This window comes from Bacillus sp. FSL P2-0069, assembly GCF_038593315.1.
In the GTDB taxonomy this organism is placed as follows: domain Bacteria; phylum Bacillota; class Bacilli; order Bacillales; family Bacillaceae; genus Bacillus; species Bacillus safensis.
The window spans coordinates 1,493,866-1,551,536 of sequence record NZ_CP151984.1 but is presented as its reverse complement, the minus strand read 5'-3'; the positions used below and the strand labels follow the sequence as shown (position 1 = coordinate 1,551,536).

Sequence of the window (57,671 nt, the reverse complement as noted above, 5' to 3'; positions counted from 1 at the left end):
GATCTCAAGCTCTGCCGTAAGCGGATCGAATTCAATTGTACGGCCACTGTTTCCGCCTGTATCCTCACTAATAATCGGGATATGATGAAGAGACAGATGTTCTTTTACAGCTGAAACGTTTCTAGGTCCAATTCTCATTAGATCATTGGTTGACTTAAACTTAAACATTTCCGCCCCGCCAGCAAGTTTTGCCTTTAGCGCATGTTTGCGCGCGCCTGCTTTTAAGAGCAGATCAATTGTATGCTTGACACCTGTATCTGCATATTTAGCCAAGTTCTCCACCGCCCCTTTTGAAAGAGAGGAATCTGGAAGCATAACATGGACAAGGCCTGCCAGCCTTTTGTCTTGATCAAACAAGACAAGCCCTACGCAGGAACCAAGACCGGATGTCCGAATGCGGTCCGGTGATTTAACAAGCTGAACATCCGCAATACCAACCTTTACAACTGCCGGAATTTGCACGTTCATTATAGGTTACCTAATGCTTTGAATAGTTTTTCAAACGATTCAAAGTCTGGTAATAGAAACATATTTCCTTTCAGCTCTTGCTTATTTTGATCATCAAAAATAGATGTATCAATCACAATCGCCTGATCGCCAAGAGGACTGAATTGCATCAACCCTTCACTAATGACAGCCCCGAACATATCGAGCGTGACATCTGGAACACTTGGGTAAAGCTGCAATTTGGTTAAATCGGCAAGGGCTGATAAATAAGAGCCCGCTAAAATATTTCCAAGTTCATGAAGTGCTGACGTCCCCATCTCATGTTCATGAATCGTATCAATATCAAATGCCGGATCCTGGACAAGCTCTCTTACAAATTGCTCTGCTTGCTCAAACGGCATAATGAAAAAGATTGAGCCGGTTAAATCCCCTTCCATTCGCAGGAAAATACTTGCAACAGGAAGGTCTGCACCGCCAAAGAAATCCATTAAATCTTCAAACGAGAGAACCTTGACAAAAGGAACAGCCATATCTATTTTGCGATCCAATAGGTTGGCAAGAGCAGACGCTGCGTGGCCTGCCCCGATATTCCCAACCTCTCCTAAAATATCTAGCTGTTCATCTTTAATTTCGTTGAAAATGCTCATTTCACATCCCCCTTAATGAACAGGTGCACCTTGAACGCTCTTGTCGAGGACAGCACCGGCATGAATGATATTGAAAAGACGCTGATCATGCTTAATGATACCTGTCACCCATGACTGTCCTTCTTTTTCAGCTGATTCAGGAGAAGATTCTACTTCTTCCTGATGGACGGTTATGACATCATTTGCTTCATCAACAATCCAGCCGACTTCAATGTCACCAACTTGTACAATGATCATTCTTGTTTCATCTGTAATCTCGTTGTCAGTAGAACCAAGTCTGACTCTCAGGTCAATGACAGGCGTCACGACACCGCGTAAATTAATAACACCGCATATATAAGGGGCAACGCCAGGAACTCTTGTCGGCTGCTGCCATTTTTCAATGGACTTTACTTCTGATACTGAAATGGCGTATTCTTTTTTGTTTACGATAAACACAATCATCTTTTCGCCAGTTTTGATATCTGTACTCATTTCAGACCGCTCCTCTATTGTTTTTTACTTGATCAGTGCATTACAGTCAACGATGAGTGCAACTTGACCGTCACCTAGGATCGTTGCGCCGGATATCGCAAATACGTTTGGCAGATAATCTCCTAGTGATTTCAATACAACCTCTTGCTGACCAATAAATGAATCGACCACAAATGCTGTCAGCTTGTCTCCTTTACGAACAACAATGATGTGCAGTTCTTCCTCTAATTCATTCGCATTTGGTACGTGGAATTGTTTCTTCAAGTACACGACCGGTACGATAAATCCGCGGAAATCAATCACTTCACGATCATGCGTTTGCAGGATGTCACTTTTCTTAATGACCGCCGTTTCAATAATAGAAGAAATCGGAATCGCAAATGTTTCCTCTTCTAGTTTTACAAGAAGAACGGAAATAATCGATAATGTAAGCGGAAGCTGGATCGAAAATAGTGAACCCTGTCCTTCTGTTGAGTTAATGCTCACAGATCCGCCAAGTGATTCCAGCTTGTTTTTCACAACGTCAAGACCTACACCGCGGCCTGAGATGTCAGAAATCGTATCAGCTGTAGAGAATCCTGCTGCAAAGATCAATGAATCAATTTGATGATCTTCAAGCGTTTCTGCTTCTCTTTCTGTAATAACCCCGCGCTCTAACGCTTTTTCAAGCACCTTTTTACGGTTAATCCCGCCTCCATCATCTTCTACTTCAATGAAGACATGGTTTCCGCTATGATACGCTTTTAATAGAACCGTACCTTTTTCCGGCTTGCCTTTTTTCACACGTTCTTCTGGTGATTCAATCCCGTGATCTAGACTGTTTCTAAGTAAGTGCAACAGCGGATCTCCAATCTCGTCGATCACTGTTCGATCAAGCTCCGTCTCAGCACCCTCAATAATCAGTTCAATTTTCTTATTAAGCTCTTTCGTCAATTGACGAATCATACGCGGGAATCTGTTAAAGACAGTTTCCACAGGTACCATTCTCATGTTCAGGATGATTGATTGCAGGTCTCCAGAAATACGAGTCATTCTTTCGACTGTGTCTGTGAGTTCGTTATTTTCTAGTTCTTTAGCAATCTGTTCCAATCGGCCTCTATCAATCACAAGTTCTTCAAATAGATTCATAAGAGAATCAAGACGGTCGATGTTGACACGAATTGTTTTCGTTCCGCCGGCAGCTGCACCGTTATTGCCATTTGCTTTTGGCGCATCATTTGCTGGCGCTTTTACAGCAGGAACGGATGTTTCTTCTTTTTTCTGTTCAGGCTGCACCTCTTGCTTTTCAGCCGGAGCTGCTTCTTCAAATGCGGAGACTTCAGAGATCTCAACCTTCTCAACCTCTGAGATCGCCGTGACGATTTTCTGCACTTCGTCCATCGGCTGTTTAGAAAGATAAGAAATGCTGAATTCAGATTCAAAATCTTCTGATTCTAACAGTTCTGCATTTGGAACGGTTTTGACAACCTCGCCTGCTTCATTTAGTCTTTCAAAAATCATATAGACACGAACAGCTTTTAGTAAGCACGCTTCGCTTAATGTCACGTTAAGTTCATAGCATTTGAAGCCTTGCTCTCTCGCTTCATCAAGAACCGTACGTTCAAATTCGTTATAATCTAAGTCATTAGCAGCAGCTGATGCATCTGCTGTTTCAACGCTAGAAGCTGCCTCAGCATGGCTTCCTGTCACATCTAGCTTTTTACTAATCTCTGTGACATCACGTTTCCCGTCTCCTCCTTCTGCAATCGATTGAACCATTGCTTCAAGATGATCGAGTGCTTCGAACATCGTATCCATTGACTCAGGAGTGACAATCATTTGTTCATTACGGATAGCATCAAACATGTTTTCTAAATGATGCGTTAAATGAGCCATATCATCAAAGCCCATCGTTGCACTCATTCCTTTCAATGTATGAGCCGCTCTGAATATATCATTCACTAGCTGCAAGTCGGTTGGGTTCTTTTCTAAATCAAGAAGTTTTTCATTACAAGTTTGTAAGTGTTCTCTGCTTTCATCTAAAAAGATATCTAAGTATTGGTTTACATCCAACGTGTTCACGCCCTCTCTTTTTTCATGGAGCTAATAATTGCATGTGCGATGTCATCCACATGCCTTGTTTCATGTGCAAGGCCTGCTTTAATGACTGATTTAGGCATTCCGAAAACAACACATGATTCTTCTTTTTCTGCAATGACTTTCGTATGACCGCTTGCGACCATTTTTTTGACACCTTCAGTACCATCACTGCCCATACCTGTCATAATGACAGCGATTTTCTCGTAACCCTTTATGCTGCTGATGGATTCAAATAAATAGTTAACAGATGGTTTGTGCCGGCTTTCCGTGTCTTCAGGGGACAGCCTGATAACAAGTGAGCCCCCTTGGTCATGAAGTGACATATTCATTCCACCAGGAGCTATGTAAGCCACTCCATTTTTCGCGATGTCTCCATCTTGCGCTTCTTTAATCGTAATTTGTGATAAATGATCTAACCTAGTAGCAAGTGATGCCGTGAATCCTGCTGGCATATGCTGCACAATCAATATAGGTGCCTCGATGTCCTTAGGCAGCTTCGTTACGACTCGTTGAAGTGCCCTTGGTCCTCCTGTAGATGTTCCGATAGTAATAATCTTTCGGAGTGAGCTGCCTTTTACTGGTTGCAGACGGGGTGCAGCCACTGGACTTGGCGGCTTTATCACCGGCTTAGGAGACACCTTCTCTTCAGTGCGTTTCCTTGACAGTCCTGCCGCAAGTACCCGCTCTACAATTTGCCCCCTCACTTTGTGCAAATCGAGCGAAATACTTCCCGAAGGCTTTGTCACAAAGTCAAAAGCACCGAGTTCTAAGCAATGGATGGTTAAATCTTTTCCTTGCTTTGTCTGGCTTGACACCATAATCACGGCAAGGTCGTGTTCAGCCAGAATTTGTTTTAATGCTTCTGTTCCGTTTAAAACAGGCATTTCCACATCTAATGTGACAACATCTGGATTCAGTTCCTTGATCCGTTTTAAGGCATCTTCCCCATTTCGCGCCGTTCCGACGACTTCTATTTCTTGCTCGGCACTTAGAAAATCACTAATGAGCTTTCTCATAAAGGCCGAGTCATCTACTACTAGCACTCTAATCATGAGTCCACCTTCCTCCTTTTAAAAAAAGAGGACAACTTATCTATAAACGTATGCTGTTCTCTCCGTGCCTCTCTTATCTGCTGATGATATAGTGTTTCTGCCAGCATCTTAATGGTTTTACTCAGCCTTGAATGAGGCTGCTTCATATAAAATGGAATTTGTTCTGATACTGCTTTAGGAACCGCAGGATCATCAGGCACAGCGCCAGCAAATACAAGTTTTCTGTGAAGAAAAGATGTGACCACTCCTGCTAATTTCCGGTAGGTTTCAGACCCTTCTGACGGCGTTTTGCACCGGTTAACAATGATTTGCACAGACCGTTCAAACTGATGAATGGCTAAGTGTTTAATCGCGCTGTAGGCATCCATGATGGATGTTGGCTCTGGCGTAGTCACAACGACGACTTCTCCTGCCGATAAGACAAAAGGCAGCTGATCTTTTGACAAGCCGGCTCCCATATCGAAGAAAATACAATCGAAGTCCTGCATCATTCTTTCCATCTCTTCCAAAAAGAACGACCATTGATCTTTATCTAAAGAAAACAGCTGTTCAAGCCCGCTTCCGCCAGAAATGTAATATAGGTTATCCGTTCCTTTTGTCATGGCTGCTTGGAAGGATTTTTTTCTAACGAGAACATCTAATATAGAACTAGTCGATGTTTTCCCTAGTAAAATATCAATATTCCCCATCCCAAAATCAAGATCAATCACTAACACTCTTCTCTCTGTACTTGCGATAGACAGTGCCATATTCAGGGTCAAATTCGATTTACCTACTCCGCCTTTACCGCTCATGACGGCAATGGTTTTTGCCTGTCCGCTGGCGTTAAGAGGAGCAGGTGTGATCATTTGACTCTGCTGAACTAGTTTTCTTAACCCTTCTGCTTGGTCAGGCTTCATGATTGTAAAACCATCCTTGTAAGTTCAAGAGGAGAACCTTCAAGAATATCCTCAGGCACATTTTGACCATTTGTTAAAAAACCAAGTTTGATTTGAGAGTCAGCAATGATTTGAAAAATGGTTCCCATCGTGTCCGTTTCATCTACTTTTGTAAAAATGAATTGATTGATTGGAACGTGCTCAAAGCGTTTGACCATGGCTTTCATGTCTTGATACTTCGATGTGGCACTCATCACGAGAAAACTTTGAATGCTCTCATCAAATGGAATAATGTCGGTCAGCTCTTTGATATACGCTTCTTCTTTAAAGTTACGGCCTGCTGTATCGATGAAAATATGATCATATTCTTTAAAGGTCTCTTGGGCTTTTACAAAATCCTCTCTCGAATAACAAACCTCAAGCGGTGCATTCAGCAGTTCAGCATATGTTTTCAGCTGTTCGATCGCTGCAATCCGGTACGTATCGGTTGTAATAAAAGCGATTTTCTTTTGCTGCTGAATAGCCGTTTTAGCAGCCAGCTTTGCAATCGTTGTCGTTTTACCAGCTCCGGTTGAACCGAACAGTACAATGTATTTTGACGAAATCATCGGCTCATCAGAGGTTTGCGCTGGCAGCATATTTGTCAGCAGTTGTTCAAGCTCTTTATTTATGTGATCATCTTTAACTGCGCCCTTTGTTAAAAGACCCTTCAGGCATTCGTCTCGAATGGCATCATCAAGCCCTTGATCCTTCAGCTTTTGATCGATTGCCATAAGAGGATCAGGCAGAATACCCGCATGCCGTTCATTCCTCACATATTCTAAAGGCTGGGTATGAGAAGGCGCTGGTTTCGACGCCTTGGGAACAAATGAAGGCTCTTCGGGGAGCTTTTCCTTTTTTGGCAACACTGGAAGAGGCGGTGCAGGGTTTAACCCTTTACCAGCTCTTTCCTCGAAATCTTGATCCAGGACTGCAATCACTTCGACCATTTGCTGTTTCTTCAAACCGAACAGTTTGCGTTTGACAACGGTTTTAGAATTTAAAATAACGGCATCTTTCCCAAGCTGCTGCCTGATTTGAATCGTTGCCTCCTGCATAGAATTTGCTGTGATTTTTTTCATTTTCATTAGATATCCACCACTCCGATGCTCTGTACTTCCACATTCGCTTCTAGTTCGTTATAAGATAGTACCGGTAAATCTGGGAAATATCTTTCTAACAACTGCTTAACGTACATTCTTATAGGAGGTGAGCATAATAGAACCGGCGTTTCCTGACGAAGCGAAAGCTGTTCAATTTCTCTCGCCACTGATTGAATCACACTTTCAGAGGATTCTGGATCTAACGATAAGTAGTTGCCATGCTCTGTCTGCTGAACGCTGTCTGCAATCACCTTTTCTACTCGGCCTGAGCATGTCACGACTTTGAGTGATTCATTTTCTCTTGCATACTGTGCGGTAATCTGTCTTGCCAGCGCCTGTCTCACATACTCTGTTAATAAATCTGTATCAGTCGTTAATTTTCCGTAGTCTGCAAGCGTCTCAAAAATGGTGACAAGGTTTCGGATAGAGACCTTTTCTTTCAGCAGCTTCGCCAGTACTTTTTGAATATCACCGACTGCCAGCGGATTTGGCGTTACCTCATCCACTAAGACAGGATAACTTTCTTTCAGATGATCGATTAATTGCTTCGTTTCTTGGCGTCCGAGCAGCTCGTGTGTGTTTTGTCTAATCTTCTCTGTGATGTGAGTAGACACAACAGACGCTGGATCCACAACCGTATAGCCTAGCATCTCAGCCTGATCTTTTTCTGCTTCTGATATCCATTTAGCCGGCAGGCCAAAGGATGGTTCGATTGTTTCAATTCCTTCAATCGGATCATCATCAGGCGTTGGGGACATCGCTAAGTAATGATCAAGCAGCAGCTCTCCTTTTGCTACTTCGTTCCCTTTAATTTTCAACCGGTATTCATTTGGGTTCAGTGCAATATTGTCCCGGATTCGGACGATTGGAATGACGAGACCAAGTTCAAGGGCAAGCTGCCTTCGGATCATCACAATCCGGTCTAACAGGTCACCGCCCTGGTTTGCATCAGCGAGCGGGATGAGGCCGTAGCCAAATTCAAATTCAATGGCATCCATTTGCAGGAGATGAATGACACTTTCTGGACTTTTCATCTCTTCTACCTCTGCCTGTTCCTCCAGTACCTCTTCAATTTCTTCTTGGTCTTGTTTGTTTTTCGACATCAAGTATGCGCCGAGGGCAAGTAAACCTGCGATCGGTCCTGTCAAAAGTACGCCGATTGGCGTAAACAGCCCAAGAAGGAAGATCGTGCCTGCTGTGACGTAAAGCATAGCAGGGAATGCAAACAGTTGTTCAGTGATATCTGAACCAAGGTTCCCATTAGAAGCAGCCCTTGTGACGACAATCCCTGTTGCTGTTGAAATGAGAAGTGCAGGAATTTGTGAAACAATCCCGTCTCCTACCGTTAATAGCGTAAAGTGGGAAGCTGATTCTTGAATCGACATTCCTTGCTGAAGCATCCCAATAATGATTCCAAAAATAATATTAATAATGACGATGATAATACCTGCGATGGCGTCCCCTTTAACGAACTTACTTGCACCATCCATCGCTCCATAAAAGTCTGCTTCTCTCGCTACTTTTTCACGGCGGTTTCTTGCTTCACTTTCTGTCAGCATACCTGCATTTAAATCTGCGTCAATACTCATTTGTTTACCTGGCATCGCATCGAGAGTAAATCTTGCCGCAACCTCTGATACACGCTCTGCCCCTTTTGTGATAACGATAAACTGAATGATAATCAGGATAAGGAAAACAACGAGACCAACGAGGATATTTCCTCCAACAACAAATGAACCGAACGTTTCTACAACCTTTCCAGCATCTCCTGTTGAAAGAATAGAACGTGTTGTAGAGATGTTAAGCCCTAAACGAAACAGCGTTAAGAGCAAAAGCAATGATGGAAAAATTGAAAATTGCAGTGGTTCTTGCATGTTCATTGTGGTGAGAAGCACGATAAGCGCAAGAGAAATATTAATAATGATTAAAATACTTAATAGCATTGGCGGAAACGGTATGACCAGCATCGCCACAATTAAAATAACACTGAATAAAACAGATAAATCTCTTGCTGACATGCCTGTTCTCTCCTTTTAAAACCAAAAATTCATAAAATCTTTTGTTTCGTTTTATAGACGTAAGCTAAAATTTCTGCGATGGCCTTAAAGTATTCTTCCGGTACCGCTTGGTCGATGTCGACCTGATCATAGAGCGCGCGGGCGAGCGGCCGGTTTTCTACGGTCATGATATCGTGCTCTTTCGCAATCGTTCTAATTTTTAAAGCCAAAATATCCGTTCCTTTTGCCACAACAAAGGGCGCGTCCATTTTTTCTTCATCATACTTTAAAGCAATGGCATAGTGGGTTGGGTTTGTAATGATGACGTCCGCTTTAGGGACTTCCTGCATCATCCGTCTCATGGCCATTTCCCGCTGACGCTGTTTAATCTTTGATTTGATGAGCGGGTCACCCTCTGATTTTTTATACTCATCTTTGATGTCTTGTTTGGACATCCGCAAGTTTTTTTCATAATCAAATTTCTGATACATATAATCAAGCCCTGCTAAAATCAGAAGAGCACCAGCAGCATACAGCCCCATAATTAAGGTCATATTTGCAACGAAATGAAGGGTTTCCTCTGCTGTTAATAAAGGAAGCCGCAGAATTTCGTCAAAGTGCATCCAAAGAGCAATAAATGTCGCAAAGCCTACAAAGCCAATTTTCAAAATGGATTTTAATAGCTCTACGAGGGCTCGAATACTGTATATCCGTTTAAACCCTTTGATTGGGTCAAGCTTTTCTAATTTCGGTTTGATCACTTCTGGTGAAAAGAGAAAGCCGACTTGTAAATAGTTACTGATAATGCCCGCCAGCATACCAACACCAAGGATTGGCATGAGGAGGAGCCCTGTTTCCTGAAGCAATTCCAAGAATAATTGATGAATATTAGATGTGCTAACCTTCATTAGCATGGTTGTTGAATAAAAACGTTCTATGAGCGCGATAATCCGCTCTTTCATAAAAGGCCCAATAAAAAAGAATGATAAAAAGATTAATAGAAATGAGATGGCTGTATTGACGTCGGTGCTTTTGGCAACCTGTCCTTTTTTACGTGAATCCCGCCTTTTTTTCGGCGTTGCTTTTTCTGTTTTTTCACCTGCGAAAAATTGCAAGTCTAGTCTAAGCCTTGTCATCATGACGAACCACCGACCAATGCTAAGAAATTCCTCATGGTGAGTACAATCGTTTCAAATGTATTTTGGACAACACCGAAGATGACGCCCATACAGATGATGATCATAATAAAACTCACACCCATTTTAATAGGAAGTCCAACCACAAATACGTTCATTTGCGGAACTGTACGTGCCACAATCCCCAGCGCCAAATCGACTAAAAACAGACTTGCCACGACAGGTGCCGAGATTTGAAAGGCGATGATAAACATTTGGTTGAAGCTCTTTGCGATAAAGTAAGCAAAGGATTCACTGCCGAAATTCAATGCGTATTGATCAACTGCAATGTATTGAAAGCTGTAATAGATTCCATCAAGCAGCAGGTGATGTGCGTTTGTTGCCAGCATCAACAGCAATGTGACCGTATAAAAAAACTGTCCCATCAGCGGCGTCTGCGCCCCTGTTTGCGGATCAATAATATTGGCAATCGCAAAACCCATTTGAAAATCAATGAATGAGCCGGCAATTTGAACAGCGGACACCATGATGTATGCAATCAGCCCAAGCAGAAGTCCGACCATTGCTTCTTTCACCGCAAGCATCATATAAAGACCGTCTATGTCGAGTGCTGGCGGTTCTTTTATGGTGCTAAAACTAATGACAGCTAAAAACAGTGAGAATCCAACTCTGTGTACAGCCGGGATCGTTCTATGCGCTAAAAGCGGTACTGTCACAAAAAAAGCGGTGATCCGAATAAAAACTAAAAGAAAAGCAGGGAATAATTCTATAATTGACATCGCTTATTAACCTGCAAATCGATCTAAATTCGAGAACAGCTCTGTCGTAAAGGACACGATTGTTGAAAGCATCCATGGACCAAACACAACAAGTCCAATGAGTACTGCAACAATCTTAGGAATAAACGCAAGCGTCTGTTCTTGAATTTGGGTTGTCGCCTGAAACACACTGACAATCAGTCCCACAATGAGTGCAAGCGCTAGAAGCGGCCCACTCACAAGCAATACCACATACACTGATCTTTCAGCCATCGTAATGACAAATTCTGAACTCATGTTTTAAGCACCTACTCTAAAAGCTTTGCAGCAAAGATTTAACGATCAAATACCATCCATCGACTAAAACAAATAACAATATTTTGAAAGGGAGCGATATCATAACCGGCGGAAGCATCATCATCCCCATTGACATCAGAACACTTGCGACCACCATGTCAATAATTAAAAATGGAATAAAGATCATAAAACCAATTTGAAATGCCGTCTTTAATTCTGAAATGGCAAAAGCGGGAACCATCGCCGTTAAAGGAATATCTTTAATCGATTCAGGTGTATCCATTTTTGCGTAGCTAAGAAATAAAGCCAAATCTTTTTGTCTTGTATGTTTACTCATAAACTCTTTAATAGGCACTTCGGCTTTTTCATACGCCTGATTTAACGTGATGTCATCATTTAAAAGCGGCGTCAGCGCCTCTTTATTAATCTGTGAGAACGTGGGTGCCATGATAAAAAATGTGAGAAACAACGCAAGTCCAACAAGCACTTGGTTTGGCGGCATTGAGTTGGTTGCAAGTGATGTTCTGACGAATGAAAGAACAATCACAATCCGTGTAAAACACGTCATTAAAATGAGAATGCCCGGTGCAACCGAAAATACTGTTAAAAGTAAAAGAAGACGGACAGATGTGCTGATGTTTCCTGCACCGCTGGAATTAAATAAATCAATAAACTCATTCATTTTGTTTCGGGCCTTTCTTTCTGACTTCTGATTGGGTCTTTTTCAATTCGGCTAGCTGCGCCTTTAAATTGGCTGAAAAAGAAGAAGTGGTCGGCTGATCATGTTTCTTTATCTGCGATGTGAATTTTTGAACCATTTTTGGTAAATCGGTTTTGCTTTCCATCGCTTCTTCATATTGTTTCACGATCGCTTCACATTCTTGTTCATCATCAATTTCTTTTAGCAGCTGGATTGAGTCTGCTACGCCGACAACTAATACTCGTTTTCCCACTTTGATCAGCTGGACTGAACGGTTTTGTCCGACTGTCGTTCCGCCGATATTTTCAACATAGCGAAATGGTTTGAGTAAGCGGTTTTGCTTACCAACAAATCTCACTAAACCATAAATAAGCAGGATGACAAAAAGTAAGGCACCAATCATTTTGACAAAATCCATAATGGAGACAGAAGAAGAGGGAACTTCTTCTGCCGGATTCGTTTGATTGTCAGTGGTTTTCTTCTCTGTATCCTTTTTGCTTTCTTTCTCACCTTTGAGCCAGTCATTCACTGTGCCATTCTCAGGATCTTTCGTTTCGGCAAACAGTGAGGCAGGCTGCATCGTCAAGAAAAGCATAAAACTGATCATTGCTATACATATCAAACGTTTTTTCAACAAATCTTACACCCTTTTTTAGCCTAACGTTTTATTAATTGCTTCAAGTACGCGGTCTGCCTGGAATGGCTTCACGATAAAGTCTTTTGCACCTGCTTGGATCGCGTCAATAACCATTGACTGCTGCCCCATTGCAGAACACATGATGATTTTTGCAGAAGCATCGATTTGTTTAATTTCTTTTAGTGCAGTGATTCCGTCCATTTCTGGCATTGTGATATCCATTGTGACAAGATCAGGAGATGTTTCCTTATATTTTTCAACTGCTTGTGCGCCGTTTTCTGCTTCTCCTACTACATCAAATCCGTTTTTTACAAGAATATCCTTGATCATCATTCTCATGAATGCTGCATCATCTACGATTAATACCTTAGTAGCCATTTACTTATTCTCTCCCTGTATGTTTGTTTATTTTAAATTAGAAAGTCTTTCTGACTGGCTTAAAATGTCAGTCACACGAACACCAAAGTTCTCATCAATGACAACGACTTCCCCTTTGGCGACGATTCGTTTGTTAACTAGGATGTCTACTGGCTCACCAGCAAGTTTGTCCAGTTCAATGATACTTCCTGCTGAAAGCTCAAGAACTTCTTTTACACTGCGCTGAGTTCTTCCAAGTTCCACCGTAATGGAAAGCGGAATGTCCATCAGCATGTCAAGGTTTCCAAGCTGGTTTGTTGTATGCTGAGGCTCACTGAACGATTCAAATTCAACTGGCGCCACATTTACAGGTGCTGCCGGCTTTGGCTTCGCCTGTCTTTTCGGCGGTGCTGCTTGCTGCGCTGGGGCAGACTGCGTTTGCGGAGCTGCCGGCTGAGGTTCAGGTGCACTCACTTCTTCTTGAACCGGCTCTTCTCCTTGCGCAGGATCTGTTAATTCTGCGATTAAATCCTTCGCAAATGTAATAGGATAAAGCTGCATAATATTTGAATCGATGAGTTCACCTATTTTTAATCTGAAGGATACTTTGACAAGCATTTCTTCAGCTGGAATGCGGTCTGTCCCTTCTCCTTCTTTCACATCAAGTAATTCGACGCGCGGCGGAGAAATATCAATTTTTTTATTAAAGACAGTCGACATGGATGTCGCAGCAGAACCCATCATTTGGTTCATTGCTTCTTGTACTGCACTTAAGTGAATTTCGCTTAAAGAAGGGTCAGCATTTGTCCCGTCTCCGCCCATCATTAAGTCCGCAATAACTGCTGCATCTGTTTGCTGGACGACAAGCAGGTTACTTGCGCTGAAGCCTTCCGTATAATTCACTTCAATAGCAACATACGGATGAGGAAATTCCTCATTCAGCATACTTTTTTGAATCACTGTAACAGTTGGAGTTGTAATCTCCACTTTTTGATTTAATAGGGTTGAAAGTGCTGTTGCAGAGCTGCCGAATGAAATATTTCCGATTTCTCCAATAGCATCTTGCTCCATTGCAGAAAGGACTGTATCAGGCTCTATATCGTCATTGCTGCCTCCTTTAAGGAGCGCATCGATTTCGTCTTGTGATAATTTACTTCCGTTATTCTCCATCTTCTTCACCTCTTATGTCGTGATCTAGAATTTGAATCGCCTGTTTCCGATTCACGCGGCCGGCCTGTCCCAAGAATTTCGGTTTATTTCCGACCATAACAGTAAGAGGCGCATTTACTGGTTTGTCCAAGGCAATACAATCACCAATTTCCAAATTCAAAAACTCTTCCACCGTCATTTCCGATTGTCCCAGCTCTGCGACTACCGGTATTTTTGCCTTCATAATCCGTTTTTCAATGGCCTTTGTTTCTTGCTGTTTTGGTTCATTTCGTTCAGACTGCATCCAGTAGTGTACAGACAGCTTCGGAATAATAGGCTCTAATACAACGTGAGGAATACATAGGTTAATAACCCCGCTTACCTCGCCAATCTGTGTATTAAGAGAAATGACGACAACTGTTTCGTTTGGTGACACCATTTGAACAAACTGGGGATTTACCTCGAAATCTGCCATTTCAGGCTCGATGTCGGTTATGGACTGCCACGCTTCTCTGTAATTTTCCAAAGCTCCCTCAAACATGTTTGAGATAATCTTTGTTTCAATTTCTGTAAGTGATTCTGTCTTATTATGACTAATGCCAATCCCGCCCATCAGCCTGTCCATCATCGCATAGCCGATTGTTGGGTTTACTTCAAGCATGATTCTTCCTTCAAGCGGGCTGACATAAAATAAGTTTAATAATGTCATATTAGGAATCGAACGAATAAATTCTTCGTATGGTACTTGGTCAACCGAGCTGACAGTAATTTGAATATATGATCTTAGCTGCGCTGAAAAATGCGTGGTGAGCAGTCTAGCGAAGTTATCATGAATCCTTGTTAAACTTCGAATCTGGTCTTTTGAAAAGCGCAGTGCACGTTTAAAGTCATACACCTTCACTTTTTTCGTCGTTTCCTCTTTTTTCAGCTCTTCTGCATCCATTTCGCCTGTTGAGATGGCGGATAATAATGCGTCGATCTCATTCTGGGAAAGCACTTCTCCTGACATTTCTTCACCTCCATCGCGTTAATTAATCGCCTCTATTGCAGATTAAAGGAGGTTATATATACTTCTTTCACCTTGCCATCTTGCAAATAGTTATTCACTTTGTTTTTGACTTGTGTTTTAAAATGTTCTCTGCCTTTTTTGCCATCAAGTTCATCTGCATTCGTGTCTGATAAAATGTCGATTACAGCATCTTTTACCTGGAAACTTCTTTTCTCAAGCTCTGATTTTGCTTTTTCAGAGTCCGTTTCAATATTCAGGACAAGTTTGACAGCATTTCCTTCAGACTTTAAATTGGTGATAATCTCAGGAATTTCAACAGAAGCTTTTACGACTTCATCTGCTGTTGGCTCTTTTTCAGCTTTTGCTTCGTCTGACCCATTCAGCAGAAAAAAGATGCCTGCTCCAATTCCGACGATGGCAATAATCATGATTAGCATTACTACGACTAATTTCTTCTTCATTCAAACTCCTCTATTCCTTGATTCAATGAAATGACTTGGATTTTTCTGTAGAAAGAAATGATTTTCTCTTGAAGCTGCTCTTCATCTTCTTTCACAACGAATTTCTTTCCATTGGCCAAAGTAATGGTCGTGTCTGGAAAACTTTCGATTTGCTCGATATGGAGAGCGTTCAGCATAAATCCTTTGCCATTTAATCTTGTCACTTCAATCATATTAAGCAGAGAAGCGAGCATCCGCTCCCCCTACCTCCTATCGTTTCAGATTCACAAGCTCTTGCAGAATTTCATCAGATGTTGTAATCGTCTTTGCATTCGATTGGAATCCACGCTGCGCGATAATCATTTCGGTAAACTCGTCTGTTAAATCAACGTTTGACATTTCAAGTTTCCCTGTTTGGATCACGCCAGTTCCTTCTTCACCAGGTACGATAGGATTACTTGGTGCACCTGAGCTTAACGTTTGGCGGTAAAGGTTGTCACCAACTTTGTCTAATCCTCCAGCGTTACGGAAAGATACGAGTGAAATCTGTCCAACATTTCTAGATACGTTGTTTTCAACAACCGAAACCGTTCCATCTGGACCAACACTTACACTTGAAACGCCATCTGGAATCGTTATCTTTTGTCCATTCATTCCAAGTAGATAATTTCCATCAGGGGTGACTAAGCTTCCCTCTGAATCAGTGTCGAAATTCCCTGTTCTTGTATAAAGAATTTCTCCTTGACTTTCAATACGGAAAAACCCATCGCCATTGATATAGAAGTCGTAAGGTTCATTTGTATTTTGAGAAGATCCCGCTGACATGATTTTATCAATAGAAGATAAAGATGACCCTAAACCAATTTGTTTTGAGTTGATTGAACCAGAGTTGTTCGTTGGTCCACCTGAACTTCCAATGGTTTGGCTGACCATATCTTTAAACGTGATACGGCTCTTTTTGTATCCGTGTGTATTGACGTTGGCTACGTTGTTGGCTACCACATCTAATTTTGATTGGAAGTTTTTCATTCCGCTAATTCCTGAGTAAAGTGAGCGTAACATTTATTTTCCTCCTCGAATTACTTCGTTTTTTCTCCAACTGCTGTAACATCCCAAGGGCTGATTTTCGTTCCATCTTCTAAAACAAGTAAGTATTCATTGTCTATGTTTTTAACAGACTTCACAGTGCCCGATATCTCTTTATCATCCAATTTGCCCGATACTTCTTTACCAATCCAGCCTACATACGTCGTAAACGGATCTTGGTGTGCAACAAATGTAGACATGAGCTGATTTAGTTTAGTGATCGAATCGTTCATATTGGTTTGCTGTTCTAAAGATGAAAATGTCGCCAGCTGCGTGACAAACTCACGGTCATCAAGCGGGTTTGTCGGATCTTGGTTTTGAAGCTGCGTGAGCAAAATTTTCAAGAATTGATCTTTGCCAAGCGTTTCTGTTTTCTTTTCTGCTTTTGAAGAAGTGTCTGCTTGTGCGGCTGTTCTATTCGTAGCATCAACTGTTGCCATTAGATCTCCTCCTCTTCTTCATCTGACCCAACAAGAGCATCCAGTACATCTTGGAATTCTGTTTCCTGTTCATCAGTCTGCTGGAAATTCTGTCCTTTTGGCTGCTGCTGCTTGTTTTCTTCACTAAACTGTCCAAATAACGGCTGCTCATTTGATTGAAGCGGTATATGGAAACGGTCCACTTGAACCGACATATTCGGAAGCGCCTGCTTGAGCTGCGGCAGATGATGCTCTAACAGCTCTTTCGCTGCTTGCGTTGAAGCTGTAATTTTACTCGCATACATCCCGTTTTGCTTTGTTAGCTGAATGGTAATGAATCCAAGATTTTCCGGATTTAACCGAACGGTAAAGCGTCCGCTTGAATTGCCAAACGGCGTGAATTTCATTTGCTTCCACGTGTTTAGAATTTGCTGATCAACCGTTCCTGGCTTTTCATCAGTCGTTTGTGTCTGCTGAACAGGAGCCGCTGACTGCAGTTGGAAAAACTGCTTATGACCTGGCAGAAGCGAGTGGGTCATTATTTTTTCAGAAGCTGGTGCAGCAGCGCTTTGTCCTTTAACGACTTCTTTTTTGATGAGCCACTCAAGAGATGCATTCCCTTTTGCCGGAGAAGCGAGTGTAGATTCTTGTTTTGGAGAGATTAGTTCCTTCAACTCTCCTAGTGAAATTTTCCACTCTTTGTCAGACCCTTTCGCATTCGCCATCATATGGTCGATTAGCTGATTAAAGTGCTTTAGCTCACTTTGAGTCATCGAATTCAGCTTTGGCGCTGAACCCTGCGAGAAGAACTGCTCTTTTACTTGCTGAATGAGTTTTTCATCTACCCCGTTTTTAGAAAGAAAGTGGATAAAGTCTTGACCTTTCCCTTCAATATCCTGCACAAGTTTCGCATCAAAGCTGAGCGGCTGTTGATTGAGCAACTGATAGATGAAAAAGTGGACTTGTATGAGCTGTTCACTATGCTCAGAACCTGGCTTTTCAGCTTGATCACCGTAAATGGAAGATTCCATTTTTTGAAATAGTTCTTCAAGTGACTTGAGATCAGATAATTCAAGCGTTTGACCTTGTAGTGTTTGAAGCGCACTGAGTAAGTCTGCGCTCATTCCTTCTTCAGGTGATTGCATCCATTTTTCAACAATTTGCATCGCATCATTGATAGAAAGAGAGGCAAGAGCGGCTGTTTCAGCATGAACAGGGCCGCTTTGAGCGCCTGCTCCGCTAAGCAATTGTTTAAACAAACCGCGTGCAGATGCAGCGCCGTCTCCTTTTAGCCCTGAGAGACCTTGAGAAGATTGCTGTAAGGCTCCAATATCCAATAGCTTCACTTATTGTCCACCCCCATTTTCACTTTCTTCTTTTTTGGCAAGCTCTTTTGTAAACGTTGCTGCCTTCTGAGGTGTCAATTTTGCTAATATGTCTGTCAGTTTATTTTTGCTCAGCTCTTCAAGGATTTTTAACGCCTCTTTATCACTTAATTCTGATAAAATTTTGGCGGATTTCCCTGGGTCCATGCTTTCATAAATGCTGGCGACCTTTCCTTTTGTCTGCTGATTAGAGGAAGCCGCTGCATCAGAGGACGCCCCTGCTGAGTTATTACCTGACGTGTTATTTGATGAGCCGTTATTCGATGAACTGTCATTGGCTGACGTATTCTTTGCATCATTTTCAGATGTTTTTTCAAGTGAGTTGATTTTTTGATTCAATCTTTTAATCTCTTCATCACTTGTTTTCAAATCTTTTTGTGCAATTTCGAGCTCATTTTTTTGCTCTTTAATGGTCTTTTTCAGTTCTTTCAACTCTGCATCGCTTTGATCATTAGGTGAAGATGACGTTTTTGAGGTGTCATCTGAACCAACCAAACTGCTGATCCCAGGAATGTTTTGAAGCGGTTTTTTTAGATCAAAACCTGCCATATAAAGGATCGTGCCAGTGACAATCACAAGCACAATCAATGGGATGATGACAATAAACAAGATCCATTGAAATTTTCCGCCGCCTGATTCCTTCGTTTTTTCCTTCTTAGGCATTCATCTCGACTCCTAATGTCCTTGAAACATGAATTGGCTGATAGAGATATCATCCATTTCTTTCATTTCAATTGCCTTATGTTCAAGGGAGAACTTTTCAAATTGCTTTTCTTTCATTTTTTCAAACTTTTTAAACTCAATGTTTTTTTCAGTTAAATCAGATTGTTTTTCATTCATTTGGTGACGTTTCATGATCACAAGCTGCTGATAATGCTGAATGGTGTTATCTAAGTTGGTCACAAATTGCTGGTAATGACGCATTTCTTGAACACTCATTCCACTTCTCAGCTTTTCTTCTTTGCTTTTTTCCATTAGCTCTTTTTTACTCATATTTTCATAGAGTTTTTCAGCGACTTGCTCAAATGCCGAAACGGATTGTTGGTACGCTGCGAGTGACTTGTCTTTTTCACTTTCTTTCAGTTCTAAGAGCTTTTGAAATTTGTATTGATATCTCACTGTTTTTGTCAATCCTCTCTATTCATCAAACTGAGCAATAAACTCACACTGTCTTCAATAGATACAGCCTCTTCTACATCCTGCTTCAAAAATGAAATCAGATGAGGATAAGCCTGCATGGCCTCATCAATATCTTTGGAGGAGCCTTTTTTATATGCTCCAATATTAATGAGGTCTTCAGCGTTTTGATAAGTGGACAAAAGCTGGCGGAACCGGTTAGCCGCTTCCTTGTGATCATGACTTGCGATATTACTCATGACACGGCTGATACTTTTCAAAATGTTAACAGCGGGAAATTGTCCTTTGTTGGCTAAAGCACGATCAAGTACAATGTGCCCGTCAAGGATCCCCCTCACTGTATCAGCGATCGGCTCGTTCATATCGTCTCCATCAACAAGCACTGTGTAAAACGCTGTGATGGAACCAAGCTGATTTGTCCCAGTTCGTTCGAGCAATTTTGGCAGTATAGCGAACACTGAAGGTGTATATCCTTTTGTTGTTGGCGGCTCGCCAGTTGCGAGTCCTATTTCCCTTTGCGCCATGGCGACCCTCGTAACAGAATCCATCATGAACATGACATTTTTGCCTCTGTCCCTGAAATACTCCGCAATAGCTGTTGCTGTATACGCAGCTTTCAGTCTCGTCAGTGCAGGCTGGTCAGAAGTAGCAACGACAACAATTGATCGCTTCAGTCCTTCAGAACCTAAATCCTTTTCAATAAACTCACGAACTTCACGGCCACGCTCTCCAACAAGGGCAATGACATTCAGGTCTGCTTCTGTCTGCTTTGCAATCATCCCCATTAAGGTACTTTTTCCAACACCACTTCCGGCAAAAATCCCGATCCTTTGACCAGTGCCAACTGTGAGCAAACTATCAATGACTCTAACACCGACACCCATCTTTTCTCGAATAGGCGGCCTGTCCATTGGATTTGGGGGTGACTGATCTGTCGAAACAGGTGCAAGTCCTTTTGGAAGCATACTGCCATCAAGCGGATCACCGAAGGCATCAACGACTTCACCAATTAATCCAGTCCCTACTTTGACCTTCAGCGACTCACCCGTCGCTTCAACAAGACTTCCTGGTGAAATATTGGATGCTTCTACATAAGGCATGAGCAAAATGTTTTCATCTCTAAACCCTACGACCTCTGCTTTTATCGGATGGTGCTTGCTCCCTTTTTTATGAATGAGACAAACATCACCGATCGAACTCTCCGGCCCCTTAGATTCAATCATGAGCCCAACCACTCGATTGACTTTACCAAATCGTTTATAAGGATCGGCAGTTTCAATCGTTTCTTTTAGTACATCCATTTTCATTTGTGATCACCTGAATCAATGACTTCTAATAATTTTTCTTTCAACTGATTCATTTGGGTATCAACACTCGCTTCCACTTTTCCAAAACTTGTTTCTACGTAACAAGTTCCTTTTGGCGCTTTTTCATCCGAGTAAATGGCAAGGTGTGTATCCTTTTGAAGGATTCTAATCAATTCGTCTTTATATTCCATCACATGCTCGTAATGTTCAGGGTCAACATAGATGGAAATATCATCATATTCTTTCACTTCTGAAATGACCTGCTTCACAAGAGCCAAAAATGGATCTTTCGTGTCCTCAGCTGCATTCCAAACGCGTTTGGCGAGTTCAAAAGCGAGTTCTACAATTTGCTCAGCAGAGCTTTCAATTTTTTCTTCGTAATCCTGCCTTGCAAGACTGACGATGTCATTTGCTTGATCAAGAATAGCTTGGTACTGCATATTCGCATCTGCTTCGCCCTTTTGGAAGCCTTCTTGATAACCTGCTTGTTTCGCTTCTTCAATGAGCTGCATTCTTTCCTCTTCAAAATCAGTCCGGCGCTGATTGATTTCAGCCATTGTTTTTTCCAGCTCACTGTTTGCTTGTTCTAATATGCGGCTCGCTTGATCTTCTGCATCACTGAGTACTAGCTGCGATGCTTCAGTTTCATTGACAAGCTCTTCTTCGTGATGTTCTCTTTTAAAGTTTACTTGCTGTAAAGGAATCGTTTGCCGCCCTTGTTCAGGAATAACAGATGTTTCATGTTTGATAATCCTAGACAATGATATCGTCTCCTCCGCCTCGAGCTATGACGATTTCTCCAGCTTCCTCAAGTCGTCTTACGATGCTGACAATACGGGTTTGTGCTTCCTCGACATCTCTAAGCCGGACAGGCCCCATAAACTCCATTTCTTCTTTGAATGTTTCGACCATCCGCTGTGACATGTTGCGGAAGACAATTTCTTTGACTTCTTCGCTTGCCACTTTGAGTGCGAGCAATAAGTCATCATTTTCAACATCTCTGATGACACGCTGAATCGCTCTGCTGTCAAGAGTGACAATATCTTCAAAGACAAACATACGTTTCTTAATTTCATCAGCAAGCTCTGGATCTTGAATTTCAAGTGTGTCTAAAATGGTTTTCTCAGTAGCACGGTCTACACCATTTAGCACTTCTACAACCGCTTCGACTCCGCCCGTTTGCGTATAGTCCTGCGTAAAGGTTGAAGAAAGCTTTTGTTCAAGAATACGCTCCACCTCATTGATGATCTCTGGAGATGTACGGTCCATTAAGGCAATACGTCTCGCAACCTCAGTTTGTACTTCCTCGCCTAACTCAGATAAAATTTGCCCAGCCTGCACTGGATCCAGGTAGGAAAGGATAAGTGCTATCGTTTGTGGATGCTCATGCTGGATAAAGTTTAAAATTTGTTCTGGGTCAGCCTTTCGAGCAAAATCAAATGGTTTCACTTGAAGAGAGGATGTTAGCCTGTTTAAGATGCTGTCCGCTTTATCCTCACCAAGCGCTTTTTCAAGCACTTGTCTTGCGTACATAAGACCGCCCTGCGATATGTAGTCCTGCGCGATGGCAATGCTGTGAAACTCTTCGATGACTTCATCTTTTTTAGCAGTATCTACACTTCGTACATTGGAAATTTCTAATGTTAATTTTTCTATTTCGTCTTCAGACAGATGTTTGTATACAGATGCTGACACGTCTAGCCCTAAGGAAATCATTAGGATTGCTGCTTTTTGTCTGCCTGTTAGTCGATTTGGATCTTTTCTCGACATGTGTATTCCTCCTAATCCTCGGACAGCCAGCTGCGTAGCAATTTAGCAAAGTCTTCTGGTTTTTCTTTTGCCATTTTTTCAAGCTGATTTTTTCTCACCATTTCTTCTGTTTCTGGTTCAGTGTCGATATCAGGAACATCGATTGGTGTACGTTCATCAAACTCAAACTCTTCTTCCTCATCTCTTCTACGCTTGCGTACAAGAAGAATGATAAGAGCGATAATTGCAAGTAGAAGCACACCGCCTACAATATAAACCCAAATTGGAATATTGTTTGAAGGGTTATCTGCCGCAGTTTGCTGTTTACCGTCTAATTTTGATACAGATAAAACGATTTTGTTATCTAAGTCGGCTTGAGTGAGCGCTTGACCATTTGTGTATTCTTTATCAATCGATGTGCTAATGATCGTTGAAAGAATCTTTTTGATATCATCTTGTCTTTCAGCCGTTAAAGAGTTTACATCGTTTGCAGTTGGTGGTTCGACCAATGCTTGAATGCCAACATCTCTAATTTTATAAGGGCTTTCTTTGATATCTTTATGAATGCGGTTGACTTCATAATTGATGCGATCTTCGCTCTTTTCGTAATCTCCGCTTCCATTCGCTCCATCGGCACCTTGATAATTTGTGACATCATCGTCACCTGTTCCAGCGGTGCCTCCAGCTGCTGCGCCGTTACCTGAATAAGTTTCAGCAATCTTTTCAGCGCTGACAGCAATCCCCTGCATGTTTTCTTTATCAACAGGTTCTACTAGGTCTTCTTTTCTTTTTTCTTCAGTAAAATCAATGTCTGTTGTGACCGATACAGCCACTTTATCTTGACCCATCATTGTTCCGAGCAGCTGCTGAATTTTTCTTTGAAGATTCTTTTCGATTTCCTCTTTTTTCTGCTGCTGTGCATCCATTCCACTTGCATAGGAATCGGAGCTGGTGTTTAAGTCGTAGTAGTTGGAATCTTGGTCCATAATGACAATGTTTTCTGTTTTTAAATTCGGCACACTTTTTGAAATAAGATGATAAAGGCCTTTTACTTGCTGCGGTGTGAGCGTGTAGCCCGGCTCAACTTGCAGCACTATGGATGCTGATGCATTACTTTGCTCTTCTCCAACAAAAACGGAATCTTTTGGCAGGTTAATCATCACTTTTGAATCTTTAATCCCATCAATTGTGTTGATCAGATTGGATAGTTCTGTCTGAGTTGCGTCTACTTTCAGAACATCAAATTCATTATCTGTTAAACCGAAGCCTGAATTGTTTGCAAAGAAGGAATAATCAATGTTGCCTGTCTTAGGGAGCCCTTCGGATGCGAGTGTTACTTTTAAAGAATCTGCTTGCTTTTCTGGAACGAGAATCGTTGTTCCATTGTTTGCAAGTTCCGATTTAACGTTTTTGCCATCTAGTTCCTGTTTGATTTGTCCAGCTTCTGCCTCAGACAAGTCTCTAAAGAGCGGAACCATTTTTTCAGAAGAAGCAAAGATGCTAACAACCGTAATAATGATTGCTAGGGCAGCAACGCCGCCAATCATGAGTATTTTTTGTAATTTTGATCGATTTCGCCAAAACTCAACTGTTTTTGTTCTTAATTGCATTAAAGTACGATTCATCTTAACCCCCGGTCATTCCATTCAGTCTTTTTTTGTCCACCAGCACCTCCTACATCTGCATTCTCATAATCTCTTGGTACGCTTCGACTGCTTTATTTCGAAACTCTGTTGCAGCTGTGAGTGTGACACTCGCTTTTTGTGAAGCAATCATGACTTCATCGAGATTGACATCTTTTCCTTGTGCAAGCGCATTTGTATACTGGTCTGATTTCAGCTGTGATTGATTTAATGCCTCAATGGAATTCTTCAGCACATCAGAGAAATTCGTTTGACTTTTAGGTGCAGCCGCCTGAATGGGCGTTGCATTCGTCAATTCACTTGCTTGCTGAGCAGTTTGAAGCTGGAAAGGAGATATTGCATTAACCAATTGTTTTCACCTTACTTTCCTATTTCTAAAGCTTTCATCAGCATGCTTTTATTCGCATTTAGAGCAGTCACGTTTGCTTCATATGATCTTGAGCTGCTGATGAGGTCGACCATTTCTTTTAATGGATCGACATTTGGTGTTTGAACATATCCATTTTCATTGGCATCGGGATTTGTAGGATCATATTGAAGGTTGAATGGAGTTTCGTCTTCAGTAATCTTTGTTACTTTGACGCCGTTTCCTAATTTGCCGCTCGAATTCATACTTGAGTTCAATATAGATGAAAACGATTCACCTGACGGCTGTAATGTGACAAGCTTACGTCTATAAGGCTCCCAGTTGCCATCAACCTGTTTAGCTCTTGTCGTATCCATATTTGCAAGGTTTGAGGATACAACGTCCATTCTGAGCCTCTGTGCCGTTAATGCTGAGGCCGAAGCGTTCACTCCTGAAAAGATCGACATCACTTACCTCCTGTCAAAACTGTTTTAAGAGAATTGAATTTCCCGCTCATTCTTTCCACCAGCGCATTATACTGAATTTGGTTTTTAGCGAGTTCACTCATCTCTTGATCAATATCGACATTATTTCCGTTTTCTTGATAAGAAGTACGGTTGCTCGAAACAACTGAATAATTAGACCCTGTTTTTGAAAAATCAATGTGACCTTGGTATGTTTTTTTAGCATCTAATTTGATTGACGCATCATTTAGCATGTCATGGAATGCGACGTTTTTCGACTTGTAGTTCGGTGTATCTATATTCGCGATATTATTGCTTATGACTTTTTGCTTAACATTCGCTCTGCCCAAGGCATTCTCAAGGTTGCTTATCGTTCCAGAAAATATATCCAAAACCATATACCTCCAATCATATGTATTTCATTCCATTTAATCATGTCGAGATTTGTAAAACCATATGTTCATTGTAAGAAATAATAGGATTAAAGTCTATGATGTATATGTAAAAAAAACTCGTAATATATATCTATTTTACGAATAGGTATAAAGGCCTAGATTCAAAGCACTACAGATTTGTAAGGGGTTTCTTGGAAAAAAGAGTGACATTTTTCGGACAAATCCTCATTTTTTCACATAAAAAAACCCTTTTCAGCATTTATTTCGGCCAAAAAGGGTTTTTGATTAATGAGATTTTAAATTTTCGAGTTCAATTAAAAATTTGTTGTTTAACACTTTGATGTACGTTCCCTTCATTCCAAGAGAACGAGATTCGATTACGCCTGCACTTTCTAACTTACGTAAGGCGTTTACGATCACTGAACGCGTAATCCCTACACGATCTGCAATTTTACTTGCGACAAGAAGACCTTCGTTTCCATCCAGCTCTTCAAAAATGTGCTCAATCGCTTCAAGCTCACTATATGAAAGAGAGCTAATCGCCATTTGGACAACCGCTTTGCTTCTTGCTTCTTCTTCGATTTCCTCTGCTTTCTCGCGAAGAATCTCCATTCCAACAACTGTTGCCCCGTATTCAGCAAGAATTAAATCATCATCTGTGAATGTATCTTGTAAGCGGGACAGGATTAACGTACCTAAACGATCTCCTCCGCCGATAATTGGGACAATTGTTGTTAAGCCTGATTGGAATAAGTCACGGTTCTCAATAGGGAAAGCTGTATATTCACTGTTAATATCAAGGTTTGAAGACGTTTCAGGGACATTGAATAGACTCTTTGTATATTCCTCAGGGAACTGACGATCTTCAAGCATTTTTTTCATACGTGCATTTTCGATCTGCTGATTAATGGAGTAGCCAAGAAGCTTTCCTCTTCTGCTTAATACGAAAATGTTTGAATCAATGACATCTCTCAGTGTTTCTGCCATTTCTTTAAAATTAACTGGTTTCCCCGCTGCATCTTGCAGCATTGAGTTAATAATCCTTGTTTTTTGTAGTAACGCCATAATAATGATCCTCCTAGATTACTTTATTCATTTGTTAAAGTATAAATTGACTTAAATCTTTGTTATTTGCAATCTTTCCCAGCTTCTCTTCGACATACTGAGGGGTAATGGTCACTGTCTCCATCGTAATATCAGGCGCCTCAAATGAAAGCTCTTCAAGCAGCTTCTCAAGTATGGTATGAAGCCTTCTTGCACCGATGTTATCTGTCTCCTGATTGACATGATAAGCCACTTCGGCAATCTTATGAATAGCATCGTCAGAAAATTCAAGAGATATACCTTCTGTTTCAAGTAAAGCTTTATATTGCTTTAATAATGCATTATCTGGTTCCGTTAAGATTTTCACAAAGTCTTCTATACTTAATTTATCTAATTCTACACGGATTGGGAAACGTCCCTGAAGCTCCGGAATCAAATCTGATGGCTTTGCCATATGAAATGCACCTGCTGCAACAAACAGCACATGATCAGTTTTAACGGCACCATATTTCGTCATCACAGTTGAACCTTCTACAATCGGTAAAATATCACGCTGAACCCCTTCACGAGAAACATCTGCAGATGATGCACCACCGCTTTTGGCAATTTTGTCGATTTCATCGATAAAAATAATTCCTTGCTGCTCTGCTTTGTAGACCGCTTCCTGACTGACTTCATCCATATCAATCAGTTTTGAAGCTTCCTCAGCCGTTAACGCCTTTCTTGCTTCTCTGACAGTCAGCTTTCTGCGTTTTTTCTTTTTAGGCATGAGATTGCCGAGCGCATCCTGCATGTTCATACCCATTTGCTCCATACCCGAGCCTTGAAGCATATCAAACATGGAAGGCTGCTGTTCTTCTACTTCAATCGTGACGTAATGATCTTCAAGTTCTCCCATAGCCAGCTGATGAGCGATTCGCTTTCTTGTCGATTCGAGTTCCACTTCTTCATTTGAATGATCTCGATCACGGTCATCTTCATCAGAACCGCCAAACAGCATCTCAAAAGGATTTTTCACAGACTGGCTCTTTTTCTTACCAGGAACAAGTAAATGAACAAGACGTTTATTTGCTTGTTTTTCTGCTTCTTCTTGAACATCTTTCATCTTTTCTTCTTTGACAAGTCTAATCGCTGTTTCAACTAAATCTCTCACCATGGACTCTACGTCACGGCCGACATAACCCACTTCAGTAAACTTCGTCGCTTCCACTTTAATAAAAGGCGCACCAGAAATTCGAGCAATTCTGCGGGCAATTTCTGTTTTCCCCACACCTGTTGGGCCGATCATTAAAATGTTTTTAGGAACGACTTCATCCTTTAGCTTATCATGTAAAAGACTTCTTCTGTAACGGTTTCTTAAAGCCACCGCCACTGCTTTTTTCGCATCAAGCTGACCAATGATGTATTGATCAAGCTTTTCAACTATCTCTCTTGGGGTAAACGGCTTTTTCTCCATACGTCTCATGTCCTTTCTATTCAAGCTCTTCTAAAGTGATTTGATCGTTCGTGTAGACACAGATTTCTCCGGCCGTTTCAAGAGCGGCCTTTGCAATTTCTCTCGCTGTGAGATGATCACCTGCATGGGTTTTGAGAGCTCTCCCGGCGCTAAGCGCATAGTTGCCGCCTGAGCCAATGGCCAAAATCCCATCATCTGGTTCAATGACCTCTCCAGTTCCAGAGACGAGCAAAATACTTTCTTTATTCATGACGATGAGCATAGCCTCAAGCTGCCTTAGCATCTTGTCACTTCGCCATTCCTTCGCTAGTTCTACGGCTGCCCGCTTTAAGTTACCACCATATTCTTCAAGCTTTGTTTCAAACTTTTCAAAGAGTGTAAAAGCATCTGCTACTGAACCTGCAAAACCTGCAAGCACCTTGCCTCCGAAAAGACGGCGCACTTTTTTTGCTGTGTGTTTCATCACGACAGCCTGCCCGAAAGTAACTTGACCGTCGCCAGCCATTGCACTTTTTCCTTTATGTTGAACGGCAAAGATGGTTGTTGCATGAAATGATGACATGAAAAAACCTCCTTTTAGGATCGTTTAAAAGCCCTTGGGTGATGAGACATGTACGTGTTTCTTAAAGAATCTTTTGATACATGCGTGTACACCTGTGTAGATGATAAATTTGAATGACCGAGAAGTTCTTGAACACTTCTCAAATCTGCTCCCTCGTTTAAGAGATGCGTGGCAAAGGTGTGCCTCAACATGTGAGGATGGATATGTAATGTACCTGACGCCTTTTTCATTAATTCAGTGAGAATGAATCGAACACCTCTGTCTGTAAGAGGCGTCCCGCGCTGATTCAAAAACACATGAGTATCAGCGCGGTCTTTCCCCTTAGCTTTCAGCTTCTGCCTTCCATCCTCTAAATAAGTAATGAGCGCTTCATGAGCATATGACCCGAAAGGAACATACCGCTGCTTGCTGCCTTTCCCATGAACAAGCACTGTATCCATCGATAAATCAAGATCAGATTCTTTTAATGAACATAACTCACTGACCCTCATACCTGTTGCATAAAGAAGTTCTAAAATGGCTTGATTTCTTTGCCCAAGTGGTGTGCTGACATCAGAAACTGTAAAAAGCTCTTTTAGTTCCTCTTCATACAAAAATGAAGGAATCCGCTTATCCTGCTTTGGTAAGCTAACGAGTAAAAAAGGATTTTCTTTCACAAGCTGTTCTCTTAATAAAAATTTATAAAAGCTGCGAAGCGCAGAGACTTTCTTACTAATCGTTCTTCTTGTCAGGCCTTTTTCATAAGCTTCTGTTAAATAAATTCTCGTATCTTGATAGGATACCTCTTCAAAACCGTCTATTCCTTGAATGTTCATAAATCTGACAAACTCTTCAATGGCTTCTGTATATCCTGAGATCGTTAAAGCTGAATAGTTTTTTTCAATTTGCAGATATTCAATGAATAAGTGGACAAGACGCTGTTTATTCGTCATTTTTACACCTCTTTAAGGCTTTTAAATGGTATCACATATCTTGCTTTCCGTGCAATGTTTTACTACAGAGATTTCGAAATAGTTTGAATAGTTTCGATTGCACGCTTAGCGTACTCTGCATAACGTTCTTGTTTGTTTTTAATTCGAACTCCTAGATCTTTCAGCAAACCAAAATTCGCATTCATCGGCTGGAAGCTTTTCTTGTTTGTCGATGTGATGTAGTGAGCCATACTGCCAATCGCCGTTTCCTCCGGAAGTGTCACAAGCTCTTCTCCTTTGACAAAACGAGCGGCGTTAATACCTGCCACTAGTCCCGACGCTGCGGACTCGACATACCCTTCAACGCCTGTCATTTGTCCGGCAAAGAATAGATCATCTCTATTTTTAAACTGATAAGTCGGTCTTAAAAGGCTTGGCGAGTTAATAAATGTATTACGGTGCATCACGCCGTAACGGACAATCTCTGCTTCTTCAAGACCTGGAATCAAACGGAATACTTCCTTTTGATCGCCCCACTTCAGATGCGTCTGGAAGCCAACGATGTTATATAAAGTACCTGCTGCATCATCCTGTCTTAATTGAACAACAGCGTAAGGTCTTTTGCCTGTTTTCGGATCTTCAAGTCCTACTGGCTTCATCGGACCAAACAGCATCGTTTTCTTTCCTCTTTTCGCCATGACTTCAATTGGCATACAGCCTTCAAAGAAGATTTCTTTTTCAAATTCCTTTAATGGTACAGTTTCAGCAGAAATGAGCGCCTCATAAAAACGATCGAATTCTTCTTCTGTCATTGGACAGTTTAAATAAGCAGCTTCTCCTTTGTCATAGCGAGATTTCAAGTACACCTTATCCATATCAATGCTGTCTTTCTCTAGAATAGGTGCTGCTGCATCGTAGAAATAGAGATATTCTTCTCCTGTTAACGATTTTAATTCTTTGGAAAGTGCTTCAGATGTCAGCGGGCCAGTCGCGATAATTGTCGGACCTTCTGGAATGCTCTGCACCTCTTCTTGAAAGACAGTAACATTCGGATGATTTTTCACGCGGTCTGTCACGTTTGCTGCAAATTCATGACGGTCTACTGCAAGCGCGCCGCCAGCAGGAACTGAGCTTTCATCTGCTGCTGCGATGATGGCTGAATCTAAATGACGCATTTCTTCCTTTAATACACCTACTGCATTTGTCAAAGCATTCGCACGCAGTGAGTTGCTGCATACAAGCTCCGCAAATTTATCTGTGTGGTGAGCCGGCGTTTGTTTCACAGGTCTCATTTCATATAAATTGACTTTAATGCCTCGTTTAGCGATTTGCCATGCTGCTTCACTTCCAGCTAAACCGGCTCCGATCACATTTACAAATTGACTCATTGTACAACTCTCCTATTTCGTAAGGTCTGTTTGATGACATAAAAAAGCAGGTGAACAAGGCTGCTCACCGCTATTTTTGTTGTTCCTCTTTATAATCACAGTTCACACATTGAACTTGAACGCCTTTTTTCAGCTTTTTCTCTACAAGCATATTTTCGCATTTTGGACACTTTCTTTCAATTGGTTTGTCCCAAGAGACGAATTCACACTCTGGAAAACGATCACAGCCGTAAAAAATGCGGCGTTTCTTCGATTTTCGTTCAACAATGTTTCCTTCATGACAAGACGGGCATTTGACACCGATATCTTTGACAATTGGTTTTGTGTTACGGCAGTCAGGAAAGTTAGAGCAAGCCATGAACTTACCGTATCGACCCATTTTGTACACCATCGGATGTCCGCACTCTTCACAATCAACTCCGGCGTATTCCGGCTCAATCTCAACTTCTTGCATCTCTGCTTCAGCTTTTTCTACCCGTTTTGCAAAGTCTTGATAGAAGCTGTCGATAATACGAACCCATTCGATCGTACCTTCTTCAACGCTATCAAGTTCCTTTTCCATTTTCGCTGTAAATTCAACGTTAATGATTTCAGGGAAGAATTCAATGATTAAGTTGAGTACAATCTCTCCAAGCTCTGTCGGAGTAAATCGTTTATTATCAAGTGCGACATAGCCGCGCTTTTGAATCGTATCTAATGTTGGTGCATACGTAGATGGACGGCCTATACCGAGCTCTTCAAGTGTTTTGACCAATCTTGCCTCAGTGTAACGCGGAGGCGGCTGTGTGAAGTGCTGTTCAGGTTCGATATCTTTTGAAAGAACTGTATCTCCTTCTTTGAGATCAGGAAGCATTTTGTCCTTTTCCTCTAGCTGGTCGTCCTTTCCTTCCACATAAACCTTCATAAACCCAGGAAATTTCACTTTACTGCCATTCGCACGGAAAGTAAGACCGTTATGATCAAGATCCACACTCATTGTATCAAGAACAGCCGGCGCCATTTGGCTTGCCACGAATCGTTCCCAAATCAATTTATACAGACGAAGCTGATCGCGGCTTAGCACATGCTTGACATCTGCCGGTTTTCTTAACGTAGAAGTCGGGCGGATGGCTTCGTGAGCATCTTGTGCATTTTCATTCTTTTTGGCCGGTCGTTTTGTTGTGTTTAAGAAATTCTTGCCGTACGTCTGATCAATGAAAGCAGATACTTCTTCAATCGCCGTATTGGAAATACGTGTTGAGTCCGTTCTCATATATGTAATGAGACCGACTGTACCTTCTTTACCAAGATCAATTCCTTCATATAATTGCTGTGCAATCATCATTGTTTTTTTCGCACGGAAGTTTAATTTTCTTGCAGCTTCCTGCTGTAAAGTAGAAGTCGTAAACGGAACGGCTGGATTACGTTTCCGCTCTTTTTTCGTTACTTTCTCTACAGAGAATTTGCTTCCTTTTAATTTCGAAAGGATTTCTTTTACATCTTCTTTTGTTTTCAATGGATGTTTTTTACCATTGAGGCCAAAGAAACTCGCTTCGAAGCTTTCTTTTCCTTTAAGGAATGTACCGTCAATAGTCCAGTATTCTTCTGGTTTAAATTCATTAATTTCATTCTCGCGATCAATAATCAGGCGGAGTGCAACTGATTGAACACGTCCGGCACTTAAGCCCTTTTTCACTTTCTTCCATAAAATCGGACTGATTTTATACCCAACGAGACGATCTAAAATCCGTCTTGCCTGCTGCGCATCAACTAAGTCCATATTGATCATACGTGGATGCTTAAAGGAATCCTTAATCGCATCTTTTGTAATCTCGTTAAAAACAACGCGGCATTCAGAAGAGAGGTCAAGGTCAAGGCTGTGTGCTAAATGCCAAGCAATCGCTTCTCCCTCTCTATCGGGGTCAGCTGCGAGATAGACTTTTTTTGCTTTTTTCGCCGCTGTTTTTAATTCTTTTAAAACCGGGCCTTTCCCGCGAATCGTAATATATCTCGGTTCGAAGTCATGCTCAGTATCAACACCGAGCTGACTTTTCGGTAAATCCCTTACGTGCCCCATTGAAGCTTTTACTTTATACTTTTTTCCTAAATAACGCTCAATCGTTTTCGCCTTTGCTGGCGACTCAACGATGACTAAATAATCAGCCATACTCAAAATCCCCCTTAAGAGGTGTTCTCTCTTTATACATTTCACAATTCATATTTATGTTAATTGCACCTATCTAACAGGCAATCATTAAAAATTCTTTATGATGAACATCATTATAAACACGAAAAACAAAGTGTAAACTTAAATCCTCACTATTATTAAATATTCCGATGTCTTTTGTCAAACGATATTTTTATGTTGGTTCAGTATATTGAACGCTGCGGAAGGAGAATTCCTCTAAAATATCTTTTGTTGAATGAACAAGCTTTGCTCCCTGCTGAATGAGTCTTGCCGGACCTGTGGAATTAGGATCAAAGATGGATCCAGCAACTGCAAATACCTCTTTTCCTTGCTCAAGTGCTTGATAGGCTGTAATAAGAGAACCGCTCTTTTCTTTGCACTGTATCACGATGGTTCCTTTCGTCAGTGCACTAATTAAACGATTTCTCATTGGAAAATGCCACTTTTCTGGTTTGACATAAGGAGGATGCTCTGACAAAAGCAAATGATGCTCGCCCATGTATTGAGCCATTTGCTCATGCTCTTTTGGGTATAAATGCTGAAAACCGCCTGCTATAATGCCGATCGTTTTTCCTTTTTTTCTGATGCACTCTTTATGTGCCAGTCCATCGATTCCTTTAGCTAAACCACTGACAATCATCCAATCTTCCTTTACAAGCTCACCAACAATTTTCTTCACACATGCTTCTCCATAAGACGATGGAACTCGCGTGCCGACTACACCTAAACTTTTTTCTTCATTTAAATATGATACGTTTCCTTTTAGGAATAACACAGGGGGAGGATCATAAATATTTTTTAGTGTGCTGGGATATAAGGGTGATGTGATGGGAATCATGTGAATGTTTTGCTTTAAATAGGCTTGAACGATGTGTTGAAAAATGGGGAATTCATTTTCTTCAGCTTGTTTTAAGCGGGTAAAGTCGATCGTTTGTAACGCTCGATCCTGTTTAAAATGATGTGTTTCTTCATTTATATATAGCTCAGGATCGACTTTCCACCATTTTGTTAATAATGAGGGTGAGATGAGGCCTTTTAAGCGGTGAAAAATCATTCTTTCGGACACGTTGTACATACCATTCCTCCAGTTTAAGATAGAAAGAAGAAGACTTGCCAAAGAACAAGTCTTCTTGTGTCATTAATGCGTTTTACAAGCTTCGAAGAGATTCTTCTCTTTTAATACTTTAATCAACGTTTCTCCCATGACAGATGGTGTTTCTGCCACTTCAATTCCACATTCACGCATTGTTTTTACCTTTTCATCAGCTGTTCCTTTACCACCAGAAATAATGGCACCAGCATGTCCCATACGTTTTCCTGGAGGCGCCGTTTTACCGCCAATAAAGCCAACGACTGGCTTAGTCATATTTGCTTTTACCCATTCAGCTGCTTCTTCTTCAGCCGTACCGCCGATTTCACCGATCATAATCACAGCATGCGTTTCAGGATCTTCATTGAATGCTTTTAAAACATCAATAAAGTTTGTCCCATTTACCGGGTCTCCCCCGATTCCTACAGCTGTCGATTGTCCAACACCAGCTTCTGAAAGCTGATGTACCGCTTCATATGTAAGCGTTCCAGAACGAGAAACAACACCCACATGACCTTTTTTATGAATGTAGCCAGGCATGATACCAATTTTACATTCTTCAGGTGTGATGACACCTGGGCAGTTTGGCCCAACTAGTCTTGTCTTTTTCCCTTCCATATACCGTTTCACTTTGACCATGTCAAGCACTGGAATATGTTCAGTGATACAAATGACGAGATCGACTTCTGCGTCAACAGCCTCTAAAATGGCATCTGCCGCAAATGGTGCTGGTACATAGATAACAGAAGCGTTCGCTCCAGTAGTCTGCACTGCTTCAGATACAGTATTAAATACAGGAACTCCTTCTACTTCAGTTCCACCTTTTCCAGGTGTGACACCGCCAACGATATTTGTTCCGTACTCAATCATTTGTTTTGTATGGAACAATGCGGTTGAACCGGTAATCCCCTGAACAATTACTCTCGTATTTTTATTAATAAATACACTCATTTAGGTTCCCTGCCTTTCTGCTCTACTTGACTAAAGATACAATCTTTTCTGCCCCGTCAGCCATAGACTCAGCAGAAGTGATATTTAAGCCTGAATCACTCAGGATTTTCTTCCCTAATTCAACGTTTGTTCCTTCAAGACGTACAACAAGTGGTAATGTTAAGCCGACCTGTTTCGTCGCTTCAACAACACCTTCTGCAATCACATCACATTTCATGATGCCGCCAAAAATGTTCACGAAAATCCCTTTGACATTTTGATCAGATAAGATGATTTTAAATGCTTCCGTTACTTTTTCAGCTGTTGCACCGCCGCCAACATCTAGGAAGTTTGCAGGGTCCCCGCCGTAATGCTTGATGATATCCATTGTAGACATCGCAAGTCCTGCTCCATTGACCATACAGCCAATATTTCCATCTAAAGAAATGTAGCTTAAGTCATATTTAGATGCTTCAATTTCTTTTGGATCCTCTTCATCAAGGTCACGGTATTCTAATATATCTTTTTGTCTATATAAGGCATTGCTATCAAAGTTTAATTTTGCATCAAGTGCCATGACTTTTCCATCGCCTGTTACAACAAGTGGATTAATCTCAGCAATTGAACAATCTTTTTCAATAAACGCATTGTAAAGGCTTGTCATAAACTTAACAGCTTGGCCAACTAATTTTGTTGGAATATTAATTTTAAATGCTACTTCTCTCGCCTGATAGCCTTGCAGGCCAATCGCTGGGTCGATGACCACTTTGACGATTTTTTCTGGCGTTTTTTCTGCTACTTCTTCAATTTCAGTACCGCCTTCTTCAGATGCCATCAATACAATTCTTGATGTCGCTCTGTCCAAAACTAGTCCAACATAGTATTCCTTTTGAATATCGCAGCCTTCTTCAATAAGTAAGCGTTTTATTTCGCGCCCTTCAGGCCCTGTTTGATGTGTGACAAGTGTCTTGCCGAGCAATTCCTCTGCAAACCCTTTCACTTCATCTTTCGTTTTTGCAATTTTTACCCCGCCTGCTTTACCACGGCCGCCTGCATGAATCTGTGCTTTTACGACATATACAGAGCTCCCTAGCTCTTCTGATGCTTTCACTGCTTCATCAGGTGTAAATGCTACTTTACCATTTGGAACTGAAACCCCATATTTTCTTAGGATTTCTTTTCCTTGGTACTCATGGATATTCATTTCCCATCCTCCCAACATATGTAGAAACAAAAATTATAAAATAGACTGCGCTTTCATTTTAAAGAATAAAAAAGAGAATGTCTAGGGTTCTATGTAAAATCGTAAAATCCTTCTAAACATTCAAACTTTTATTTTATTAAAAATATAAATTTTTCAGCCAAATCACTTTTTTTACCTTATTTTTTCATTTTTTGATCTAATCTGTAGATAAACGAAAAAATTTCTGCTACAGTATCGTATAACGCTTCGGGGATCTCCTCATCTAATGTTAAATGTCGCATGAGTTCGACTAAATTACGGTCTTCCTGGATTGGGACTCCCGACTTTTTTGCTTCTTCAATAATATGATCTGCCACATAGCCGCTGCCTGTTGCAACGACTTTTGGCGCTTTTTGTTTTTCTTCATCGTAATGCAGAGCGACCGCTCTTCTAAGCGGTTTTGAATCCTTCATACTCGTAAGTCCAGCCCTTTCTCGCTGATTTTATGAAAGTGTTCATCTAGAAATTGAGACGGATCTACTGGCTCTTGTCTCTTTTTTGCTGTAATTCCCGTTAAACTGTATCCTAGAGCATTTAAATTCTCCCGAACAGCCGGAATCATCGGATTAATGGTTCCTTGCAGTTCATGGGCTGTCTCGACAGTAATAGACATGACCTTTTGCTGAATCGTACAGTCTATTAAGGTTTCTTCAAGGTTTTCCATGTTTAGATAAAACATCAGGCGGCACTGAGAAATATCAATAGAGCCATCTTTTTTCTTATGTCCCTTTAGTATAAAGGTTAAATCTTGAACACTATGTTTTGAGAAAAGAGGATAGGAAACCATCATTTGACTGACGGTTTGGTTCTCCTGCTGCACAAATAACTGCCCATTCAATCTATGAAATAATTGATCCACTTCTTTTTTAACGTGCTCTGGTAAATCCGCCTGCTTCACATCATTCAGCACAAGCTTTAATTGGTGCAGCTCCTGACTTTTGACATCCTGGCTGCCTTTTTCGAGCAGTTTCAGCATACCGATTTCATCACGTACACCAATTGCCTTTTTCATCGTCATAAGTAAATCGAGCACATCAGTTTTATTGCTTAATGTTGGTTCAGTCTGCTGCACCACCTGGGCCAAAGCTTTTGCCTCTCTTTTTGACAGGAAGGGAAACTCTTTTTGAAGCACAGCTCCTTTTGCGTCAGGCTGAGATCCTGCCTGCTGGAGCCCTTGCAGCAATGCTGTGAGCTGTTTTAAGTTGGGCTCTTTCTGCCCGTCTGCACCTTGTTTCATCAAGCTTGTCAGTATCCGCTCAATTTGCTGAAGCGGAATTTGCAGCGCTGTTGGACTTGTTGACTGCTGCTGCACGTTTGTCTGAAGAACTTGGGACGGCTGACGCTCTTGAACAATTGGGGCAAGACTATTTTCTTTTTGCTGAGACGGATTGAGCGGAGTCGTTATTGGTGAATTGCCGTCTTGCTTCGCCACGCCTTCTCTCGCTGCTAGAAGGACCGATAAGAGCTTTTCTGCATGGACGGCTGTCTCTGCATCTACAACTGACCGAACGGCTTGTATAAGGGTTTGTGTGGCATCTGTGTGCTTCGGAAGCTGTGTTAATTGATTTAATAGCGCTGTTATATCCTGGTGAAGGGCAGAGGATGATTTTACGGCTAAAATAGATTGAAGCACCCCTTGCTGGATCGGTAAATCTTTCTTTAAAGCAAAGAGAAGTGACTGGAGCCCTTTCTTCACATCAGCTCCTTGAAGCTGTTCGATCCACTTCACTGCCGTTTTTAACTCTCCTTCGTTGATGACCGGCTTTTCCTTTAAAAAAGCTGTAGCCGTCAGCATGTTTTCAATCCCATTTTTCAGTGAGAGACCTTCTAATAGTTTGGCTGCTGCATCCTTTAATGTCTTAGGATCTTGATCAAATTGCTGAACGGGTCTTAGTTTATTGAGGCTGCCTCCACCCTCTTGTTCAAATTGGAACCAATAAAACGCGTCTGCTTTAAGCTGAGCCGCCAGCTGTGCTTTTATTTTCGTTGAGCCTATTTGAACAAGGGCTGTATCATCTCCAAGCATTTTTAGTACCTTGCCGAGAATCAGCCGATGAACATTATCCTTCCCTTCGGTGTTTAATGGAACCGATTCGGCCGTATTCAGCCGGCTATTCAGTGCTGTATGTATGTCCTCAACTCTTGCCATCACAGGCAGCCTCCTTAGATTAAAATTTATGATATAACAGATTTCACCGGCGCAAACGATAAACGGTGGATTGGGGTAGCACCATGTGTTTGAATCGCAGCCAGGTGCTCTTTCGTTCCGTACCCTTTATGTTTTTCAAATTGATACTCAGGATATTTACGCCCGTACTCTTCCATCATCTGATCCCTTGTCACCTTCGCAATACATGCACCTGCTGCAATGGATGCACTTTTTGCATCTCCTTTGATGATATTCTCTTGGTGGGTAGAAAGCGGGAGTGTCATGGCATCTATGAGTAGATAATCAGGTGTATGAGTTAACTGCTCTACAGCTCTTACCATCGCCAGTCTTGATGCTTCATAAATATTGATTTCATCGATCGTAGCCGCATCAACAATGCCGATTCCGATATCAAGTGCTTCTTTTTGAATTAAATCATAATAAGCCAATCTTTTTTTCTCAGATAATTGCTTTGAGTCGTTTAAACCGAGCAGGACTGTCTCTTCCTTTAATATAACGGCTGCTGCCACAACTGGGCCGGCAAGCGGTCCTCTTCCTGCTTCATCTATTCCAGCAATACATGTGTATCCCTGCGCCTTTGCTTTGTTTTCAAATTGCAGCATGTCATGCCATGCTGCGTGAAGTGCTTGCTGCTTTTCTCTCTTTTTGTGCCAATTTTCTATTAGTTTTTGGACACTTTTTCTCGTATCATCTTTCACAAGCTCGCGAATGTATGACTCGTCGCCTGCATGCTTTTCTATTAGTTCTTTTATTTGTTTCACCGTGTACATAGGCTTTTTCGCAGCCTCCTTCTTTATATCGGCAGTTTTTCGCAAAAAATAAAGACCCGCATGAGCTGCGTGTCTTTTAGCTTTCAGGCTTCTCAAAAGTGAGGGGACCAAATTTTTCTGTTCGAATATCCCGAATAATGATTTCGGTGGTTTTGTCATAGTTAATGAATCCCCCGCTCATTAGACAGCCGCGCTTAGTGCCAATTGCATCAAACAGCTCAACCGTATCTTCAGGTATCTCCGCTAGGTCATAGCGTTTTTTTAATCGCTCTGGGTAATTCTCTTCTAGAAAACGAAGTGCATACACAGCGACATCCTGTAAGTTAATGATCGAATCTTTGATCGCTCCAGTCACCGCAAGCCTGAGTCCTACCTGCTCATCTTCAAACTTTGGCCAGAGGATTCCAGGGGTATCGAGCAGTTCTAGTTCTTTCCCTACCTTCACCCATTGCTGTGATGTCGTAATCCCAGGCCGGTCTCCTGTTTTGGCAATGTTCTTTTTTGCTAAACGATTGATTAAGGTCGATTTGCCGACGTTGGGAATCCCGATAATCAGTGCTCGAATGGCACGTGGTTTGACGCCTTTTGCTTTCATGCGGTCGAATTTTTCTTTTAAAATTTCTTTTGAAGTCGTGATGATCTGATTTAACCCTTGTCCATCGACAGAGTTAATGGCAAGTGACCGAACGCCTTGCTGCTCAAAATGCGCCTGCCACTCCTTTGTCATACGAGGATCTGCTTTATCTGCTTTGTTTAAGAGCATGATTTTGGGTTTGTTTTGAAGGATTTCTTCGATCATTGGGTTTCTAGAGGACATCGGAATTCTTGCATCGGTTAATTCAAATACGATGTCGATGAGCTTTAATTTTTCTGTGACTTCACGTCTTGCTTTTGCCATATGGCCTGGAAACCATTGAATCGTCATATGTGCACCTTCTTTCTTCTACCATTATCTTTATACATTGTACAAAAAAAGAGCCTGTTACAGGTAACAAGCTCTTTCCTTTGATATCATTATCGTCTGATTTCTTTGATACGAGCCGCTTTACCGCGAAGTTCACGTAGGTAGTAAAGTTTCGCACGACGTACCTTACCGTGACGTACAACTTCGATCTTAGCGATTTTTGGTGTGTGTACAGGGAATGTACGCTCAACGCCTACACCGTAAGAGATCTTACGAACTGTGAAAGTTTCGCTGATTCCACCACCACGACGCTTAATTACAACACCTTCAAAGATCTGGATACGCTCACGAGTACCCTCGACAACTTTAACGTGTACACGTAAAGTGTCACCAGGACGGAACGCAGGAAGATCAGTGCGTAATTGTTCTTTTGTGATTTCTTCAATCAAATGTTGCATCGTTTTCAACTCCTTCCAACAGATGCTCATGTCCTCTTTCTTCATTGCAGCGGAACATCGTTTTCAAACTTGGATCAGCAAGCCGTCCAAGTCACAAGTAGTATCATACCATACCTCTATGCCGTGTGCAATACAATCTAGTCATTATGAAGCTGCCAAAGCCATCTTTTTTCTTCATCCGTTAATGTTTTGCAAGAATCGATCAAATCTGGTCTTCTTGTATAGGTTCGCTTCAAGGATTCTTTGCGCCGCCACTCTTCAATTTTGGCATGATTTCCAGAGAGAAGCACGTCCGGCACTTTTAGTCCTTTATAATCAGCTGGCCTTGTATAGTGCGGGTGCTCAAGCAGACCTGTACTGAATGAATCTTCGATGTGAGACGCTTCTTTTCCAAGCACATGAGGCAAAAGCCTGACCACACTGTCTGCAATCATCATCGCTGGCAGCTCTCCGCCTGTGAGGACGAAATCTCCGATTGAGATCTCATCTGTGACAAGATGCTCCCTGATGCGCTCATCGTAGCCTTCATAGTGGCCGCAAATGAACATAAGATGCTCTTCTTTTGCAAGTTCTTCTGCTTTCTTTTGTGTATATCTTTCCCCTTGAGGACAGACAAGAATGATTCGGGGTTTCGTGCTTGCTTTTTTCGTTAAATCTTCTACCGCATCAAATACGGGCTGCGCTTTCAGTACCATACCAGCACCGCCGCCATACGGATAGTCATCCACTGTTTTATGCTTATGATCCGAATACTCTCTAAAATTGACGACTTGAAATGAGACAGCTTCTTTCTCCTGTGCTTTTTTTAAGATCGATGAGTGAAGCACACCTTCGAACATTTCAGGAAAAAGGGTTAAGAAATCGATTTTCATTCGTCAATAAGTCCTTCCATCACTTCAATGTGTACGGTTTTGGATGAGATATCGATCTTTTTGACGACAGATGGTATATATGGAATGAGGGCATCTTTTTTGCCTTTTCTTCCAACCACCCACACATCATTTGCCCCTGGCGTAAGGATTTCTTTGATTTGGCCGATCAGCTTGTCCTCTTCATCGTATACTTCACAGCCAATGATTTGGTGGAAATAAAATTCTCCTTCGTCTAATGACCCAAGATGTTCTTTTTCTACCTTTAAGATTGATTCTTTCAAATGCTCTGCTTCATTTAATGAGTTGATTTCTTCAAATGTGAGCAAATCAAACTGTTTGTGCTGGCGATGTGATGCGACAGTCACTTTCAGCGGCTCGCTTTGACCTTGCTTAAAAATATAGAGGACGCTTCCCTTTTTGTAGCGCTCTTCTGGGAAATCTGTCTTTGACACGACACGTACTTCTCCGCGCACTCCGTGTGTATTGACGATCTTTCCAACATTCAACCATTCTAGCTCCATGTTTTCAATCACCCCTGACGTATTTCCACAATGGTGCCGTCTTTCACGACGATGACATTATCTTGCATCTTGTCATCCCATTTATCACCTATTTTTACTTCAACCAGTGCATCCACTTCTGTTTCTTTCATTTCACTTCCAAGCGGCAAAATATGCAGCTGCTCTACTTGAAAATCAATTTGCCGGATCTTCTCTTGCCTTTTATCGATCGCTTTTTGAAATTGAGGGATGGCTTCTTGCTGATGTGGTTCTTTTTCATGTTTTTTTAATTGAAAATATAGTTGATTGCATTCACGTTCTAGTCTTTCTTTTTTCTCCAAAAAAGTCGTTAACAGTTTGTCCTTACTGCTTTCAGTTAATACTTGCATCACGGTGACATGTTGAATGATCTGCATCTTCCTTTTTGTCCCCCTATCCGAAGGCATTTGTCCTCTACAGTATAACGAAAAATAGATTTAAACGTGTAAAAAAAGGGGAGGTCCTAAGCCCTCTCCCTTTTTAGTCAGCAATCTCAAGTTGAACTTTCTTAGAAGACTCTGCACTTGCTGCAAAAATGACTGTTCGTATCGCTTTTGCTGTACGTCCCTGCTTTCCGATCACTTTTCCGGTATCTTCAGCATTGACAGACAGTGTGTAAATCACCTGCTCATCTTTTTCTAATGAAGATACGTGAATATCTTCAGGGAAATCAACAAGTGGCTCGACGATGGACACAATCAATTCTTCCAAGGACAGCTCATTCATTATTTGCTGTTTTTCGCATTATGAAATTTTTCAAGAATTCCTTGGCTTGAGAAAAGATTGCGAACTGTATCAGATGGTTTCGCACCATTTTGAAGCCATTTAAGCGCTAATTCTTCGTTGATTTTCACCTCAGCTGGTGATACCACTGGGTTGTAAGTTCCAACTGTTTCAATGAAACGACCGTCACGTGGTGAACGAGAATCTGCTACAACAATACGATAGAAAGGAGATTTTTTTGCTCCCATACGTTTTAAACGAATTTTTACTGCCATTTTACTAGCACCTCCGAAAATATTTCAACAAGATAGTATATTAACAATGATAAAAGGGTTTGTAAAGTGTTTTTTCTTAACAACGGTTTTATCATGTATAACCAATTACATAAATGGTAATTTAAAGCCCTTTTTCTTTCCTTTGGACATGTTGGTCATTTGCTTCATCATCTTTTTCATTTCATCAAATTGCTTTAAAAGGCGATTGACTTCCTGTACAGATGTTCCGCTTCCTTTTGCAATCCGTTTTCTTCGGCTTGCATTGATGACCTCTGGCTGTTCTTTTTCCTCGGTCGTCATTGATTTAATGATCGCTTCGATATGATTGAGCTGCTTTTCGTCTACTTGGACGTTTTTGAGCCCTTTCATTTTACCGGCTCCCGGCATCATTTGGATCAGTTCATCAAGTGGACCCATATTCCGAACTTGGCCAAGCTGCTCGAGGAAATCATCGAGCGTGAAGCTCATTGTCCGCATTTTTTGCTCAAGCTCTTTCGCTTTATCTTGGTCGACGTTTGCCTGTGCTTTTTCAATCAGCGTGAGCACATCTCCCATGCCAAGAATTCTTGATGCCATCCGCTCCGGATGGAATGGCTCAATCGCATCAAGCTTTTCTCCTAGCGCAGCGAATTTAATCGGCGTGTTGGTGACAGCTCGAATAGAAAGTGCTGCACCGCCTCTTGTATCACCGTCTAGTTTTGTTAGAACGACACCTGTTAAACCAAGCTGTTCATTAAAGCTTTTCGCGACATTGACCGCATCTTGACCTGTCATAGAGTCAACAACTAGGAAAATTTCTTCTGGATTTGCTACTTCTTTTACTTTCTGAAGTTCATCCATTAATTCTTCATCGATATGAAGACGTCCTGCTGTATCTAAAATGACATAATCATGGTGTTCTTCTTTCGCTTTTTCAATTGCCTGTTTGGCAATTTCGACAGGGCTGACTTGATCACCTAATGAAAACACCGGCATATCAAGCTGTTTCCCAAGCGTTTGAAGCTGCTGGATCGCTGCTGGTCGGTAAATATCAGCAGCTACCATCATCGGCTTGCGATTATGTTTTTTGCGAAGTAAATTGGCAAGCTTCCCTGTTGTGGTTGTTTTACCTGCCCCTTGAAGACCAACCATCATAATAACTGTTGGAGATTTTTTCGCTACAGCGATCTTACTCTCTTCTCCGCCCATTAATTCAGTGAGTTCTTCTTTTACAACTTTAATGACCTGCTGTCCAGGGGTAAGGCTTTTCATGACCTCTTGTCCAACTGCCCGCTCACTTACTTTTTTCACAAAGTCTTTGACTACTTTAAAATTGACGTCAGCTTCAAGAAGGGCAAGGCGTACCTCGCGCATCATTTCTTTTACATCTTGTTCTGACACTTTTCCTTTGCCGCGGATTTTTGAAATCGTCTGCTGCAGTCGGTCGGCTAATCCTTCAAATGCCATACTGTGCCGCCTCCTAATCTAATTTCTCAAGCGATTCAATTAAAGCTTCTGCTTCTTCTGTTTGCGCAGAATCAGCTACAAGCTCTCTCATTTTTTTGAGAAGTTCTTTACGCTCTTTAAATTTCTTAAACAAGAGCAGCTTTTCTTCATATTGTTCAAGCATCGCTTCAGTCCGTTTAATATTATCATAAACAGCCTGCCTTGATACTTCATATTCATCCGCAATTTCACCGAGGGAAAAATCGTCTAGGTAGTAAAGCGACATGTAGCTCTTTTGCTTTGCGGTCAACAACGATTGATAGAAGTCAAACAAGTAATTCATTCTCGTTGTTTTTTCAAGCGTCATGGGCTCTCTCCCCTTTGTTAAGTTCATTCCCTTTACATCAACTAAGTTTACACGGTTCTCTTCTGTGTGTCAAGTTTTTATCTTGTCACTTCATGAAGCTACGCATAAATAAAAATGCCAGCAGATTTGCCGGCATTTTTTTGTTAGTCTTGTTGATCAATTACGTCTGAGAATAATCCATACACATACGATTCTGCATCAAACTCTTGCAGATCGTCCACCTTTTCACCTAAACCGACAAGCTTCACGGGAATGTTCAGCTCATTTCGAATCGCAAGAACAATTCCGCCTTTTGCAGTACCGTCAAGCTTTGTTAAAGCAATCCCTGTCACATTTGTCGCTTTAGAAAATTCCTTAGCTTGTGCCATTGCGTTTTGACCCGTTGTCGCATCAAGAGCGAGCAATACTTCATGAGGTGCATCTGGAACCTCGCGTTCAATGACTCTCTTGACCTTCTCCAGCTCTTTCATCAAGTTGACTTTGTTTTGAAGTCTTCCTGCTGTATCGCAGATGAGGACATCCGCATTTTTCGCTTTTGCTGATTGAACGGCATCATAGATCACCGCTGCTGGATCAGAGCCTGCCGTTTGTTTGACGACAGGAACACCTGAACGTTCTCCCCACACTTCAAGCTGCTCGATGGCACCGGCACGGAACGTATCACCTGCTGCTAAAATGACGGATTTCCCTTCATTTTTCAGCTTATTTGCAAGCTTGCCGATAGTCGTTGTTTTCCCAACACCGTTGACGCCTACAAATAAAATGATATTCAAACGCCCGTCTTCAATGTTCAGCGCAGAGATTTGTTCCTCTCCGCTATTGTAGATATCAACCAGTTTTTCAGAAATGACCGCTTGTACTTCGCTTGGGTCTTGAATGTTTCTTAATTTCACTTCTTTTTTCAGCTCATCAATCAGTTCCATCACAGTTGTGAAACCGACATCAGCGCCGATCAGAACCTCTTCCAGCTCTTCAAAAAAGTCTTCGTCGACTTTGCGGTAGCGGGAAATCAGTTCATTTACTTTTCCTTGGAAGGAGTTTCTCGTTTTTTCGAGTCCATCTTTAAACTTTTCTGATACTGAATCGGTTTGCTGTGTAAATTTTTCTTTTAATTTCTTAAAAAAGCTCATTGGTTCAAAAACCTCCTTTAATTACTGGACAAGCTCTTTCGTTTCTTCTAGTTTGACAGATACAAGCTTAGAAACACCTGATTCCTGCATGGTCACGCCGTAGAGCACATCGGCTTCTTCCATTGTTCCCTTGCGGTGCGTAATGACAATGAACTGTGTTTCCTGGCTGTATTTCTTTAAATATTGCGCAAAACGGAAAACATTTGCCTCATCAAGCGCCGCTTCTACCTCATCTAACACGCAGAATGGAACAGGTCTCACTTTTAAAATAGAGAATAGTAAAGCGATCGCTGTTAAGGCTCTCTCTCCGCCTGAAAGAAGGCTTAAGTTTTGCAGTTTTTTCCCTGGCGGCTGCGCGACAATATCAACGCCAGAGTTGAGTAAATCATTTGGATCTGTCAGCTTAAGATCTGCTCTTCCGCCGCCAAATAATGCTTGGAAAACAGATTCAAAGTGACCGCGGATTTGAGAGAATGTCTCAGAGAAACGCTTTGTCATCTCTTGATCCATTTCTTCGATGACTTGGAATAATGTATTTTTCGCTTCTGTCAGATCATTTCGCTGTTCTGTTAAGAAGAGATAGCGTTCATTCACACGTTCATACTCGTCAATGCTGCCTAAGTTTACTGTTCCAAGCTCTTCAATGGCTAGTTTGATCAGCTTCACTCGTTTTCTTGCTTCATCTGGCGATAACGTCAACTGATACATCTCTTTTGCTCCTTCAAATGAAAGAGCATATTCATCGTTCAAATAAGCGATCAGGTTATCGAGCTCGACTTCCATACGGCCAAGCTTAATTTCTTCATCTTTTAAGCTTGTGGTGAGCTGCTTATACAAACGTTTTTGTTCTTTAAGCTCACGTTCAGCAAATTCTAATGTTTCAGAAAGAGCGAGACGCTGCTTACGGCGCTCTGAAATGAGGGCGGTTGTTTTGTTTTTGTTTTCCAGCTTCTCTTTCGCCGCTTCTTCCAGCTGTTCGGCTCCGCTTGAACTAGATGACATTTCACTTGTTAAGAGTGACAGATCTTCTTTTGTTTCCATCAGCGTCTGTTCAGCTTCTTCTAATTCAGCCATTAAGCTCGAAAGCTTTTCTTGTTCATTCGCTAAGGACTGCTCTTTTTTGGCAAGCGAGATTTTCAGCTCTGTTAATTCAGCTGAAATGGTTTCCTTCGTTGAGCTTTGCGTCTGCTTACGCTTTGTTAATGTATTGATCTCTTGATCAAGAGCCGTCAGTTTCTCACCTATAGAGGTTTCAAGAGCGACCTGCTTTTTGTCCTTATCCGCGAGTTCAGTAGAACGCTGTTGCAATTCTTCTTTTTCTTGATCATAGAGTTCAAGATGAGCATTGATATTTTTTTCTGCAACTTGCAGTTCGTATAGCTTCCCTTTGAGATCTTGCTGCTTTTCACGAAGCGTTTCGCCGCGCTGACGCAGTTCGTTTAATTGGCTTTCGTTAACCCCGATCAATTGCTTCGTTTCTTTTGTTTCCTTTTCAAGGATCGTTGTTTTCTCTTCCATTTCAACGAGCTGCTTTGTTAACGTTTCGATCTCCCGGTTTCTTGAAAGAAGAGAGTTGTTCTTTTTCTTAACGCCGCCACCGGTCATTGAACCGCCGGGGTTTACGACATCTCCATCAAGGGTCACGATGCGGTAACGATGTCCAAGCATTTTCGCCAGTTCATTGGCGCCTTTTAAGTCTCTAACGATCAGCACAGTGCCAAGTAAATTCTGAATCACCTTTTGATACTTTTCGTCAAAGGAAACGAGGTGACTCGCTACACCGATAAATGCAGCGTGCTGCTCTGCTGTTTGAACGTCTCTGAGCTGAATGGTTCTTTCTTTGATCACGTTCATTGGCAGGAAGGTTGCGCGTCCAAAGGAGTGCTGCTTTAAGTATCCAATGGCTTGTCTCGCAGCTGCTTCATTTTCTGTGACGACATGCTGCGTAGCTGCACCTAGCGCAATTTCAATCGCAGTCTCATGCTGCTGATCCGTTTGAATCAGCTCTGCAATGGCACCGTGAATACCGCCTAACCGTTCTTTTGCCTTTAAGACTTCTTTGACTCCTTGGAAAAAGCCTGAGAAGTCTTCCTGCATGGATTCAAGCATCTCTTTTTTAGATTTTGCCTGCTGTACGTATTGATAGGCTTGGTAAAGAGCCGTTTCTTTTTTCTCGTATTGACGTCTCATTTGCTCAAGTTTTTGTTCTGCTTCTCTAAAACGTTTTACTTGAGCCAGAATGTCTTCTTCCAGTGCTGATAGCTGCTGCTCAGCTTCTGTTTTCTTTTCTTTAACAGACACTCGTTCTTCGATATGTTTTTGGTTATTTTGCGTCAGCCGCTCTAGCTGCATCGCCGCTTGGCGCTGCTGTTCTTCTAGTAATTTACGTTCATTTCGGATGGAAGCCTGTTCATTGAGCAGATCAAAATAATCACTTTTCAGCTGTTCAATTTGACCTTCCACATCTTCGCTATGAAGCGACAGTTGATGCTGTTTTGTTTTCACTTCATCTTTTAGCTGGTGCACTTCTTTTTGCAGGCTGTCACGCGTGATTTTCTGCTGCTCAATCTTTTCGGTTAACAGCGCCTGCTTTTCAGTTAAGCGAACGAGCGTTTCTTCAAGCTGTCCTTGGTTTGCGGCCGCATTTTTTTTCCGTTCTTTTAGCACTTCTTTTTTTCCTTCAAGCTTTTCTAATTCCTCACTTGTGAAAAGAAGAACTTCTTGCAGGTCATTAATTGATTCGTCAAGCGCTTGAATGCGGTCTCTCGACTCTTCAATTTTGGCTTCTTTTGCTTGGATATCTGTAGACTGCTTCATTTCATCTTGTTTGAAGCGCTCGACTGCTTCACCAAGTGTTGTCCATTTTTCATGAAGAGCTTCGATGTCATAGACAGTTAGGGCGATTTCGACATTTTCAAGCTCTTCTTTTTTTTGCAAATAGTCCTTTGCAATAGAGGCTTGCATTCTTAATGGCTCTACTTGATCTTCTAGTTCATGCAGAATATCTTCTACTCGGTTTAAGTTGTCCTGCGTTTCAAACAGTTTATTCTCGGCTTTTTTCTTTCTTGTTTTATATTTCAAAACGCCAGCCGCTTCTTCAAAGATGCTTCTTCTCTCTTCTGCCTTGCTTGATAGAATTTCCTCTACCTTTCCTTGGCTGATGATTGAAAAAGCTTCCTTTCCAAGACCTGAATCCATGAAAAGATCAATAATATCCTTTAAGCGGACAGATTGATTGTTTATGAGAAATTCACTTTCTCCTGAGCGATAGACCCTTCTTGTCACACTGACTTCGTGAAAATCGATCGGTAAAAAGTGATCTTCGTTATCTAACGTTAAAGTCACCTCTGCTAGATTGACTCTTTTTCTTGAGTCACTTCCTGCAAAAATAATATCTTCCATTTTTCCTCCGCGGAGGCTTTTCGCTGATTGTTCTCCAAGTACCCAGCGGATGGCATCGGTAATATTACTTTTGCCGCTTCCGTTTGGTCCAACAACAGCTGTGACCCCTTTAACAAAGTCCACGGTCACTCGCTGTGCAAATGATTTGAATCCTATCACGTCTAGACGTTTGAGGAACATGAGAGTGATCCTCCTTATGTATTTAAAGTACTATCATCTTACCATATGAAGTGAAAAAAGATGATGGAAAACAGAGTGAAATCCCCCTGAATAACGAGGGGGATTTTATTGGTTCATATGATGTTTCTGCAATTTAGCAAGTGCTTCCTGTGCAGCGTGCTGTTCTGCTTCTTTTTTAGAGCGTCCATTTCCAATTCCGAGCACTTCACCTCGAAGGGATACATTTGCTTCAAATTCCCGGTTATGTGCAGGCCCTTTTTCATGCAGGATGCGATATTCAAGCACACCTTTTCCATCGCGCTGTACAAATTCTTGCAGCTGGCTTTTAAAGTCCATGACGTGCGAGAACGCTCCATCATTAATTTTCGGATAAACGTACGCTTCTAGGAACCTTTCAACCGGCTCAAGCCCTTGATCTAAATAAAGTGCACCGATAAACGCCTCGAATACGTCCGCTAAGAGTGCTGGGCGTTTTCTGCCGCCTGTCATTTCTTCGCCTTTTCCTAAAAGAACAAGGTCTCCGAAGGACAGCTCGTGTGCCAGTGATACAAGTGACGGTTCACATACGATCGCCGCTCTTAGTTTCGTTAAATCTCCCTCGCTCATCGCTGGATATTTTGCAAATAAGAATTGAGAGATGGTCAATTCTAAAACAGCATCTCCTAAAAATTCAAGTCTTTCATTGTCCTCGTATGGTTTTTTCCGGTGTTCATTCACATAAGAGGAATGGGTAAAGGCTTGATATAGAAGCTTTTCATTTTTAAAGTGTACAGAAATGCGCTGCTGGAATTCTCTAAATTGCTCTAGTTTTTTGCTCTGTTTCTGTTTGTCTTTATATTGTTTTGGCATAGCAACCTCCAGGTAGGCGTAATCGCCTTTAAGGATACTGATTATATGGAGTCTCTCTTTCTACATGCAGGGAAACAGTGCTCCCAGCATCTGAAAAAGGCTGACAATTGATCAGCTGAATGTGTTGAAACTAACATAAATTTTCAAAGTCCCGTCGAAAGTAGACGGGACTTTGTTACGCTTATTGCTGGCTATTTATGTAGTTCACAGCGTCACCGACTGTTGCAATTTTTTCAGCATCTTCGTCAGAAATTTCCATATCGAACTCATCTTCAAGTTCCATAACTAGCTCAACTACATCAAGGGAATCAGCGCCTAAATCTTCTTTAAATGAAGCTTCCATTTTCACGTCAGCCTCATCAACGCCAAGGCGGTCTACAATAATTTTTGATACACGCTCTAATACGTCTGCCATTGCCTTTCACCTCCCCTCAAAGTATTATAGTTGAATTGTTTTTAAAAAACTAGAGAAAACCTAATGAAATTTTGATATTTCTTAGGACATGACCATTCCGCCATCTACTTGGATGGTTTGGCCTGTAATATAACCTGCTCCTTCTGAAGCTAAAAAGACAACGACGTTGCTAATATCTTCAGGTGCACCAAAGCGTGCGAGCGGAATTTGCTTGAGCATTTCCGTCTGTACATTTTCATCAAGTTTGTCTGTCATATCTGTTGAAATAAAGCCTGGTGCTACTGCATTAACAGTAATATGACGGGTTGCCAGCTCTTTTGCTGTTGTTTTCGTTAATCCGATGACACCAGCTTTTGCTGCAACATAGTTTGCTTGTCCAGGGTTTCCACACACACCAACGACTGAAGCCAAATTGATGATTCTTCCGCTTCTTTGCTTCATCATTTGACGTGTCACGGCTTTTGTACAGTTAAAGACACCTTTTAAGTTTATGTTAATGACATCATCCCATTCATTCTCTTTCATTCTCATGAGCAGATTGTCCTTTGTGATCCCTGCATTATTCACAAGAATGTCAATTGAACCAAAGGTATCAATTGCTTGTTTCATCATGGATTGTACTTCTTCAGCATTTGAGACATCAGCTTTCACAGCAAATGCCTGCTGGCCGAGTGCTTTGATTTCATCTACGACTTCATTTGCTTTTGCTTCGTTTCCAGAATAGTTCACGACAACATTTGCACCACTTTTCGCTAGATCGATCGCGATGGAACGGCCAATCCCGCGTGATGCTCCTGTTACAACGGCTGTTTTATTTGTAAGCATCAAGAATCCCCCTTGAGTGTTTGAATGGCTGCTTCAATTGTTTCTTGATCTGAAACGGAAATCGTCGTCAGGCGGCGATTCACTTTTTTCACAAGACCTGAAAGCACTTTGCCAGGACCAATTTCAATAAATGTTGTGACGCCTAAATCAATAAGGCGTTCCACACTTTCTTCAAAACGAACTGGAGAATACAGTTGTTCAATGAGCTTTGTCTCAATTTCATCACGAGAAGTCACGATGTCTGCTGTTACGTTTGAGATGACCGGAGTTTTGGCATCCGCAATATCCAGCTTTGACAAAACATCTGTAAATTTTTCAGCGGCTGGTTTCATTAATGCAGAATGGAAAGGTCCGCTTACTTCAAGGGCAATTGCACGTTTTGCGCCTTTTTCTTTCGCTTTCTCTGAAGCAAGTTCTACTCCTTTGGCTGTACCAGAGATCACGATTTGACCAGGACAGTTTAAGTTAGCGAGCTCTACAAGGTGACCGCTCTCTGTCACTTCTTTTGTCACTTCTTCAAGTGCCGCTTTGTCTAAGCCAAGAATTGCTGCCATGGCGCCTTCTCCTGCTGGAACAGCTTCATTCATTAATTCTCCGCGCTTTCTGACTGCATAAACAGCATCTTTAAACGAAAGTGCGCCTGCTGCAACGAGGGCAGTGTATTCACCAAGACTGTGTCCTGCTGCATAATCTGCTTTGATTCCGCTCTCTTCAAATTTCTTTAAGATGGCGATACTTGTCGTTAAAAGAGCTGGCTGCGCGTTAAAGGTGAGCGTCAGTTCTTCTGCATCCCCTTCAAAAATCATAGAAGATAAGTCAAACCCGAGGGTATTGTCTGCTTCTTCAAAAACAGCTTTAGATACTGCTTCTTGGTCAAATAAATCTTTTCCCATGCCAATTTTTTGAGAGCCTTGGCCAGGGAATAAAAATGCAATTTTAGTCATGCTGCTTTACCTCCAATTAAGACTCTTTCGTCGTTTCTTTTTGGACTTCTTGATGAATGATGGCTGAAACGTCTTTTTCTACGATATCACGCGCCTGACGAATTGCATGGAAAATGGCATTTTCATCAGAAGAGCCGTGCGCTTTAATAACAGGTGCCTTTAAACCAAATAAAGCGGCACCGCCATATTCGGAGTAATCCATTTTAGATTTCATCTGCATCAATTTCGGCTTCATCATGCCTGCTGCTATTTTTGCTGTGAAGCTGGATGTTAAAGTTTCTTTCAGCATTTTAAAAACAGAAAGGGCTGTGCCTTCAATTGTTTTAAGCGCAATATTTCCTGTGAAACCATCTGTGACAACAACGTCAGCAACACCTTCTAATAAGTCACGGGACTCTACATTCCCTACGAAATTCAAGTCTGATGCTTTTAATAATTCAAAGGTTTTTTTCGTTAAATCGTTGCCTTTTTTATCTTCTGTTCCTACATTTAACAGTCCAACACGCGGATTGCTCTTTGGGAAAACACGCTCTGCGTAGATGGATCCCATCATGGCATATTGCACGAGATGCTCTGGTTTTGCATCAACGTTGGCACCAACATCTAGTAATAAGAAGCCGCTGCCATCCAGTGTTGGCAAAGTTGGGGCAAGGGCTGGTCTGTCAATACCGTCAATTCTGCCTACGATAAACAGTCCCGCTGTCATGAGGGCGCCAGTATTTCCTGCTGAGATGCAGGCATCTGCTCGTCCTTCGGACACTTCCTGCGCCATTTTCACCATAGATGAATCCTTTTTACGTCTGACTGCACGCACTGGTTCATCCGTCGGTTCAATGACTTCTTTTGCATCTAAAATCGTGATGCGGTCGTTGTTTGTTATGTATGGTTTAATTTTGTTTTCATCGCCGACAAGTGTAATCTCGATATCTGAAAATGCTGTTAAGCTTTTTTGCACACCGTCAATAATGGCTTTAGGGGCATGATCTCCCCCCATTGCATCGACTGCAATTCTCATATTACGTGCCACCTTTTACTTTTGTTTTGAGCGATACATGACGAAGTCACCTGAGAAGACAACTTCCTCACCAACATAGCTGTTTACTTCAACTACGGTTCTTCCTTTTTCTTTATCATGTGAGGCTACTTTGGCTTTAGAGACGACTCTTTCGCCTTGTTTCACCTGCCTTGTAAACCTGATATTCGCTTTTGCTGTCAAAGCCAGTTCATCGTCAATGACGGCAACTGCCAGCGAATTTGCCTGGGCGAAGAGATGATGTCCCCTGGCAATTTGGTTTCGGCTGAATACATGCTCTTTTCTCACTTCTAAAATGGAAATGGCTTGATCATCAAGCTCTACATCAATCATTTCTCCAATCACTTCATCCAGTGGAAGTGACTTTACTTCATCCTCTAATGTCTTTTCGGCCACATGCTTAATTCTTTCGCGTAATTCAGGGATTGACAGCTCTAAACGATCAAGACGAACCGTTTGTATGCTGACACCGAATTTACTTGCCAATTCTTCATCAGTAATGAATGGAGTCGAGCTGATCGTTTGCTGGAGAAGCTTTTGACGTTCTTTTTTATTTAGTTTCATATGCAGACACCATCCGTACATTTATGACTAGGTACTAATAGTAGTATATAATCTCATAGATGATAAATCAATCCTTGTTTCAAAAAGACAAGAAAATTCCTCCAGCGTTTGATCAGCTTAATTTATCTCCACCCAGCACACCGCTGTCTATCAGCGTTTGCCGAAGTTCTTTGTATTCGGGATCAGTCCAAAAGGCGTCCGATTGGACAAGATCTGCTGCATCTTTTCTAGCTGTTTCCAGCGCTCTATAGTCGTGAACCATATCTGCTACCTTAAATTCTGGCATCCCGCTTTGTTTTTTACCGAAGAAATCGCCGGGTCCTCTTAGTTCTAAGTCCTTTTCAGACAGCTCAAAGCCATCGGTTGTTTCGGACATGATCCGCATCCGCTCTTTCCCTGTTTCGGATTTTGGATCAGCCATTAAAATACAAAATGATTGATGCTCTCCTCGTCCGACCCGGCCTCTTAACTGATGAAGCTGAGACAGTCCGAAACGGTCTGCATCATAAATGACCATGATGGTTGCATTCGGCACGTTGACCCCGACTTCAACAACTGTGGTTGAAACGAGAATTTGTACTTCATTTGCGGTAAAGGCTCTCATGACCTGATCTTTTTCATCACTCGCCAGCTTCCCATGCATTAAGCCGATTGACCACTTGCCGCGGTATGCCTCAGTGAGCATGCTATGGACATCAAGCGCATTTTGCACATCCAGCTTGTCTGATTCTTCAATGAGCGGACAAATGATATATGCCTGTCTTCCTTTTCTCAGCTCTTTATCCACAAAAGCAAGAATTCTCTCAAGCATGTCATGCTTCACCCAATACGTTTCGATTTGTTTTCTGCCAGCTGGCAATTCATCAATGACGGATACGTCCATTTCTCCAAAGACAGTGATCGCAAGTGTTCGCGGAATAGGTGTGGCCGTCATAAACAAGACATCTGGGTCCTGTCCTTTACTTCGCAGTTTTTTCCGCTGCTCTACGCCAAACCGGTGCTGTTCATCTGTAATGACAAGACCGAGCTGCTGAAATTCGACTTCGTCTTGAATGAGTGCGTGCGTGCCGACTAATATGTCAATCTCGCCTTCTTTTAAACGTTCAAGCAATTCTCTGCGTCTCTTTCCTTTCACAGAGCTTGTCAAAAGGGCGATATTCAGCCCCCATTTTTCAAACAGCTGGTAAAGTGAATCGGCATGCTGCTCTGCCAAAATTTCTGTTGGGACCATTAATGCACCTTGAAAACCTGATAAATGAGCGGCATAAAGCGCAATGGCTGCAACAGCTGTTTTCCCTGAACCTACATCTCCTTGAAGCAGCCGGTTCATTCGATATGGAGACGCCATGTCCGACATGATTTCATCAAGTACTCTTGATTGTGCCTTCGTCAGCGGAAATGGCAGGCTGTTAACAAACTCAAAAACAGCCTCTTTGGAAAACGGATGCTGGATGCCTGATGTTCTCTCTCGTTCTTTCTTTCTAATCGCCTGCATCTTCAGCTGAAAAATGAGAAATTCCTCGTACACAAAACGGCGTCTTGCTTGCTTGAGCGAGTCCCTTGTTTCTGGAAGATGAATGGCTTTTAATGCTTCCTGATAGGACATGAGTTTATAGGCAGAGACAAGCTGCTTTGGCAATGGATCTTCCGCTTTGTCTGCATAAAGTGACAAGGCCTGCTTTACAAAGCGCCTCATCATTTTCACGGTCACATTTTCTTTTACTGAATAAACGGGCTCTATACTGCCATCTTGCTCGTGCGTCCCTTTTTTAAATTCCTGCACCATGATAGATTGACGGTTTTTATCCCATTTTCCTGTAACGGAAACTGTATCACCTAACACAAGGCTTCGTTTTAAATATGGGCGATTGAAACAAATCGCTGTAATGAGAAAACGCCCGACAAGCAGCCTGAATGTCAGCCTGCTTCGTTTTTTTCCATAATAGGTGAGAACGGGCTCACTATGTACTTTTCCTTCAACTGTGACACGTTCGTCATGCTTGACTTCTTCTAAGTTACGAAGCTCATAGTCGTCATATCGATAAGGAAAGTAGCCGAGTAAATCGGCTACTGTGTAGATTCCAAGTTCATTGAGTGTTTTTTCGGTTTCCTCTCCAATCCCCTTCAGGACAGAGACATTATCTTGCAGTTTCTGTATCACGAGATGAGGTCACACCTCCGAAAATCTTCTTTTCAAGCTCTCTTGCTGTCGGTGTCGCAGCGAGACCGCCTTGTGCAGTTTCGCGAAGAGCTGTTGGCATCGTTTGACCGATTTTGTACATCGCATCAATGACTTCATCACAAGGAATGCGGCTTGTGATGCCAGCAAGAGCCATGTCTGCTGCGATCATGGCGTTAGATGCACCCATTGCGTTTCGTTTTACGCAAGGTACCTCGACAAGTCCCGCTACTGGATCGCAAACAAGTCCAAGCATATTTTTCAGTGTAATCGCCATTGCTTCTGCAGATTGCTGCGGTGTACCGCCTGCCATCTCGACAATCGCTGCTGCCGCCATACCTGATGCAGAACCTACCTCTGCCTGACAGCCGCCTGCTGCACCGGAAATGCTCGCGTTATTCGCCACAACAAAACCAAATGCGCCAGAAGTAAATAGAAATCTGACCATTTGTTCCTTTGTTGGCTTTAATGTTTCTTTTACTGCAAATAACGTACCTGGTACAACACCTGCTGAGCCTGCTGTAGGCGTTGCACAAATGGTTCCCATTGCGGCATTGACTTCATTTGTTGCAACTGCTTTACTGACCGCATCTAATATCGTATGACCAGACAGTGTTTTGCCTGATGCGATATAGGCTTGAAGTTTGACCGCATCTCCGCCTGTTAACCCTGATAATGATTTCACACCCTTCAGCCCGTTTTCAACGGCCTGCTCCATCACTTCTAGGTTGCGGTACATCTGCGAGAAAATTTCTTCACGTGACTTCCCTGTCACTTCCATTTCTTGCACAATCATAATTTCTGAAATGGAGGTATTCCGTTCTTCTGTTAGCTGCACGAGTTCTTTGACGTTTTTAAACATCATTCATAACCTCCTTGTTGTTACTCTGCAATTTGTGTGACTTGAATAATGTTTGGCAGCGTTTCAAGCTCTGATAGGACCGCTGGGTCAATATTTTGATCCACTTCAATCGTCATCAGTGCCTCTTGCCCGACATCTTTACGCGCCACTTCCATATGACCGATGTTGATGGCGAATTTCGCTAAGACATTGGCAACTGCCGCAATCGTCCCGTAGCGATCGTTATGAACCACAAGAATGGCAGGATGATTCCCTGAAAGCCTGAGCTCAAAGCCATTTAATTCTGTGATTTCAATTTTACCTCCGCCGATGGAAATCCCGATTAGTTCAAGGCTTCCGTTCGCATCTGAAATCTCTACTTTTGCTGTATTCGGATGCGCCGGCACCGCCTCTTCTTCTTTAAATTCAATGTCGATCTCTTTGCTTTTTGCAATATCGATCGCTGTTTTGATTCGTTCATCAAATGTATCAAAGTCAAGAACACCGCCAATAATGGCGACATCTGTACCGTGTCCTTTATACGTATCTTTAAAAGAACCATAAAATGAAACGACAATTCGTTTCGGTTCTCTTCCAAATAAGCTGCGAGCTACTCTCCCTATACGAGCCGCACCCGCTGTGTGCGAACTTGATGGCCCAATCATGACAGGTCCAATAATATCAAACACACTTCTAAATTTCATAGGTCTTCCCCTCTCATCACCACTCGCGTATGGTTTGGTTCTTTCTTTAGACTAATGGATTCATTCGTTTCCCGCAACTCATTTCACCGTGGAATGGCTAGTAAAAAATTGCAAAAGAAGAAGAAGGGCTTTATTTGCCCTTCTTTCGTTATTCAACCGCCAAAATATATGAATAAAGCGG

63 protein-coding genes (2 of these 63 only partly in view) are annotated in these 57,671 nt (G+C 41.8%); all 63 read right to left on the bottom strand.

What is annotated here, in order from left to right:
• A protein-coding gene (locus tag NSQ34_RS07885) for a chemotaxis protein CheD (RefSeq protein ID WP_024426989.1) crosses the window boundary here: on the bottom strand, positions 1-468 show its 5' portion. 33 nt of this gene lie to the left of the window's left edge; the window shows 468 of its 501 coding nt (coding positions 1-468); the start codon lies at positions 466-468; the stop codon falls past the left edge of the window.
• Positions 468-1,094 (bottom strand): chemotaxis protein CheC, encoded by a 627-nt coding sequence (locus tag NSQ34_RS07880; protein ID WP_024424156.1) that lies wholly within the window; start codon positions 1,092-1,094, stop codon positions 468-470. The genes NSQ34_RS07885 and NSQ34_RS07880 overlap by 1 nt, the downstream gene beginning before the upstream one ends.
• A 12-nt stretch (positions 1,095-1,106) precedes the next feature.
• Entirely contained in the window at positions 1,107-1,568 is a 462-nt protein-coding gene (locus NSQ34_RS07875) for a chemotaxis protein CheW (RefSeq protein ID WP_024424157.1), read from the bottom strand.
• A 24-nt stretch (positions 1,569-1,592) separates the two neighbouring features.
• Positions 1,593-3,620, bottom strand: coding sequence for a chemotaxis protein CheA (locus NSQ34_RS07870; RefSeq protein WP_041117392.1), 2,028 nt, complete (start codon positions 3,618-3,620; stop codon positions 1,593-1,595).
• A gap of 5 nt (positions 3,621-3,625) precedes the next feature.
• Positions 3,626-4,699, bottom strand: coding sequence for a chemotaxis response regulator protein-glutamate methylesterase (locus NSQ34_RS07865; RefSeq protein ID WP_041507300.1), 1,074 nt, complete (start codon positions 4,697-4,699; stop codon positions 3,626-3,628).
• Entirely contained in the window at positions 4,696-5,601 is a 906-nt protein-coding gene (locus NSQ34_RS07860) for a MinD/ParA family protein (protein ID WP_024424160.1), read from the bottom strand. The genes NSQ34_RS07865 and NSQ34_RS07860 overlap by 4 nt, the downstream gene beginning before the upstream one ends.
• On the bottom strand, positions 5,595-6,704 hold the full coding sequence (gene flhF / locus NSQ34_RS07855; RefSeq protein ID WP_111927364.1) for a flagellar biosynthesis protein FlhF: 1,110 nt from the start codon (positions 6,702-6,704) through the stop codon (positions 5,595-5,597). Before flhF ends, NSQ34_RS07860 begins: the two co-directional genes overlap by 7 nt.
• Positions 6,704-8,737, bottom strand: a complete 2,034-nt coding sequence (flhA, locus tag NSQ34_RS07850) for a flagellar biosynthesis protein FlhA (RefSeq protein WP_111927362.1) — start codon at positions 8,735-8,737, stop codon at positions 6,704-6,706. The genes flhF and flhA overlap by 1 nt, the downstream gene beginning before the upstream one ends.
• Positions 8,738-8,766: 29 nt before the next feature.
• Entirely contained in the window at positions 8,767-9,855 is a 1,089-nt protein-coding gene (gene flhB, locus NSQ34_RS07845) for a flagellar biosynthesis protein FlhB (protein ID WP_029707677.1), read from the bottom strand.
• Positions 9,852-10,631, bottom strand: coding sequence for a flagellar biosynthetic protein FliR (gene fliR, locus NSQ34_RS07840; protein ID WP_024426982.1), 780 nt, complete (start codon positions 10,629-10,631; stop codon positions 9,852-9,854). Before fliR ends, flhB begins: the two co-directional genes overlap by 4 nt.
• 6 nt (positions 10,632-10,637) lie before the next feature.
• Positions 10,638-10,907 carry a flagellar biosynthesis protein FliQ gene (gene fliQ, locus NSQ34_RS07835; RefSeq protein ID WP_003211206.1) on the bottom strand — a complete coding sequence of 90 codons (270 nt, stop codon included), beginning with the start codon at positions 10,905-10,907 and terminating at the stop codon, positions 10,638-10,640.
• 16 nt (positions 10,908-10,923) lie between these two features.
• Positions 10,924-11,589, bottom strand: coding sequence for a flagellar type III secretion system pore protein FliP (fliP, locus tag NSQ34_RS07830; RefSeq protein WP_008354479.1), 666 nt, complete (start codon positions 11,587-11,589; stop codon positions 10,924-10,926).
• A complete protein-coding gene (fliZ, locus tag NSQ34_RS07825; RefSeq protein ID WP_231293995.1) occupies positions 11,582-12,202 on the bottom strand; it encodes a flagella biosynthesis regulatory protein FliZ in 621 nt (206 codons plus the stop codon). The genes fliP and fliZ overlap by 8 nt, the downstream gene beginning before the upstream one ends.
• Before the next feature lie 57 nt (positions 12,203-12,259).
• Positions 12,260-12,622 (bottom strand): response regulator, encoded by a 363-nt coding sequence (locus NSQ34_RS07820; RefSeq protein WP_007499584.1) that lies wholly within the window; start codon positions 12,620-12,622, stop codon positions 12,260-12,262.
• 27 nt (positions 12,623-12,649) lie between these two features.
• A complete protein-coding gene (gene fliY / locus NSQ34_RS07815) occupies positions 12,650-13,771 on the bottom strand; it encodes a flagellar motor switch phosphatase FliY (RefSeq protein WP_024426980.1) in 1,122 nt (373 codons plus the stop codon).
• Entirely contained in the window at positions 13,761-14,759 is a 999-nt protein-coding gene (gene fliM, locus NSQ34_RS07810; RefSeq protein WP_024424167.1) for a flagellar motor switch protein FliM, read from the bottom strand. The genes fliY and fliM overlap by 11 nt, the downstream gene beginning before the upstream one ends.
• Positions 14,760-14,791: 32 nt before the next feature.
• On the bottom strand, positions 14,792-15,220 hold the full coding sequence (gene fliL / locus NSQ34_RS07805; RefSeq protein ID WP_024424168.1) for a flagellar basal body-associated protein FliL: 429 nt from the start codon (positions 15,218-15,220) through the stop codon (positions 14,792-14,794).
• Entirely contained in the window at positions 15,217-15,432 is a 216-nt protein-coding gene (locus NSQ34_RS07800) for a flagellar FlbD family protein (protein ID WP_008344794.1), read from the bottom strand. The genes fliL and NSQ34_RS07800 overlap by 4 nt, the downstream gene beginning before the upstream one ends.
• A gap of 37 nt (positions 15,433-15,469) precedes the next feature.
• Entirely contained in the window at positions 15,470-16,261 is a 792-nt protein-coding gene (gene flgG / locus NSQ34_RS07795; RefSeq protein WP_024426979.1) for a flagellar basal body rod protein FlgG, read from the bottom strand.
• Positions 16,262-16,278: 17 nt separating this feature from the next.
• Positions 16,279-16,725 (bottom strand): flagellar hook assembly protein FlgD, encoded by a 447-nt coding sequence (gene flgD / locus NSQ34_RS07790; RefSeq protein ID WP_342501065.1) that lies wholly within the window; start codon positions 16,723-16,725, stop codon positions 16,279-16,281.
• Positions 16,725-18,050 carry a flagellar hook-length control protein FliK gene (locus tag NSQ34_RS07785; protein ID WP_024426977.1) on the bottom strand — a complete coding sequence of 442 codons (1,326 nt, stop codon included), beginning with the start codon at positions 18,048-18,050 and terminating at the stop codon, positions 16,725-16,727. Before NSQ34_RS07785 ends, flgD begins: the two co-directional genes overlap by 1 nt.
• Positions 18,051-18,752 carry a MotE family protein gene (locus NSQ34_RS07780; RefSeq protein ID WP_024426976.1) on the bottom strand — a complete coding sequence of 234 codons (702 nt, stop codon included), beginning with the start codon at positions 18,750-18,752 and terminating at the stop codon, positions 18,051-18,053. It lies immediately after the preceding gene.
• A 12-nt stretch (positions 18,753-18,764) separates the two neighbouring features.
• Positions 18,765-19,208, bottom strand: a complete 444-nt coding sequence (fliJ, locus tag NSQ34_RS07775) for a flagellar export protein FliJ (protein ID WP_024424173.1) — start codon at positions 19,206-19,208, stop codon at positions 18,765-18,767.
• 8 nt (positions 19,209-19,216) lie between these two features.
• Positions 19,217-20,533: a flagellar protein export ATPase FliI gene (fliI, locus tag NSQ34_RS07770; protein ID WP_034281781.1), complete on the bottom strand. Its 1,317-nt coding sequence runs from the start codon at positions 20,531-20,533 to the stop codon at positions 19,217-19,219.
• The gene (gene fliH / locus NSQ34_RS07765; protein ID WP_034281779.1) at positions 20,530-21,294 is read right to left on the bottom strand and encodes a flagellar assembly protein FliH; all 765 of its coding nucleotides are present in this window, start codon (positions 21,292-21,294) and stop codon (positions 20,530-20,532) included. Before fliH ends, fliI begins: the two co-directional genes overlap by 4 nt.
• A complete protein-coding gene (gene fliG, locus NSQ34_RS07760; protein ID WP_034281776.1) occupies positions 21,287-22,303 on the bottom strand; it encodes a flagellar motor switch protein FliG in 1,017 nt (338 codons plus the stop codon). The genes fliH and fliG overlap by 8 nt, the downstream gene beginning before the upstream one ends.
• An 11-nt stretch (positions 22,304-22,314) precedes the next feature.
• The gene (fliF, locus tag NSQ34_RS07755) at positions 22,315-23,907 is read right to left on the bottom strand and encodes a flagellar basal-body MS-ring/collar protein FliF (RefSeq protein ID WP_024424177.1); all 1,593 of its coding nucleotides are present in this window, start codon (positions 23,905-23,907) and stop codon (positions 22,315-22,317) included.
• 49 nt (positions 23,908-23,956) lie between these two features.
• Positions 23,957-24,274, bottom strand: a complete 318-nt coding sequence (gene fliE, locus NSQ34_RS07750; protein ID WP_034281774.1) for a flagellar hook-basal body complex protein FliE — start codon at positions 24,272-24,274, stop codon at positions 23,957-23,959.
• 11 nt (positions 24,275-24,285) lie between these two features.
• Complete coding sequence (flgC, locus tag NSQ34_RS07745) at positions 24,286-24,738, bottom strand: flagellar basal body rod protein FlgC (RefSeq protein ID WP_024424179.1); 453 nt, start codon at positions 24,736-24,738, stop codon at positions 24,286-24,288.
• Positions 24,738-25,127 (bottom strand): flagellar basal body rod protein FlgB, encoded by a 390-nt coding sequence (gene flgB, locus NSQ34_RS07740; RefSeq protein WP_012009952.1) that lies wholly within the window; start codon positions 25,125-25,127, stop codon positions 24,738-24,740. The genes flgC and flgB overlap by 1 nt, the downstream gene beginning before the upstream one ends.
• A gap of 288 nt (positions 25,128-25,415) precedes the next feature.
• Positions 25,416-26,195, bottom strand: a complete 780-nt coding sequence (gene codY / locus NSQ34_RS07735; RefSeq protein WP_007499612.1) for a GTP-sensing pleiotropic transcriptional regulator CodY — start codon at positions 26,193-26,195, stop codon at positions 25,416-25,418.
• 34 nt (positions 26,196-26,229) lie between these two features.
• The gene (gene hslU / locus NSQ34_RS07730; protein WP_024424180.1) at positions 26,230-27,630 is read right to left on the bottom strand and encodes an HslU--HslV peptidase ATPase subunit; all 1,401 of its coding nucleotides are present in this window, start codon (positions 27,628-27,630) and stop codon (positions 26,230-26,232) included.
• 16 nt (positions 27,631-27,646) lie between these two features.
• Positions 27,647-28,192, bottom strand: coding sequence for an ATP-dependent protease subunit HslV (gene hslV, locus NSQ34_RS07725; RefSeq protein WP_034281773.1), 546 nt, complete (start codon positions 28,190-28,192; stop codon positions 27,647-27,649).
• 14 nt (positions 28,193-28,206) lie between these two features.
• Complete coding sequence (gene xerC / locus NSQ34_RS07720) at positions 28,207-29,124, bottom strand: tyrosine recombinase XerC (protein ID WP_034281771.1); 918 nt, start codon at positions 29,122-29,124, stop codon at positions 28,207-28,209.
• Positions 29,125-29,186: 62 nt separating this feature from the next.
• Positions 29,187-30,491, bottom strand: coding sequence for an FADH(2)-oxidizing methylenetetrahydrofolate--tRNA-(uracil(54)-C(5))-methyltransferase TrmFO (gene trmFO / locus NSQ34_RS07715; protein WP_024424183.1), 1,305 nt, complete (start codon positions 30,489-30,491; stop codon positions 29,187-29,189).
• 70 nt (positions 30,492-30,561) lie between these two features.
• Positions 30,562-32,637, bottom strand: a complete 2,076-nt coding sequence (gene topA / locus NSQ34_RS07710) for a type I DNA topoisomerase (RefSeq protein ID WP_034281770.1) — start codon at positions 32,635-32,637, stop codon at positions 30,562-30,564.
• Positions 32,638-32,830: 193 nt separating this feature from the next.
• Positions 32,831-33,733, bottom strand: a complete 903-nt coding sequence (gene dprA, locus NSQ34_RS07705; RefSeq protein ID WP_034281769.1) for a DNA-processing protein DprA — start codon at positions 33,731-33,733, stop codon at positions 32,831-32,833.
• A gap of 63 nt (positions 33,734-33,796) precedes the next feature.
• Positions 33,797-34,699, bottom strand: a complete 903-nt coding sequence (gene sucD / locus NSQ34_RS07700; protein ID WP_007499624.1) for a succinate--CoA ligase subunit alpha — start codon at positions 34,697-34,699, stop codon at positions 33,797-33,799.
• Positions 34,700-34,721: 22 nt separating this feature from the next.
• Positions 34,722-35,882, bottom strand: a complete 1,161-nt coding sequence (sucC, locus tag NSQ34_RS07695; protein ID WP_024426972.1) for an ADP-forming succinate--CoA ligase subunit beta — start codon at positions 35,880-35,882, stop codon at positions 34,722-34,724.
• Positions 35,883-36,058: 176 nt separating this feature from the next.
• Entirely contained in the window at positions 36,059-36,334 is a 276-nt protein-coding gene (locus NSQ34_RS07690) for a FlhB-like flagellar biosynthesis protein (RefSeq protein WP_003211418.1), read from the bottom strand.
• On the bottom strand, positions 36,331-38,070 hold the full coding sequence (locus NSQ34_RS07685; RefSeq protein ID WP_176967435.1) for a glycosyltransferase: 1,740 nt from the start codon (positions 38,068-38,070) through the stop codon (positions 36,331-36,333). Before NSQ34_RS07685 ends, NSQ34_RS07690 begins: the two co-directional genes overlap by 4 nt.
• 26 nt (positions 38,071-38,096) lie before the next feature.
• Positions 38,097-38,861: a ribonuclease HII gene (locus NSQ34_RS07680; protein WP_098676872.1), complete on the bottom strand. Its 765-nt coding sequence runs from the start codon at positions 38,859-38,861 to the stop codon at positions 38,097-38,099.
• Positions 38,862-38,937: 76 nt separating this feature from the next.
• Positions 38,938-39,786 carry a ribosome biogenesis GTPase YlqF gene (gene ylqF / locus NSQ34_RS07675; protein WP_024424188.1) on the bottom strand — a complete coding sequence of 283 codons (849 nt, stop codon included), beginning with the start codon at positions 39,784-39,786 and terminating at the stop codon, positions 38,938-38,940.
• Positions 39,787-39,875: 89 nt separating this feature from the next.
• Positions 39,876-40,223: a 50S ribosomal protein L19 gene (gene rplS / locus NSQ34_RS07670; RefSeq protein ID WP_008354510.1), complete on the bottom strand. Its 348-nt coding sequence runs from the start codon at positions 40,221-40,223 to the stop codon at positions 39,876-39,878.
• Positions 40,224-40,360: 137 nt separating this feature from the next.
• A complete protein-coding gene (gene trmD / locus NSQ34_RS07665) occupies positions 40,361-41,095 on the bottom strand; it encodes a tRNA (guanosine(37)-N1)-methyltransferase TrmD (RefSeq protein ID WP_024424189.1) in 735 nt (244 codons plus the stop codon).
• The gene (gene rimM, locus NSQ34_RS07660; RefSeq protein ID WP_024424190.1) at positions 41,092-41,616 is read right to left on the bottom strand and encodes a ribosome maturation factor RimM; all 525 of its coding nucleotides are present in this window, start codon (positions 41,614-41,616) and stop codon (positions 41,092-41,094) included. Before rimM ends, trmD begins: the two co-directional genes overlap by 4 nt.
• An 8-nt stretch (positions 41,617-41,624) precedes the next feature.
• The gene (locus tag NSQ34_RS07655; RefSeq protein WP_024424191.1) at positions 41,625-42,011 is read right to left on the bottom strand and encodes a YlqD family protein; all 387 of its coding nucleotides are present in this window, start codon (positions 42,009-42,011) and stop codon (positions 41,625-41,627) included.
• Between the two features lie 103 nt (positions 42,012-42,114).
• The gene (locus NSQ34_RS07650) at positions 42,115-42,360 is read right to left on the bottom strand and encodes a KH domain-containing protein (protein WP_024424192.1); all 246 of its coding nucleotides are present in this window, start codon (positions 42,358-42,360) and stop codon (positions 42,115-42,117) included.
• On the bottom strand, positions 42,360-42,632 hold the full coding sequence (gene rpsP, locus NSQ34_RS07645) for a 30S ribosomal protein S16 (protein ID WP_008344841.1): 273 nt from the start codon (positions 42,630-42,632) through the stop codon (positions 42,360-42,362). Before rpsP ends, NSQ34_RS07650 begins: the two co-directional genes overlap by 1 nt.
• 105 nt (positions 42,633-42,737) lie before the next feature.
• Positions 42,738-44,078: a signal recognition particle protein gene (gene ffh / locus NSQ34_RS07640; protein ID WP_041117374.1), complete on the bottom strand. Its 1,341-nt coding sequence runs from the start codon at positions 44,076-44,078 to the stop codon at positions 42,738-42,740.
• 13 nt (positions 44,079-44,091) lie between these two features.
• Positions 44,092-44,424 carry a putative DNA-binding protein gene (locus NSQ34_RS07635; protein ID WP_012009935.1) on the bottom strand — a complete coding sequence of 111 codons (333 nt, stop codon included), beginning with the start codon at positions 44,422-44,424 and terminating at the stop codon, positions 44,092-44,094.
• A gap of 143 nt (positions 44,425-44,567) precedes the next feature.
• Positions 44,568-45,554, bottom strand: coding sequence for a signal recognition particle-docking protein FtsY (gene ftsY / locus NSQ34_RS07630; RefSeq protein ID WP_024424194.1), 987 nt, complete (start codon positions 45,552-45,554; stop codon positions 44,568-44,570).
• A 21-nt stretch (positions 45,555-45,575) separates the two neighbouring features.
• The gene (smc, locus tag NSQ34_RS07625) at positions 45,576-49,136 is read right to left on the bottom strand and encodes a chromosome segregation protein SMC (RefSeq protein ID WP_342501064.1); all 3,561 of its coding nucleotides are present in this window, start codon (positions 49,134-49,136) and stop codon (positions 45,576-45,578) included.
• A gap of 105 nt (positions 49,137-49,241) precedes the next feature.
• Positions 49,242-49,985, bottom strand: coding sequence for a ribonuclease III (gene rnc / locus NSQ34_RS07620; RefSeq protein ID WP_008344850.1), 744 nt, complete (start codon positions 49,983-49,985; stop codon positions 49,242-49,244).
• A 181-nt stretch (positions 49,986-50,166) separates the two neighbouring features.
• Positions 50,167-50,400: an acyl carrier protein gene (gene acpP, locus NSQ34_RS07615; protein ID WP_003212028.1), complete on the bottom strand. Its 234-nt coding sequence runs from the start codon at positions 50,398-50,400 to the stop codon at positions 50,167-50,169.
• 81 nt (positions 50,401-50,481) lie between these two features.
• A complete protein-coding gene (gene fabG, locus NSQ34_RS07610) occupies positions 50,482-51,225 on the bottom strand; it encodes a 3-oxoacyl-[acyl-carrier-protein] reductase (protein WP_025092570.1) in 744 nt (247 codons plus the stop codon).
• Positions 51,225-52,169: an ACP S-malonyltransferase gene (fabD, locus tag NSQ34_RS07605; RefSeq protein ID WP_024424197.1), complete on the bottom strand. Its 945-nt coding sequence runs from the start codon at positions 52,167-52,169 to the stop codon at positions 51,225-51,227. Before fabD ends, fabG begins: the two co-directional genes overlap by 1 nt.
• A gap of 16 nt (positions 52,170-52,185) precedes the next feature.
• Positions 52,186-53,184 (bottom strand): phosphate acyltransferase PlsX, encoded by a 999-nt coding sequence (plsX, locus tag NSQ34_RS07600; protein ID WP_024426965.1) that lies wholly within the window; start codon positions 53,182-53,184, stop codon positions 52,186-52,188.
• A gap of 15 nt (positions 53,185-53,199) precedes the next feature.
• Positions 53,200-53,766 carry a transcription factor FapR gene (gene fapR, locus NSQ34_RS07595; RefSeq protein ID WP_024424199.1) on the bottom strand — a complete coding sequence of 189 codons (567 nt, stop codon included), beginning with the start codon at positions 53,764-53,766 and terminating at the stop codon, positions 53,200-53,202.
• A gap of 112 nt (positions 53,767-53,878) precedes the next feature.
• Positions 53,879-55,927, bottom strand: coding sequence for an ATP-dependent DNA helicase RecG (gene recG, locus NSQ34_RS07590; protein WP_024426964.1), 2,049 nt, complete (start codon positions 55,925-55,927; stop codon positions 53,879-53,881).
• Positions 55,905-56,807 carry an L-serine ammonia-lyase, iron-sulfur-dependent, subunit alpha gene (sdaAA, locus tag NSQ34_RS07585; protein ID WP_024424200.1) on the bottom strand — a complete coding sequence of 301 codons (903 nt, stop codon included), beginning with the start codon at positions 56,805-56,807 and terminating at the stop codon, positions 55,905-55,907. The genes recG and sdaAA overlap by 23 nt, the downstream gene beginning before the upstream one ends.
• Positions 56,808-56,827: 20 nt before the next feature.
• Positions 56,828-57,490, bottom strand: a complete 663-nt coding sequence (gene sdaAB / locus NSQ34_RS07580) for an L-serine ammonia-lyase, iron-sulfur-dependent subunit beta (protein ID WP_024424201.1) — start codon at positions 57,488-57,490, stop codon at positions 56,828-56,830.
• Between the two features lie 148 nt (positions 57,491-57,638).
• Positions 57,639-57,671: the 3' end of a DAK2 domain-containing protein gene (locus tag NSQ34_RS07575; RefSeq protein WP_024426963.1), read on the bottom strand. Its footprint extends 1,641 nt past the window's final position; 33 of the gene's 1,674 nt are visible here — the last part of the coding sequence; the start codon falls outside the window, past its right edge; the stop codon is at positions 57,639-57,641.

Coding starts and splice junctions, on each gene's coding strand:
- NSQ34_RS07880 (WP_024424156.1), bottom strand. CDS start 1,094: ATGAGCATTTTCAACGAAATTAAAGATGAACAGCTAGATATTTTAGGA.
- NSQ34_RS07875 (WP_024424157.1), bottom strand. CDS start 1,568: ATGAGTACAGATATCAAAACTGGCGAAAAGATGATTGTGTTTATCGTA.
- NSQ34_RS07865 (WP_041507300.1), bottom strand. CDS start 4,699: ATGATTAGAGTGCTAGTAGTAGATGACTCGGCCTTTATGAGAAAGCTC.
- flhF (WP_111927364.1), bottom strand. CDS start 6,704: ATGAAAATGAAAAAAATCACAGCAAATTCTATGCAGGAGGCAACGATT.
- flhA (WP_111927362.1), bottom strand. CDS start 8,737: ATGTCAGCAAGAGATTTATCTGTTTTATTCAGTGTTATTTTAATTGTG.
- flhB (WP_029707677.1), bottom strand. CDS start 9,855: ATGATGACAAGGCTTAGACTAGACTTGCAATTTTTCGCAGGTGAAAAA.
- fliR (WP_024426982.1), bottom strand. CDS start 10,631: ATGTCAATTATAGAATTATTCCCTGCTTTTCTTTTAGTTTTTATTCGG.
- fliQ (WP_003211206.1), bottom strand. CDS start 10,907: ATGAGTTCAGAATTTGTCATTACGATGGCTGAAAGATCAGTGTATGTG.
- fliP (WP_008354479.1), bottom strand. CDS start 11,589: ATGAATGAGTTTATTGATTTATTTAATTCCAGCGGTGCAGGAAACATC.
- fliZ (WP_231293995.1), bottom strand. CDS start 12,202: ATGCTTTTCTTGACGATGCAGCCTGCCTCACTGTTTGCCGAAACGAAA.
- NSQ34_RS07820 (WP_007499584.1), bottom strand. CDS start 12,622: ATGGCTACTAAGGTATTAATCGTAGATGATGCAGCATTCATGAGAATG.
- fliY (WP_024426980.1), bottom strand. CDS start 13,771: ATGGAGAATAACGGAAGTAAATTATCACAAGACGAAATCGATGCGCTC.
- fliM (WP_024424167.1), bottom strand. CDS start 14,759: ATGTCAGGAGAAGTGCTTTCCCAGAATGAGATCGACGCATTATTATCC.
- fliL (WP_024424168.1), bottom strand. CDS start 15,220: ATGAAGAAGAAATTAGTCGTAGTAATGCTAATCATGATTATTGCCATC.
- NSQ34_RS07800 (WP_008344794.1), bottom strand. CDS start 15,432: ATGATTGAAGTGACAAGATTAAATGGCAAAGGATTTATGCTGAACGCT.
- flgG (WP_024426979.1), bottom strand. CDS start 16,261: ATGTTACGCTCACTTTACTCAGGAATTAGCGGAATGAAAAACTTCCAA.
- flgD (WP_342501065.1), bottom strand. CDS start 16,725: ATGGCAACAGTTGATGCTACGAATAGAACAGCCGCACAAGCAGACACT.
- NSQ34_RS07780 (WP_024426976.1), bottom strand. CDS start 18,752: ATGCCTAAGAAGGAAAAAACGAAGGAATCAGGCGGCGGAAAATTTCAA.
- fliI (WP_034281781.1), bottom strand. CDS start 20,533: ATGAAAATGGATGTACTAAAAGAAACGATTGAAACTGCCGATCCTTAT.
- fliG (WP_034281776.1), bottom strand. CDS start 22,303: ATGTCGAGAAAAGATCCAAATCGACTAACAGGCAGACAAAAAGCAGCA.
- fliF (WP_024424177.1), bottom strand. CDS start 23,907: ATGAATCGTACTTTAATGCAATTAAGAACAAAAACAGTTGAGTTTTGG.
- flgC (WP_024424179.1), bottom strand. CDS start 24,738: ATGTCGATCTTTTCAGGAGTGAACGCTTCGGCCTCAGCATTAACGGCA.
- codY (WP_007499612.1), bottom strand. CDS start 26,195: ATGGCGTTACTACAAAAAACAAGGATTATTAACTCAATGCTGCAAGAT.
- hslU (WP_024424180.1), bottom strand. CDS start 27,630: ATGGAGAAAAAGCCGTTTACCCCAAGAGAGATAGTTGAAAAGCTTGAT.
- hslV (WP_034281773.1), bottom strand. CDS start 28,192: ATGTCATCATTTCATGCAACAACCATCTTTGCCGTTCAACATAAAGGA.
- xerC (WP_034281771.1), bottom strand. CDS start 29,124: ATGACGAATAAACAGCGTCTTGTCCACTTATTCATTGAATATCTGCAA.
- trmFO (WP_024424183.1), bottom strand. CDS start 30,491: ATGAGTCAATTTGTAAATGTGATCGGAGCCGGTTTAGCTGGAAGTGAA.
- topA (WP_034281770.1), bottom strand. CDS start 32,637: ATGGCTGATTATTTAGTCATCGTTGAGTCGCCAGCAAAGGCGAAAACG.
- dprA (WP_034281769.1), bottom strand. CDS start 33,733: ATGTACAACGTGTCCGAAAGAATGATTTTTCACCGCTTAAAAGGCCTC.
- sucD (WP_007499624.1), bottom strand. CDS start 34,699: ATGAGTGTATTTATTAATAAAAATACGAGAGTAATTGTTCAGGGGATT.
- sucC (WP_024426972.1), bottom strand. CDS start 35,882: ATGAATATCCATGAGTACCAAGGAAAAGAAATCCTAAGAAAATATGGG.
- NSQ34_RS07690 (WP_003211418.1), bottom strand. CDS start 36,334: ATGAAGGATTCAAAACCGCTTAGAAGAGCGGTCGCTCTGCATTACGAT.
- NSQ34_RS07685 (WP_176967435.1), bottom strand. CDS start 38,070: ATGGCAAGAGTTGAGGACATACATACAGCACTGAATAGCCGGCTGAAT.
- NSQ34_RS07680 (WP_098676872.1), bottom strand. CDS start 38,861: ATGTACACGGTGAAACAAATAAAAGAACTAATAGAAAAGCATGCAGGC.
- ylqF (WP_024424188.1), bottom strand. CDS start 39,786: ATGACGATTCAATGGTTTCCAGGCCATATGGCAAAAGCAAGACGTGAA.
- rplS (WP_008354510.1), bottom strand. CDS start 40,223: ATGCAACATTTGATTGAAGAAATCACAAAAGAACAATTACGCACTGAT.
- trmD (WP_024424189.1), bottom strand. CDS start 41,095: ATGAAAATCGATTTCTTAACCCTTTTTCCTGAAATGTTCGAAGGTGTG.
- rimM (WP_024424190.1), bottom strand. CDS start 41,616: ATGGAGCTAGAATGGTTGAATGTTGGAAAGATCGTCAATACACACGGA.
- NSQ34_RS07655 (WP_024424191.1), bottom strand. CDS start 42,011: ATGCAGATCATTCAACATGTCACCGTGATGCAAGTATTAACTGAAAGC.
- NSQ34_RS07650 (WP_024424192.1), bottom strand. CDS start 42,360: ATGAATGAGCTGTCCTTGGAAGAATTGATTGTGTCCATCGTCGAGCCA.
- rpsP (WP_008344841.1), bottom strand. CDS start 42,632: ATGGCAGTAAAAATTCGTTTAAAACGTATGGGAGCAAAAAAATCTCCT.
- ffh (WP_041117374.1), bottom strand. CDS start 44,078: ATGGCATTTGAAGGATTAGCCGACCGACTGCAGCAGACGATTTCAAAA.
- NSQ34_RS07635 (WP_012009935.1), bottom strand. CDS start 44,424: ATGACGCTTGAAAAAACAACGAGAATGAATTACTTGTTTGACTTCTAT.
- ftsY (WP_024424194.1), bottom strand. CDS start 45,554: ATGAGCTTTTTTAAGAAATTAAAAGAAAAATTTACACAGCAAACCGAT.
- smc (WP_342501064.1), bottom strand. CDS start 49,136: ATGTTCCTCAAACGTCTAGACGTGATAGGATTCAAATCATTTGCACAG.
- rnc (WP_008344850.1), bottom strand. CDS start 49,985: ATGCCAAAACAATATAAAGACAAACAGAAACAGAGCAAAAAACTAGAG.
- acpP (WP_003212028.1), bottom strand. CDS start 50,400: ATGGCAGACGTATTAGAGCGTGTATCAAAAATTATTGTAGACCGCCTT.
- fabG (WP_025092570.1), bottom strand. CDS start 51,225: ATGCTTACAAATAAAACAGCCGTTGTAACAGGAGCATCACGCGGGATT.
- fabD (WP_024424197.1), bottom strand. CDS start 52,169: ATGACTAAAATTGCATTTTTATTCCCTGGCCAAGGCTCTCAAAAAATT.
- plsX (WP_024426965.1), bottom strand. CDS start 53,184: ATGAGAATTGCAGTCGATGCAATGGGGGGAGATCATGCCCCTAAAGCC.
- fapR (WP_024424199.1), bottom strand. CDS start 53,766: ATGAAACTAAATAAAAAAGAACGTCAAAAGCTTCTCCAGCAAACGATC.
- sdaAA (WP_024424200.1), bottom strand. CDS start 56,807: ATGTTTAAAAACGTCAAAGAACTCGTGCAGCTAACAGAAGAACGGAAT.
- sdaAB (WP_024424201.1), bottom strand. CDS start 57,490: ATGAAATTTAGAAGTGTGTTTGATATTATTGGACCTGTCATGATTGGG.